Origin of the sequence: Paenibacillus sp. UNC217MF, from assembly GCF_000686865.1 — a bacterium.
Lineage (GTDB): Bacteria > Bacillota > Bacilli > Paenibacillales > Paenibacillaceae > Paenibacillus_B > Paenibacillus_B suaedae.
The window spans coordinates 10,726-68,396 of the sequence record NZ_KK366031.1 but is presented as its reverse complement, the minus strand read 5'-3'; the positions used below and the strand labels follow the sequence as shown (position 1 = coordinate 68,396).

Annotated in this window: 61 protein-coding genes, 2 tRNA genes, 1 pseudogene and 1 riboswitch (1 of these 65 running past the window's edge); of the genes and pseudogenes, 25 read left to right on the top strand and 39 right to left on the bottom strand. The window is 45.1% G+C overall.

The window, feature by feature from the left end; genetic code table 11:
- Positions 1–276: the start of a glutamate racemase gene (gene racE / locus BP95_RS0128700; protein ID WP_028533840.1), read on the bottom strand. The gene continues 537 nt to the left of window position 1, outside the view; only the first 276 of its 813 coding nucleotides appear in the window; its start codon is at positions 274–276; its stop codon lies off the left edge, out of view.
- Between the two features lie 197 nt (positions 277–473).
- On the opposite strand from racE, the gene BP95_RS0128695 reads away from it, so the two are divergent.
- Positions 474–1,646 carry a phosphodiester glycosidase family protein gene (locus BP95_RS0128695; RefSeq protein WP_021253283.1) on the top strand — a complete coding sequence of 391 codons (1,173 nt, stop codon included), beginning with the start codon at positions 474–476 and terminating at the stop codon, positions 1,644–1,646.
- A gap of 109 nt (positions 1,647–1,755) precedes the next feature.
- Here BP95_RS0128695 and BP95_RS31630 read toward each other — a convergent pair whose 3' ends face one another.
- The 7 genes from BP95_RS31630 to BP95_RS33420 form a co-directional block, all read right to left on the bottom strand.
- On the bottom strand, positions 1,756–2,139 hold the full coding sequence (locus BP95_RS31630; RefSeq protein WP_036667669.1) for a YtxH domain-containing protein: 384 nt from the start codon (positions 2,137–2,139) through the stop codon (positions 1,756–1,758).
- Positions 2,140–2,171: 32 nt separating this feature from the next.
- Complete coding sequence (locus BP95_RS0128685; RefSeq protein ID WP_028533839.1) at positions 2,172–2,612, bottom strand: DUF948 domain-containing protein; 441 nt, start codon at positions 2,610–2,612, stop codon at positions 2,172–2,174.
- A gap of 218 nt (positions 2,613–2,830) precedes the next feature.
- Entirely contained in the window at positions 2,831–3,478 is a 648-nt protein-coding gene (locus BP95_RS0128680; protein ID WP_028533838.1) for a helix-turn-helix transcriptional regulator, read from the bottom strand.
- Between the two features lie 92 nt (positions 3,479–3,570).
- Positions 3,571–3,999 (bottom strand): DUF86 domain-containing protein, encoded by a 429-nt coding sequence (locus BP95_RS0128675; RefSeq protein ID WP_021253287.1) that lies wholly within the window; start codon positions 3,997–3,999, stop codon positions 3,571–3,573.
- Positions 4,000–4,178: 179 nt separating this feature from the next.
- Positions 4,179–4,556 carry a cupredoxin domain-containing protein gene (locus BP95_RS0128670; protein ID WP_021253288.1) on the bottom strand — a complete coding sequence of 126 codons (378 nt, stop codon included), beginning with the start codon at positions 4,554–4,556 and terminating at the stop codon, positions 4,179–4,181.
- Positions 4,557–4,746: 190 nt separating this feature from the next.
- Entirely contained in the window at positions 4,747–5,643 is an 897-nt protein-coding gene (locus BP95_RS31625; protein WP_051614219.1) for a helix-turn-helix domain-containing protein, read from the bottom strand.
- A gap of 70 nt (positions 5,644–5,713) precedes the next feature.
- The gene (locus BP95_RS33420; protein ID WP_155987360.1) at positions 5,714–5,878 is read right to left on the bottom strand and encodes a hypothetical protein; all 165 of its coding nucleotides are present in this window, start codon (positions 5,876–5,878) and stop codon (positions 5,714–5,716) included.
- A gap of 189 nt (positions 5,879–6,067) precedes the next feature.
- Between BP95_RS33420 and BP95_RS0128655 the strand changes: the two genes are divergently transcribed.
- Entirely contained in the window at positions 6,068–6,322 is a 255-nt protein-coding gene (locus tag BP95_RS0128655; protein ID WP_021253290.1) for a hypothetical protein, read from the top strand.
- A 249-nt stretch (positions 6,323–6,571) separates the two neighbouring features.
- On the opposite strand, the gene BP95_RS0128650 is transcribed toward BP95_RS0128655, so the two are convergent.
- Positions 6,572–7,138, bottom strand: coding sequence for a CPBP family intramembrane glutamic endopeptidase (locus tag BP95_RS0128650; protein ID WP_231515228.1), 567 nt, complete (start codon positions 7,136–7,138; stop codon positions 6,572–6,574).
- 339 nt (positions 7,139–7,477) lie between these two features.
- Between BP95_RS0128650 and BP95_RS0128645 the strand changes: the two genes are divergently transcribed.
- Both BP95_RS0128645 and BP95_RS0128640 read left to right on the top strand, forming a co-directional pair.
- On the top strand, positions 7,478–7,750 hold the full coding sequence (locus BP95_RS0128645; protein WP_028533836.1) for a hypothetical protein: 273 nt from the start codon (positions 7,478–7,480) through the stop codon (positions 7,748–7,750).
- A gap of 26 nt (positions 7,751–7,776) precedes the next feature.
- On the top strand, positions 7,777–8,067 hold the full coding sequence (locus tag BP95_RS0128640; RefSeq protein ID WP_028533835.1) for a hypothetical protein: 291 nt from the start codon (positions 7,777–7,779) through the stop codon (positions 8,065–8,067).
- A 210-nt stretch (positions 8,068–8,277) separates the two neighbouring features.
- On the opposite strand, the gene BP95_RS0128635 is transcribed toward BP95_RS0128640, so the two are convergent.
- From BP95_RS0128635 to BP95_RS0128615, 5 genes are all read right to left on the bottom strand, one after another.
- Positions 8,278–8,595, bottom strand: a complete 318-nt coding sequence (locus tag BP95_RS0128635; protein WP_028533834.1) for a hypothetical protein — start codon at positions 8,593–8,595, stop codon at positions 8,278–8,280.
- A gap of 3 nt (positions 8,596–8,598) precedes the next feature.
- A complete protein-coding gene (locus tag BP95_RS0128630; RefSeq protein ID WP_028533833.1) occupies positions 8,599–9,204 on the bottom strand; it encodes a chorismate pyruvate-lyase family protein in 606 nt (201 codons plus the stop codon).
- An 81-nt stretch (positions 9,205–9,285) separates the two neighbouring features.
- On the bottom strand, positions 9,286–10,308 hold the full coding sequence (locus BP95_RS0128625; RefSeq protein WP_028533832.1) for a bifunctional 3-deoxy-7-phosphoheptulonate synthase/chorismate mutase: 1,023 nt from the start codon (positions 10,306–10,308) through the stop codon (positions 9,286–9,288).
- A gap of 52 nt (positions 10,309–10,360) precedes the next feature.
- Positions 10,361–11,602, bottom strand: a complete 1,242-nt coding sequence (locus BP95_RS0128620) for a phenylacetate--CoA ligase family protein (RefSeq protein ID WP_021253297.1) — start codon at positions 11,600–11,602, stop codon at positions 10,361–10,363.
- 77 nt (positions 11,603–11,679) lie between these two features.
- A complete protein-coding gene (locus BP95_RS0128615; protein ID WP_028533831.1) occupies positions 11,680–13,023 on the bottom strand; it encodes a phenylacetate--CoA ligase family protein in 1,344 nt (447 codons plus the stop codon).
- Between the two features lie 292 nt (positions 13,024–13,315).
- On the opposite strand from BP95_RS0128615, the gene BP95_RS0128610 reads away from it, so the two are divergent.
- From BP95_RS0128610 to BP95_RS0128600, 3 genes are all read left to right on the top strand, one after another.
- Positions 13,316–13,846, top strand: coding sequence for a tetratricopeptide repeat protein (locus BP95_RS0128610; RefSeq protein ID WP_028533830.1), 531 nt, complete (start codon positions 13,316–13,318; stop codon positions 13,844–13,846).
- Between the two features lie 53 nt (positions 13,847–13,899).
- Entirely contained in the window at positions 13,900–15,297 is a 1,398-nt protein-coding gene (locus BP95_RS34155) for a hypothetical protein (RefSeq protein WP_231515227.1), read from the top strand.
- A 152-nt stretch (positions 15,298–15,449) separates the two neighbouring features.
- Complete coding sequence (locus tag BP95_RS0128600; RefSeq protein ID WP_021253301.1) at positions 15,450–15,662, top strand: hypothetical protein; 213 nt, start codon at positions 15,450–15,452, stop codon at positions 15,660–15,662.
- Between the two features lie 176 nt (positions 15,663–15,838).
- Here BP95_RS0128600 and BP95_RS31610 read toward each other — a convergent pair whose 3' ends face one another.
- From BP95_RS31610 to BP95_RS0128570, 6 genes are all read right to left on the bottom strand, one after another.
- Positions 15,839–17,101: a P1 family peptidase gene (locus BP95_RS31610; RefSeq protein WP_231515226.1), complete on the bottom strand. Its 1,263-nt coding sequence runs from the start codon at positions 17,099–17,101 to the stop codon at positions 15,839–15,841.
- A 472-nt stretch (positions 17,102–17,573) separates the two neighbouring features.
- Positions 17,574–18,287: a copper amine oxidase N-terminal domain-containing protein gene (locus tag BP95_RS32195; RefSeq protein WP_021253303.1), complete on the bottom strand. Its 714-nt coding sequence runs from the start codon at positions 18,285–18,287 to the stop codon at positions 17,574–17,576.
- Between the two features lie 216 nt (positions 18,288–18,503).
- Positions 18,504–18,644 (bottom strand): hypothetical protein, encoded by a 141-nt coding sequence (locus tag BP95_RS34700; protein ID WP_155987359.1) that lies wholly within the window; start codon positions 18,642–18,644, stop codon positions 18,504–18,506.
- A 77-nt stretch (positions 18,645–18,721) separates the two neighbouring features.
- The gene (locus tag BP95_RS0128580; protein WP_028533829.1) at positions 18,722–19,792 is read right to left on the bottom strand and encodes a DUF3810 domain-containing protein; all 1,071 of its coding nucleotides are present in this window, start codon (positions 19,790–19,792) and stop codon (positions 18,722–18,724) included.
- 89 nt (positions 19,793–19,881) lie between these two features.
- Positions 19,882–20,052, bottom strand: a complete 171-nt coding sequence (locus BP95_RS34695; protein ID WP_368087125.1) for a GNAT family N-acetyltransferase — start codon at positions 20,050–20,052, stop codon at positions 19,882–19,884.
- A gap of 653 nt (positions 20,053–20,705) precedes the next feature.
- Positions 20,706–20,781 (bottom strand) — tRNA-Ala (locus tag BP95_RS0128570).
- Between the two features lie 856 nt (positions 20,782–21,637).
- Between BP95_RS0128570 and BP95_RS0128565 the strand changes: the two genes are divergently transcribed.
- The 11 genes from BP95_RS0128565 (at position 21,638) to BP95_RS0128515 (ending at position 32,946) form a co-directional block, all read left to right on the top strand.
- The gene (locus tag BP95_RS0128565) at positions 21,638–22,681 is read left to right on the top strand and encodes a daunorubicin resistance protein DrrA family ABC transporter ATP-binding protein (RefSeq protein ID WP_021252100.1); all 1,044 of its coding nucleotides are present in this window, start codon (positions 21,638–21,640) and stop codon (positions 22,679–22,681) included.
- Entirely contained in the window at positions 22,678–23,493 is an 816-nt protein-coding gene (locus tag BP95_RS0128560) for an ABC transporter permease (protein ID WP_021252101.1), read from the top strand. The genes BP95_RS0128565 and BP95_RS0128560 overlap by 4 nt, the downstream gene beginning before the upstream one ends.
- Before the next feature lie 323 nt (positions 23,494–23,816).
- A tRNA-Lys gene (locus tag BP95_RS0128555) sits at positions 23,817–23,892 on the top strand.
- A gap of 180 nt (positions 23,893–24,072) precedes the next feature.
- Positions 24,073–26,076: a serine hydrolase domain-containing protein gene (locus tag BP95_RS0128550; protein WP_021252102.1), complete on the top strand. Its 2,004-nt coding sequence runs from the start codon at positions 24,073–24,075 to the stop codon at positions 26,074–26,076.
- A gap of 82 nt (positions 26,077–26,158) precedes the next feature.
- Positions 26,159–26,854: a response regulator transcription factor gene (locus tag BP95_RS0128545; RefSeq protein WP_021252103.1), complete on the top strand. Its 696-nt coding sequence runs from the start codon at positions 26,159–26,161 to the stop codon at positions 26,852–26,854.
- Positions 26,838–28,220 (top strand): HAMP domain-containing sensor histidine kinase, encoded by a 1,383-nt coding sequence (locus BP95_RS0128540; RefSeq protein ID WP_028533827.1) that lies wholly within the window; start codon positions 26,838–26,840, stop codon positions 28,218–28,220. The genes BP95_RS0128545 and BP95_RS0128540 overlap by 17 nt, the downstream gene beginning before the upstream one ends.
- Before the next feature lie 193 nt (positions 28,221–28,413).
- A riboswitch (TPP riboswitch) is annotated at positions 28,414–28,520 on the top strand.
- 145 nt (positions 28,521–28,665) lie between these two features.
- Positions 28,666–29,259 (top strand): YkoF family thiamine/hydroxymethylpyrimidine-binding protein, encoded by a 594-nt coding sequence (locus tag BP95_RS0128535; RefSeq protein WP_028533826.1) that lies wholly within the window; start codon positions 28,666–28,668, stop codon positions 29,257–29,259.
- 85 nt (positions 29,260–29,344) lie between these two features.
- Positions 29,345–29,920, top strand: a complete 576-nt coding sequence (locus BP95_RS0128530; protein ID WP_028533825.1) for an ECF transporter S component — start codon at positions 29,345–29,347, stop codon at positions 29,918–29,920.
- A gap of 1 nt (position 29,921) precedes the next feature.
- The gene (locus BP95_RS0128525; RefSeq protein ID WP_028533824.1) at positions 29,922–31,799 is read left to right on the top strand and encodes an ABC transporter ATP-binding protein; all 1,878 of its coding nucleotides are present in this window, start codon (positions 29,922–29,924) and stop codon (positions 31,797–31,799) included.
- Positions 31,786–32,571: an energy-coupling factor transporter transmembrane component T family protein gene (locus BP95_RS0128520; RefSeq protein WP_028533823.1), complete on the top strand. Its 786-nt coding sequence runs from the start codon at positions 31,786–31,788 to the stop codon at positions 32,569–32,571. Before BP95_RS0128525 ends, BP95_RS0128520 begins: the two co-directional genes overlap by 14 nt.
- Before the next feature lie 87 nt (positions 32,572–32,658).
- The gene (locus tag BP95_RS0128515) at positions 32,659–32,946 is read left to right on the top strand and encodes a hypothetical protein (protein ID WP_021252109.1); all 288 of its coding nucleotides are present in this window, start codon (positions 32,659–32,661) and stop codon (positions 32,944–32,946) included.
- A 228-nt stretch (positions 32,947–33,174) separates the two neighbouring features.
- Here the strand turns inward: BP95_RS0128515 and nrdR are convergent, their stop codons facing one another.
- Positions 33,175–33,654: a transcriptional regulator NrdR gene (gene nrdR, locus BP95_RS0128510; RefSeq protein WP_021252110.1), complete on the bottom strand. Its 480-nt coding sequence runs from the start codon at positions 33,652–33,654 to the stop codon at positions 33,175–33,177.
- Positions 33,655–33,781: 127 nt separating this feature from the next.
- Between nrdR and BP95_RS0128505 the strand changes: the two genes are divergently transcribed.
- Positions 33,782–34,003, top strand: coding sequence for an alpha/beta-type small acid-soluble spore protein (locus BP95_RS0128505; protein ID WP_021252111.1), 222 nt, complete (start codon positions 33,782–33,784; stop codon positions 34,001–34,003).
- 67 nt (positions 34,004–34,070) lie between these two features.
- Here BP95_RS0128505 and BP95_RS0128500 read toward each other — a convergent pair whose 3' ends face one another.
- From BP95_RS0128500 to BP95_RS0128450, 11 genes are all read right to left on the bottom strand, one after another.
- The gene (locus BP95_RS0128500) at positions 34,071–34,658 is read right to left on the bottom strand and encodes a lytic transglycosylase domain-containing protein (protein ID WP_021252112.1); all 588 of its coding nucleotides are present in this window, start codon (positions 34,656–34,658) and stop codon (positions 34,071–34,073) included.
- A complete protein-coding gene (coaE, locus tag BP95_RS0128495) occupies positions 34,655–35,251 on the bottom strand; it encodes a dephospho-CoA kinase (protein WP_028533820.1) in 597 nt (198 codons plus the stop codon). Before coaE ends, BP95_RS0128500 begins: the two co-directional genes overlap by 4 nt.
- 29 nt (positions 35,252–35,280) lie before the next feature.
- Positions 35,281–36,021: an MntP/YtaF family protein gene (locus BP95_RS0128490; protein WP_028533819.1), complete on the bottom strand. Its 741-nt coding sequence runs from the start codon at positions 36,019–36,021 to the stop codon at positions 35,281–35,283.
- Between the two features lie 143 nt (positions 36,022–36,164).
- The gene (gene mutM / locus BP95_RS0128485; RefSeq protein WP_021252115.1) at positions 36,165–36,998 is read right to left on the bottom strand and encodes a DNA-formamidopyrimidine glycosylase; all 834 of its coding nucleotides are present in this window, start codon (positions 36,996–36,998) and stop codon (positions 36,165–36,167) included.
- A gap of 101 nt (positions 36,999–37,099) precedes the next feature.
- Positions 37,100–39,772: a DNA polymerase I gene (gene polA, locus BP95_RS0128480; protein WP_028533818.1), complete on the bottom strand. Its 2,673-nt coding sequence runs from the start codon at positions 39,770–39,772 to the stop codon at positions 37,100–37,102.
- Between the two features lie 160 nt (positions 39,773–39,932).
- Positions 39,933–40,592: a phosphate signaling complex protein PhoU gene (gene phoU, locus BP95_RS0128475; protein ID WP_021252117.1), complete on the bottom strand. Its 660-nt coding sequence runs from the start codon at positions 40,590–40,592 to the stop codon at positions 39,933–39,935.
- Positions 40,593–40,625: 33 nt separating this feature from the next.
- Entirely contained in the window at positions 40,626–41,399 is a 774-nt protein-coding gene (gene pstB / locus BP95_RS0128470) for a phosphate ABC transporter ATP-binding protein PstB (RefSeq protein WP_021252118.1), read from the bottom strand.
- 12 nt (positions 41,400–41,411) lie between these two features.
- Positions 41,412–42,287, bottom strand: a complete 876-nt coding sequence (gene pstA, locus BP95_RS0128465; protein WP_028533817.1) for a phosphate ABC transporter permease PstA — start codon at positions 42,285–42,287, stop codon at positions 41,412–41,414.
- A gap of 4 nt (positions 42,288–42,291) precedes the next feature.
- Positions 42,292–43,218: a phosphate ABC transporter permease subunit PstC gene (pstC, locus tag BP95_RS0128460; protein ID WP_021252120.1), complete on the bottom strand. Its 927-nt coding sequence runs from the start codon at positions 43,216–43,218 to the stop codon at positions 42,292–42,294.
- Between the two features lie 148 nt (positions 43,219–43,366).
- Positions 43,367–44,371: a PstS family phosphate ABC transporter substrate-binding protein gene (locus BP95_RS0128455; RefSeq protein WP_028533816.1), complete on the bottom strand. Its 1,005-nt coding sequence runs from the start codon at positions 44,369–44,371 to the stop codon at positions 43,367–43,369.
- 130 nt (positions 44,372–44,501) lie between these two features.
- Positions 44,502–45,629 carry a methyl-accepting chemotaxis protein gene (locus tag BP95_RS0128450; RefSeq protein WP_028533815.1) on the bottom strand — a complete coding sequence of 376 codons (1,128 nt, stop codon included), beginning with the start codon at positions 45,627–45,629 and terminating at the stop codon, positions 44,502–44,504.
- Between the two features lie 407 nt (positions 45,630–46,036).
- Here BP95_RS0128450 and BP95_RS0128440 point away from each other — a divergent pair, with 407 nt between their 5' ends.
- The 5 genes from BP95_RS0128440 to BP95_RS32820 all read left to right on the top strand — a co-directional run bounded on the left by BP95_RS0128440 (position 46,037) and on the right by BP95_RS32820 (position 50,570).
- Entirely contained in the window at positions 46,037–47,398 is a 1,362-nt protein-coding gene (locus BP95_RS0128440; RefSeq protein WP_021252123.1) for a cytochrome ubiquinol oxidase subunit I, read from the top strand.
- Positions 47,395–48,447 carry a cytochrome d ubiquinol oxidase subunit II gene (locus BP95_RS0128435; RefSeq protein WP_028533814.1) on the top strand — a complete coding sequence of 351 codons (1,053 nt, stop codon included), beginning with the start codon at positions 47,395–47,397 and terminating at the stop codon, positions 48,445–48,447. Before BP95_RS0128440 ends, BP95_RS0128435 begins: the two co-directional genes overlap by 4 nt.
- A gap of 98 nt (positions 48,448–48,545) precedes the next feature.
- Positions 48,546–48,650, top strand: coding sequence for a cytochrome bd oxidase small subunit CydS family protein (gene cydS, locus BP95_RS34690; protein WP_419149824.1), 105 nt, complete (start codon positions 48,546–48,548; stop codon positions 48,648–48,650).
- Positions 48,651–48,854: 204 nt separating this feature from the next.
- Positions 48,855–50,147: a helix-turn-helix domain-containing protein gene (locus BP95_RS0128420; RefSeq protein WP_028533813.1), complete on the top strand. Its 1,293-nt coding sequence runs from the start codon at positions 48,855–48,857 to the stop codon at positions 50,145–50,147.
- 243 nt (positions 50,148–50,390) lie between these two features.
- Positions 50,391–50,570, top strand: coding sequence for an aspartyl-phosphate phosphatase Spo0E family protein (locus BP95_RS32820; RefSeq protein ID WP_331281233.1), 180 nt, complete (start codon positions 50,391–50,393; stop codon positions 50,568–50,570).
- Positions 50,571–51,044: 474 nt separating this feature from the next.
- On the opposite strand, the gene BP95_RS0128415 is transcribed toward BP95_RS32820, so the two are convergent.
- Positions 51,045–52,052 carry a carbon-nitrogen hydrolase family protein gene (locus BP95_RS0128415; RefSeq protein WP_028533812.1) on the bottom strand — a complete coding sequence of 336 codons (1,008 nt, stop codon included), beginning with the start codon at positions 52,050–52,052 and terminating at the stop codon, positions 51,045–51,047.
- A gap of 164 nt (positions 52,053–52,216) precedes the next feature.
- Here BP95_RS0128415 and BP95_RS32810 point away from each other — a divergent pair.
- Positions 52,217–52,315: pseudogene (locus BP95_RS32810) on the top strand (IS3 family transposase); the annotation flags it as partial.
- Positions 52,316–52,370: 55 nt separating this feature from the next.
- Here the strand turns inward: BP95_RS32810 and BP95_RS0128410 are convergent.
- The 6 genes from BP95_RS0128410 to BP95_RS33670 form a co-directional block, all read right to left on the bottom strand.
- A complete protein-coding gene (locus BP95_RS0128410; RefSeq protein ID WP_028533811.1) occupies positions 52,371–54,614 on the bottom strand; it encodes a glycoside hydrolase family 78 protein in 2,244 nt (747 codons plus the stop codon).
- 577 nt (positions 54,615–55,191) lie between these two features.
- Complete coding sequence (locus tag BP95_RS0128400; RefSeq protein ID WP_028533810.1) at positions 55,192–55,377, bottom strand: hypothetical protein; 186 nt, start codon at positions 55,375–55,377, stop codon at positions 55,192–55,194.
- Between the two features lie 42 nt (positions 55,378–55,419).
- Positions 55,420–55,764, bottom strand: a complete 345-nt coding sequence (locus BP95_RS0128395) for a hypothetical protein (RefSeq protein WP_028533809.1) — start codon at positions 55,762–55,764, stop codon at positions 55,420–55,422.
- 246 nt (positions 55,765–56,010) lie between these two features.
- Entirely contained in the window at positions 56,011–56,787 is a 777-nt protein-coding gene (locus BP95_RS0128390; protein ID WP_028533808.1) for an RHS repeat-associated core domain-containing protein, read from the bottom strand.
- A 201-nt stretch (positions 56,788–56,988) separates the two neighbouring features.
- Positions 56,989–57,300: a hypothetical protein gene (locus tag BP95_RS0128385; protein ID WP_028533807.1), complete on the bottom strand. Its 312-nt coding sequence runs from the start codon at positions 57,298–57,300 to the stop codon at positions 56,989–56,991.
- A gap of 17 nt (positions 57,301–57,317) precedes the next feature.
- Positions 57,318–57,671: hypothetical protein (locus BP95_RS33670; RefSeq protein WP_051614217.1), on the bottom strand; the 354-nt coding region annotated here is incomplete at its 5' end.

Here is a 57,671-nt window from a genome sequence, read left to right as displayed (position 1 = left end):
GATTACAGGAATGGACACGTAAGCTCGAATATATTCCAATGCTACGGCTGTCGCTGTATTGCATGCAATTACGATCATTTTAGGCTGAAATTGAATAAGATAATCTACGATTTGACGGGTGAACAGCCTTACTTCCTCGGCAGTACGAGGACCATAAGGCGAACGGGCTGTATCACCGAAATAGATGACTTTCTCCCGCGGCAGTTGACGCATCACTTCTTTGACAACTGTCAACCCACCGACACCCGAATCGAGCATGGCTATAGCTTGCTGCACGAATACACCGCTTCCTTCGTCTCTTGATTGACTGACCTTACTTACCATATGTACTCTTTAAATAAAACGTACCTCGATCTTATCAGTAAGAAGGACAAGGTTCAAGTCATCCCGTACTGGCAAAACACGGTGCGAAACTTTTTGCTTCCAAAAAACGTCATTATTAGGTGGAGACAAATTAGAAAGGGTTGAAAAAGATGCAAACGGAGCGTTCTATCTCCAAACACAATAAAAATCGAGCGTTGCCTCCGCGCCACGCAATTCGAGCAAAACAGCGGACTAGCAATCCCAAGCAAGGGAAGCCGAGGAAGAAACGATCTGTATGGCGCATTCTGCGCATGGTTGCGGCTATCTTCATCCTAATTTGCTCCCTCGGCGCCGGATGGTTATTCCTGACCCCTTCCGGTACAGATATGCGGTTCTTGATTGCCGATACACTAATTACGACGCAGCATCGACACTGGGCCAAGTATATTATTGGTCAGGCCGAATTAGACAAGCGTGTCCAAGAGTATTGGAAGAACTTCGAGCGAATGGGAGATGAGAAAGCCACAATTGATATCAAGAAGCCTTCCATTGCTGAACAAACCAAAAAACCACTCATCGAATATAAGGAAGTAAGCGGTACAGGCGCTACCGGTGCTTCGTTCAGTGGGTATCTGATGATAGTGAACGATCCATCCAAAATTCGAATTGGCGTTCCCGGCAAGGCCGGAAGAGGCGAGAAGGTCTCTAGCATGGTAAAACGTACTGGTGCCCTTGCAGGAGTCAATGGCGGTGGATTCGCTGATCCGAACTGGGAAGGCAATGGCTTCAAACCAATCGGAGTCGTCATCAACGACGGCAAGTTATATTACAACGGAGTAGGCAAGAAAAATACACAAATTGTAGGGATAGATAAGGATGGGAAAATGGTCGCCGGCAACTTCTCGGTGAGCGAGCTGCTCGACATGGGGGTAAAAGAAGCAGTTACCTTCCAGCCTCGCATGATCGTGAACGGCAAGGGGCAAATCCGCAATCATGCGGACGGATGGGGAATTGCACCTCGGACGGTAATGGGGCAGCGTGAGGATGGAGCAATTTTATTCCTTGTTATTGATGGCCGCCAGCCTCATAGTATCGGGGCCGACTTATACGACTGCCAAAAAATTATGCTCGAGAATGGCGCAATCATCGCTGCTAACTTGGACGGAGGCTCGTCTACTGTACTTGTCGAGAAGGACGGCGTCATCAAAAATTCACCATCAAGCCAATATGGCGAACGTTACTTGCCTACTGCATTTTTAATTTTTGAACATCCTGAAGAAGCGAACATCCCCAACATTTGGGAAGGATTGAATCCGGGTGATATCGATCCATCCAAGTGGTAATCAACGTAATTAGACGTATTTGAAAACACAATGATCCCTACCATCTCATTGCTTTCGCATAAAGTGGTAGGGATTTTTAACAATAAACGCTGCTAACGTCTCCTTGCGGCTATTGTACTTCTTCCTTATTCTCCCCATCCTGCACGTTCACTTCCGCCTCTGCTTCCTCATTCCATTCCTCAGTCGGTTCTGCTGTTTGTTCAGCAGATAAGCTTGAAATGGCCGCGATTTGCGCCTCTTCTGAATTCCGCTGTTTCCATGAGCTGAAGCCTTGCTTGAAGGATGCAACCTTGCCCTTGGCGGATGAAATCAACTCGTCTGTCTGCTCTCCAACCTGCCTTGCCCACTCCTGTGTCCGTTCACTGACCTGCTGTGCACCCTCTGCAATATCTTTGCGCAGCTCGCGACCGCTCTTCGGTGCGAACAGCAATGCCGATACCGATCCAATCACACTTCCGATTAATGCCCCTATCCAAAACTTCTTATTGCTCATCTTTCCTTCCTCCTCATCACTCAGTACCCGGTCTATTTCTCCGAGCTAGGAGATGTAGACGAGCTAGGAGAGCGCCCAGATAGCTTCCCTTGAATGGAGGCCCATATAGAGCATCCTAGCTCGAATAGCTGGAGGATATCCGTCAATCGCTGCTTCCCTGCAGATTCCGTACCTTGCTGGCTAGCATGAGATATAATTCGCTCCAATGCATCATTTCCTCGTTGAATGATATCCCGGGCACGCTGCAATTCATGTGTCCACTCCTTGACCGTTCCTACTGTCTGTTCTGTTTCCTTCAGCACATCCTCAGCACGACGCGTCAACACTTGGAGCTGGTGAGCTAATTGCTTCCCTTCATCCAAACTAGCGTCTGCCTTCCCCAATGTGCGCATCCCACGGATAATCAGAACGATAGCAGCTATACATACAGCACTCCAAGCAATAGCAGCCAACAAGATGCTCCATTCCGTCATCGTCTCCCCTCCTTAGCTGTGAAATCAACCGGGCGCATGCCCATGTCGTATTGACAGTATAAGGAAGTTGGGCTCGTATTGACACAACCATGCCTGTACTTTTTGGGTATGCCTGTCCTGTGCAGCACAAAAAGACAGACCCCTGAGGGGTCTGCCTACATCTACCTAACCTATGCAGGAATACGGCTGTGCAACGGTGTGCGCTGAACTCATTCCATTTATTCCTGCTTGTCTGTTCGAGGACGAATCTTGTACGTACAGCGCTGACCCCGCTCAGCAAGGCATTCTGTCCGTTCTACATCACTATCCAGTAAATCCCGGAACAAAGCTAGTTCACAAGCACACGGTTCTTTATATTGCTGAGCGACTTGTGCGATCGGACAATTGTACTCATGCAGGAGCCAGCTTCCATCGTCTGCTTGCTCCGTCTCAACCATATATCCATTTGAGTCTTGGATGTGACCAAGCGCTTCTAATCGTGCTTCAAAATTCTTGCCTTGGACAAGGGGTGTGTATTTTTCCAGCATCGACTGTTTTCTGCCTTCGAACAGACGTTGGACACTATTCTCATCCTGCCAAGATTCCATTTCTTGAAGCAGATCTAATATAAGCTGATGATATTGCTTCGGAAATCGTTCGTCACCCGTATCAGACAAGCGATACATTTGCAAGGGACGACCCATCTGCTGACGAACCATTTCGGTGTCCAGCAAATGATCCTGCTGCATGGCATATAAGTGCCGTCTTACCCCCATTTCTGTCATCTCCAGCTGCTTGGCAAGCTGAGCAACAGACATAGCTCCATTTGTCTTGAGTAAGCCCATAATCTCTTCACGTGTGGATAATTTGCGTACTGGTTGCTTCATGTAACCACCTTAACTTTGGTTGTCATCGTATCGTCATTGTATCGCATCACTCCCATACAGACAACAACCTTGCCTAAGATCCCATACATGAATTATTTTAGTGCCAGTTCTTTCGTTATGAAGTGGCGAACAGATTGAGCGAATTCTGGCAGCCATACAGGGAGGCTGGACAGCTGAGGATGTATCGCCCCTCTCTCCCAAGCGATATAATCTTGAACCAGCGCCCTGCGCAAGACAACAAGCTGAAGCAACGACGCATGAAGCTCAGGTGATACCGCTTGTTCCTGAGCAATAATCTCGACGATATCCTCATAGCTGCTCGCATCACGCATCAAGAATCCGTCAATAAGCAAGCTGCCGACATCGGTTATGATCTCGATCGCGATGTGCAGCGCACGTTCCTGCGCGAACGAGCTATGTAGACTTCCGTCCCATTTCGCTATAATCTGCTCTACTGTCTGTATGAGATTCGGTATAAAATCAAGACGCTGCTCGATCTGCTCCATGTTCACGTAATACATTCGTTAGCCCTCCCTTGAGATGGTATTGCGTATAACGCGGAAGTCGACTTCTACTTCATCCCTCAAAGCCTAAGTCTTCCGTCCCATTACTACATTCGGCGTAGGTGATCAATCTCCTGTTCCTGCCTGCGGCATGAAAAAAAGGAGCTTGCCAGCCCCTTCTCTCAACTAAAAACGTATTATTCTACAATAAGAACCGATTTCATATCATCATGGCCTGTTCCACACATAACCGAACATTGGATTTCGTATTTGCCTGGTTTCTCAAATACAACGTCCTTTTCCATTTGGCCATCCTTCAGATCAATGCCTAAATCTTTAATTTCAGCACCATGCAAGCCGGATTTGTTCACAAGCTTCATGCGAACCTTCTCCCCAGCCTTCACTTTATACTCCGGTTGGTCGAACTTAAAATCACTCGTTGCCACAAGCTTAACTAGAGTGACTCCCTCAGGAGCTGCCTCCTCGACCTCCGGCTTCGGCATATTGAACAGCATCAAGCCAGCGGCAAGCAGGCACGCAATGCTGAACAAAATGAACATAGCCCATTTCTGCATAACAGTTCTACGCCCCTTCGTCAGTTACATTCATCACTTCTCATATTACAAAATCTTTCCTATTTCTCTCAATACATTCTTGTAAATTTCGGAAGCAAATTTTGTAAATGTGACAATTCAATGAACATCAAATAGGTGTAAAATGACATTTCTTGTGTCTTGAGGAGAAGATATCCATGTAAAAATAACATTACGCTTCTAGCTGTTCATTCGTATCTCGCAGTTCACTAGGTGACATTTGGAAGTGATCCTTGAATAGTCGATTGAAGTTGGACAGGTTGCGGAAGCCACTTTCTGCGGCAATCTCGATGATTTTTTCATTCGAAGAGGTTAATAACTGAGCTGCATATGTCAATCGAAGCCTGATGAGATAATCCAGTGGTGATGTGCCTACCGTCTGTTGGAACAACGCACTGAATCGGGATGGGCTTAAATGTGCCAAATCAGAGAGCTTCTTCAACGTCCATGGAAAGGCTAGTTGACCTTCCATTACGCGTATGACTTCTTTCACCGTCTGCACACCTCTAGATGGCGCAGGAGTATAGCTAGAGAGGGGTTTGCTAGCATATCTGCTAAGCAGCGACAGCAGCCGCATGTATTGTGCTTGAACGATAGATACATAGCCAAACTCCCTCTGAGCCAGCTCTTGCTTCACATCCATCAACACTTCGGATAGCAATCCGCATTGCTGCATAGACCGATACAGGACATGTGGCACAGTTTGTCCGATACGATGTATTACGGAACTCATATCTTCGGCCCACCAACCATTCATCTGGTGAGGCGTCTCAAGATGAAACGCTTCCAGCAGCAGCTGATCTGTCCCGCATACCCGATGCAATTGCTGAGGTGGGATAAGCACAATGTCGCCCTGCTGGATCGTATACTGTGTTCCGTTAATGATATATAGGCCGTTGCCCCCAGCGACACGATTGATTTCCCAATGCGAGTGCCAATGCGCGAGGGTCACCCTTGGATGATTGCCATGCACCATTTGCTCGATTCTCGGCATCATCACGTTCTGCTGCTCGCCTCCCTTTTCAACTGAAGCGTGGCCCGATGATTCTAAGTCAGAGTACCTTATCATATAATTATCAACCTCCTGGCATTCTGCTATGAATATAGAGGTGAACATTGGTTAAGATTATGAGAAAGGCTTATTTGCGTTTGTGTGAAGCGGAAATACTCTCAGCAAGTTTGGACACCCGCTCCTCCTGCTTCATCGTCATTCGCGCAAGTATGGAGTTAATTTCATTTTGAAGTTCGTTTCTCTTTTCAATTAGTTCACTAAGATGCTTGAATTCTGTGTCGTCTTCATGCATGGTGGGCTCCTCCAATTTTGTCTCAAAGTCATTCGCTCACTATATGTATCACCATCTGCAAGACAAATGAAAATACTTAATTTTTGGAATATGGATTTTCCACCCTTCGTGAAGAAATAAATTGACAAACGAGCCCAAACAACATAATATGTTACTTGCAAAAAATTTAAGGATGCAGGTGAAGCCAACGTGACCTATGAACCGATTGTAAAGGAAAAAACGTTAATCGAACGCAACGATGCCGATAACCTTTATCAAGTAAAAGTAAAATTGCAAGATGGTACGCTATGCCGCGTCTTTTATAATCACGGTGCCAAACATGTTAGCAGACTGCTTACTATTCCATGCCCGATTTGCCGCAAGGATTTCATTTGCAAATGCATGAGTCGCTTCGCAGACCAGCTTGACGAGCAGATCAACTTGCCTGAACTGCTGGCTAAGTAAATCGCACAACGATTCATCCGTTCGGATTCGTTCACTGAATATAAGCAGAATACAAACTCTCTTACTGCCTCGTGCGGGAAGGGAGTTTTTGTTATGCCTTGCAGCATAAACTTTCAGCCCTTTTTCTCCTCTCAACAAAGCAACCTAATTATACCATTTATTCATTGTAAATTTGAATAACCCTCCATTTTCTAAATTTTTTTTATCTTCCCTTTCCTAGCTGTAAACGCATGTTAGTACCGCTCGCGGCTATAAGAGCAGACCACTGAAAATCATAAGAACATTCATCCACGTATGCCAGACCACGACAGGAATGAGGCTGTTGGATTTGATCGTAATTCCTCCGAAATACAGCCCACCCAGCGCAAAGGCGATGCAAACGCCCCATGGGAATCCAAGGGAATAATGCTGTAAACCAAACCCTGCGCTAGTCACAATTACTGCCCACCTATCACCTAATTGTTCAGAGAACCGGCTAAGAAGCACCCCTCGCCAGATGATCTCCTCCAACACATTTATGAATGAAAAAGCGAGCGCGAATAACCAAATCTCTTGCACGTGACCCCACCCGTTTCGAATCACAAACGGCATAAAAGCTACAGAAGTCGCTGCAATTGCGACGGGCAAGAAAACCTTAACTTTGGATTGACGGAAGCCCGACCAAATAAATGGTATATCTATCCGCTCGTTCCAAAGCGGTTTTTTCGCATACAGCATAAAAGGTAATTTTTGAATAAGCGCTAAGACAAGCAAGGGAATGAGGATACAAATCAGTGACAATCTGTTGAGAAGGATATGCCATTCTTTGGGCTCCAAATCGTGAATCCAACTTGAGTTTATGAATAAATAGAGAGCAAATCCGGCCCCCAAGCCTATCGTTGTCAGGAGAAATGATCGCATTGGCTTGTAAATGAAAAGCAAGCCAGTACAGCATACCCACAAACCCATCAATATGTAGTTTTGCGTTTGCAGGGAGATCATAAGTGATCCAACCAAGAATAGACAAGCTACATTTCGAAATAAAGTGAAATTCATTCTTTATCCTCCTTATGGAATAGACAATCGTGGAATTACGCTGGAGGGTGCTCATGTGTCCATATTATCGAGGCACTCCATACATATACTGGACTATTGTGAGAGGATGTGAGTATTGACATGGATAGGAAGGAAATGGGCTTTGCTGATCGTGTAATCTTTATTCTCGGACTAACCCTAGCCGGTGTACTGACATTTGTCCTTCTGGTCGGAGTCATTGTTGCAATATTAAAATTTTTCATGGATAGAAAGGAACGAACCATCCAAGTTCAGCCAGCTCCAATGCTAAAGGATGATCCAAAAGCACCTTTGGAAAGTGTTTCGACAAGTAAGCAATTATCTGAAGAAAAAGAATTGCAAGTCAATGATGAGCAAGAGAGACCACCGAATTAGATGATTTTAGAATGGAGATGACACAATTGGCAACGAATAATCAAGGGATGTCGAAGTTCTTTAGTGATGTGAAGAACGGATTTTTACATTTCGCCAATACCTATTCCGTAGCGGTGAAAAGCGGCGCGAATGTGGCAGAGAAGCAAATTATTGATGCGATGGAGGATGCGGATCAACCATCCGATATTCCTGCTGGAAAGCTGTTCGCAGCCGTTAAAATTGGCGTACAACATGCCAGTGAGCATTTGGTGAATTCAGGTATGGAATTCGCAGAACAAATGAAAAACAGTCAGAAAAGCAATATGGAGAGAAAGTGAATTTTGCCATCGCTACAATTAAATAAAAGGGTTGACTCTCTGTTTCGTGTTTTCTCCTCTTGGTTGATGAACGTACGTTATTGACCAGAGGTTTTTTTGAGTTGGACACGCATCTGCTACGAGAGCATGGTTTGAATTATGGAGAAAACATAGGACCACTTCCTTCAACGATAATAAGAAAGCAGTCCCTATTACATTTTCATGTATTTATTACTCTTTATTTTCCTTCTCTTTTGCTTTTTTTTCTTTTTCTTTTTCCTTTTTTTCTTTTTCACGCTGCTCTTTCTCAATCTCTTTTTGTGCCTTTTCTTGCTCCTTTTGTGCTTTTTCTTGCTTCTTTGCTTGCTCTTTTGCCTGCTCTTCTTCTTTTTTCTTAGCTTTTTTCTCAATCTCCTTCTGTTCTTTCAGTCTCTCCTTTTCTTTCTTTTCTTCTTTTTTCTTTGCTTTCTTCTCAAGTTTAGCCTGCTCTTTCGCCTTTTCTTTTTCCTCTTTGTCCGTCGATTTCTGTTCTTTCATTTCCTCACTCATGTTTTATCCCTCCATTTTGGAATTGAGAACCTTGTTCAAACGGTATCTAATGACTTCTGGATTAAAATATTCAAGCATATGAATCCCTGGAAATACCTGAAAATAAATGTCATATCTCTTGTAAGGGATTTTAGTAGTGTGCAACTCAGGGATACGAAGATTGTGAGGCTTTTGGAACAGATCAACAGCCTCTTCTTCGCCCTTGAGCCCAGAATCAACCACTTTCCTGTAGGATTGTAATCCCATCGAGCTGATTGCTTTGCCAATCCCCTCTTGTCTATGAGCAATACTCTCAAACAAAGAATCGGGTACGTACTTTGAATTCACGATTGCAATATTGTGAGAAACGATTAAGTCACTTTTGTCGCTTATCAATAATGATTCTCTCAGATATAAAGGAGCGGCAGAGGAGTCCACTTGATAATCAGCAGGTACTTCATTCAATTGCTCTTGTCGAATGACCGTTACGCGCATCTTTTCATCCAACAAGGTTTCCAGCAAATCTGTTGTCCTTCCATCTGTCACTAATAGCAAATCGAAAATCAGTTTCTGCAAAAAGTCCAATTCTTTCCCCGCATACTTCGAGTCCTTGCCATCGGTATCTGTCATACAGTTACCTCCATTAGCCGTATGTCAGCTCGTGTTGATATATAACCTGTGTACAGCAACTTCTGGGATGATGCCTTGCTGCTAACGATAGAGACCGGAATCGCGGAGACCCTGCAAGAAGGTGTGAAATTCGTCAAGATTCAACTGCTGCTTCGCATCAGAAAGTGCAACCTGCGGATTCGGATGCACTTCGACCATAATACCGTCCGCGCCAGCTGCTAACGCTGCTTTCGCGCATGGAAGCATAATATCCTTACGACCAGTCGCATGGGTAACATCCACGAGAACGGGGAGATGGGTCTCTTGTTTCAATATCGGAACAGCAGAAATATCGAGTGTATTACGCGTCCATTTCTCGTAGGTGCGAATTCCGCGCTCAATTAACATAACTTGGTTATTCCCGCTGGATAGCAAATATTCAGCCGCAAATACGAATTCTTCGAGTGTGGCGGAGAGACCGCGTTTCAACAAGACAGGCTTTTGGGTTTGGCCAACGGCTTTCAGCAAATCAAAGTTATGCATATTGCGGGCACCAATCTGAAAGATGTCAATGTAACGAGCTGCCGTGTCAATATGCTTAGGGCTCATGATCTCACTGATCGTCACCATCCCCGTTTCATCAGCCACTTCCTTCATGATTTGCAATCCTTCTTCGCCAAGGCCTTGGAAATCATACGGTGATGTTCTTGGTTTATACGCGCCTCCTCGTAAGACGGTAATGCCGGCATTCCTCATTGCGGCAGCAACGGTAAGCAGCTGATCTCTGCTTTCAATAGAGCAGGGGCCAGCGACGATAATAGGCGAAGAGCCGCCGATTTTAGTATGATTTACTTGAATAACGGTATCCTCACTCTTATGCTGGCGGCTAACGAGAAGCTTGCGCTCGGCAGGAGCCTCTTTTTTTATTTCAGGATTCGCCAAAGAATGGGTAGCAAGCTCTTTCAGTAGTTGTTGGTTGCCAACTGGCTCCGCTTGTGAAATGCCCTGCTTATTCTTTTCTTGAACGATTTCCGCAGCCATTCGTGCACGTTCGTTCATCAGATCAAGCAATTGTTTATTAATTCCATCCCATTGCGTAATTAATTGTTTCCATTTGTCGCTCAATACGAGTACACCCCTCTTTTTCACAATTGACTGCAGCCTTTCCCTCATCAGCTTAGATTTTATTTCGCTTCTGGATATATACCGGTTTGGTCGATGGCGCGTTATTTACGAGCCCAACTCGATCGAGAAGCGTTGCGTCGGTAATGATTTGAAGGGTGATTGGTAAATGAAGCTTTTCAGCTAATCGAGTTTGGATGTCCTCCCTACTCCATTGTCCAGCATCGTGCGAATCAAGAAGAACGTACAATCCCTCTTCTTGCTCCAATACCTTCCATGCATCTGGGGCAGGTGTCAACGAATAGACAGCTTCTTGGATGTCATAAGCATCTAGAATCGTATCACCGATTACGATTCGATCCTTACTTCTACCGTAATGCACCAACTTGCCCATTGCTCGCCCACAAGCACACCTGGAAGGTTCGACGGAGATAATATCTTCATTAAAGTATCGCAACAGAGGAGAAGCTTGATGTGTGAGCGTTGTTATCGCCGCAAACCCTCTTTCTCCTTGAGCAACAGGACCTGAACCATCTTCATGCAGCACTTCCACGTAAAAATCCTGCTCCACGATATGCATCGATCCATACTCACACATGGTTGCAATATTCGCGGTTTCAGTCGAACCATACATATTAAAAACGGGTACACCCCACAGCCTCTCGATATGCTCTTTGCGTTTCTCGCTCATTAACTCACCAGCGACGCATATAGCCCGTAGCGCTGGTAATTCTGTGTTCACATCCAAACCAATGAGACGCGCTGTCTCAGCCAGAAGCTCCATCTCGCGCGGAAGCCCCGCTAATACGGTAACTTGTAGGCGCTTCATAAGACTTAATACTCTCGGATATGGTGTAACTACCGTACGTCCGCTTGCAGGTACAACCCCTGCTCCTGTCTGCCAAGCAGCTTGCTGCATTAAGAAGGCGGGCAGCGCCAGTGCATACGGGAATCGAATCAGCACAAGATCATCCGCTGTTAATCGGACTCCGCATTCCTGAAGCTGTCTTCCGCCTACTCGCATATCTTCATGCGTGAACCAAGAAGCGGAAGGTTCTCCGGTTGTACCCGTGGATTCGTGGTATTGGGCAATCTTACTCATTTCGACAGCTAGGTGTCCGAAAGTACCGGCATTCCGGAGATCTTCTTTCGTTGTCAAGGGCAGTGTTTGAATGTGCTCCATCCCGATATCATCGATGTTATAGTTCGCTAATCGATCCTGATATAGAGGAGATTTCATTAGGCGTACTAATAAATTCTTGAACTTCTCCTCCCGCTCCCTCTGAATATCGGTCATAAGGGCACCTCCTCTCGGCGTAACACGGCGCTTCAGGATGGTTAATGCGAATCCTTGGCCCCATGCTCCTAGCTGTCTTACGTGAATATTCGCGTTGCTTTGCCAAAAGTCCGAGGAATATCATGTCTGATTTCCACTTCGCAATCAATGCCGATTCGATCCGTCATATGCTTCCGGATTTTCGTTGCCAATTGCTCATCTGTTAATTCCGTCCGAAACGGTTCGGCTTCAATCTTGAATAATCCCTGATTCAATTTGAAGTGATACCACATACCCACATCTGGAATTTCCATCAAAAATTGTTCTAATAGGAACGGTGAGTAGTCCTCATCCCCCAATCGAATCATGCTTTCCATTCTTCCTCTCAAATGAAGGACGTCCATCGTGAGACCGCAATCACATTTGGATTTCTGTAAATATCCGATGTCCCCACTGCGATAACGCACCATTGGCATGGCCTCGCGCAACAGCGTCGTTACAACGATTTCTCCCGTCTTGCCGTAAGGGAGCTTTTCCTGCGTAACTGGATTAATAATTTCGACTTTTACATGTCCCTCCATCACGTGATAACCTTTGTGCTCACTGCATTCGACCGCGACGACGCCACATTCGGTCGATCCGTAGAAGAAGGATACTTCGCATCCCCACCATTGTTCCAAACGCTCACGGAATTTATAGGAGCAGCCTTCACCTGTAAGCACTATTTTTTTCAATCGTATGTCTTCACCTATTTTGATGCCGAACCGCTCGCTTTCTTCGGCCAAAAGCGCCGCATAAGAGGGCGTCGTAGTCAGAACAGTAGCTTGGAACTCCTTCATCAATTCTAATGACTTATCGACGGGAGCCATGTAACCGCCTTTGCCAAGTGACAGTACTGCCGTTCCAAATGCAAACTGAAACAACCGCTGAAACCCAAGACCAGGCAGAGCAAATTCATAAGGCAAGGCGACGGCTACCACATCAACATCCGTTTCCTTAAACAATTCCAAATATTTCGGCAGCAAATCATAGACATACTGATCAGCTAACGAGTACGAGGTATAAATAGGCTTTCCCGAAGTACCGCTCGTAAGGTGAACCTGCCCGATTTCTTTCGGGTCTACACATAAGATCTTCTGCTTATCGCCTCGAATGACGTCTTTATTCAATAGCGGTACATTTGTTAATTGCTTCAGGCTTTCAATCTCCGGCACTGTAAAGCCTGCTTCTTCCAGCTTTGAACGATAATATTCATTGTGGTCCCAAACATGAGCAAGCGTGGCGTTAATTGCTTGTAACTGATACTCTTCGATTTTTTGCCGAGGCAGCTTCTCAATGGTGCTTCCATCCTCATCCAATTTCGTGAAAAATGCTTTGAATTGTTCTAGATGGGATGTATGTTCGTCCACGGTTACCTTCATTTTATGGGTTTGTGCTTTCATAAAAATCCTCCTAACCATTTTCAGTCCACACCTGCGGCATGTTATTCGTCTAGCATTCTCTCAATGTTTTTTGTACTCCCCATCCCTCCAAGTCATCCTTATATGAAATGCAGGCAATGTCACCCTTGACTCGGACAACTGTATATCTTCTGAAAACTGATTTTTTCATCCAATCAATGCAGTAGGGACTCGCATATCGTAGCAATTATATAACCTTCGAAATCATGAGTTGTTGGCGTAGAGGGACTCGACTTTCAAATGAATGGCGAAGCAAATTGGAGGTTAGGCATACATGTCATCTGACAGCACTCCTGAAAAACAATTCAAGATCGTAAAAAAGCTTCTTCAAGATGGAGTTGATGGAGACAAACAGGCAGCGAAAAGAGCGCATGAGAAGCTTTTAAGGCTCCGTGAGACCCAGCCTCATCATGCGCTTATTGAAGCCTATTACGGTAGTTCATTAGCCCTCTTATCACGTGATGCCGTCAAACTTGTTGAGAAAGAAGAAAAAGCACTCGAGAGTTTAGAGGTATTGAATCAAGCAGTAGAAATGGATCCCAACGAAAAAGAAATTCGCCTCTTACGCGGAAGTGTCTGCCTGCATCTGCCGGAGTCTTATTTCTATTCTTCGAGAATAGCGATCGAGGACTTCACATTCCTCCTTGACCGTTATCAACAAGATTCAAATTACCTTACCCACAATCAAGTCAGAAGAGTACTTCGAAAGCTGAGCAAAGCCTACCAAAATAGCGGCAATCCCGCCAAGGCGAATGAAGTCTCACAGCGTCTTGCCTCCATGTATCCAAAGAAAAAAGATGATTAGAATCATGCAAGCGAGCAATGTGTTCATGCATGAGTACAGAGAGGATGAATTGAGTGACAAACCTTAATCCCAGCGATATGGAAGGCTCAGACTTAAATGAGACTTCAACATCGAGCGATGATCATGCTTCATTGACCGAATCTGTTCTAAATTCCGTGTCAGATCAGGTGTCTACTCCGTCTGACCCGTTCAATGAAAGACTCACCCTAGCTATCCAACTGTATCTGGATGGCGTAGCTGGGAGTGCGGCTGCTGTTCAAGAAGCACATCAGATTTTAGAACAGCTGCACGTCGATGATCCAGATCATCCTCTTGTTGGTGCTTACTATGGCAGCACCATGATATTGATTGCAAGAGATAAAACAGAGGCATCTGATAAATTGAAATGGTCAAAACAGGGATTGAAAATGCTCGACAATGCGGTAGCCGCCGACCCACACGACAGTACGATCCGACTGCTTCGCGGCAAGTCCTCTTACAATCTCCCAGAGCAGTACTTCCATCGGACGAAGACGGTGATTGAAGATTTCACCCACGTCCTCAATACACCATCTGACACGCTTGACACTGAAAAACAATTGGAACTCATCTATGAACTCGGTGAGGCTTGCATTAAGATAGGCCAGAACCAAGACGCGGCTACGTATTTTAGAAAATTGGAGAGTCAAACACAAAATTCGGCATGGAAGCAGCTATCCAAGCAAAAGCTGCAAGAGCTAGAAGGAAAACCAGCAGTTGAAAAAATACCAAACAAAGGCCCTTCTTCCATCTTGATTGAAGCTACTCGAACTGTAGGCAACGCCCTCCTTTCTTGGTTTGGTAATGATAAGGAGTATGAAAAAGCGAAAGAAAAGGCGGAAGAACGCGCGAAAAAACGTGCGAAAGAACGGGCAGAAGAACGGGCAAAAGAACGGGCAAAAGAACGGGCGAAAGAACGCGCGGAAGAACGCGCGAAAGAACGCGCGGAAGAACGCGCGAAAGAACGCGCGGAAGAACGCGCGAAAGAACGCGCGGAAGAACGCGCGAAGGAACATGAGAAGGAGCATGCGAAGGAACATGTGGAAGAACGTGCGAATGAGCATGTAGAAGAACGTGCGAAGGAGCATGCGGAAGAACGTGTGAATGAGCATGTGGAAGAACGTGTGAACGAGCATGTGGAAGAACGTGCGGAGGAACGTGCGAAAGAACGTGCGAAAGAACGTGCGAAAGAACGTGCGAAAGAACGTGCGAAGGAACGTGCGAAAGAACGTGCGAAAGAACGTGCGAAGGAACGTGCGAAGGAACGTGCGAAGGAACGTGCGAAGAAACGTGTGAAAGAACGTGCGAAGGAACGTGCGAAGGAACGTGCGAAAGAACGCGCGAAAGAACGCGCGAAAGAACGCGCGAAAGAACGCGCGAAGGATCGTGCAAAGGATCGTGCAAAAAGACGCGCGAAAGAAAAAGCCAAATAGCTGAGTGCAAGAAATGGCCTTAGAAAAAGAAAAGAAATATCTCTCCTTCTAAACCACTCCTGATGTTAGTTGGTCGACGTTAGCAGGAAGTCGAATCCCCATCAGACTATACCTCAGGGGGATACCCGTATTATCGGAAGGGGGTGAGATACATGTCTGATAAACACAAAGAATTTTTCAAGGGTTTCCTTGATTCTGCTTTAAAAAGCGGCGCTAACAACTTCGGCAAACATCTTCTAGATGCAGTAAATGACGAAAACCAACCTGTTGATATTGTTTTGGGGAGAATCGTAACTGCCCTTAGGGACGGTGCCATTGCAACAGGCCAAGACGTGTTGCGAGCTCAACTTAATCAGGATAAGTAGTTAACTTGAATCACATGGAATTCCCTAAATGATGCACTAATAGATAAGAGTGATAGGAATTTTACGTAAATAGTCCCATGTCTAGAAGGGGTTGTTGACAAAATGGGTTGAGGATCTTGTCCTCAGCCCATTTTTGCTGTTTGAACGAATAGTTTGGAAGTGATCGAAACCTCATTTCACTTCTTACTTTGTTGATGTTTAATTTCTGCTTGGGCTGCCTTTACTCCTCTGACGATGGCCTGTTCAAGCACCACCGCTGCGACGGTGCCGACTGCGGTCACGGCGGCATTACCAATAAGCCCGCTAGTATCGGTTCCGGTAGCTATGCAGAATACAGTGTCCCCATCACCTTGAATATGCACCGGGGAAATCGCCCGCGCCATTCCGTCATGGGCGAGTGTCGCAACCCTCCCAGCCTCGGCTTTGTCTAGTTTTGCAGTGGTTGCGATGACAGCGATGGTTGTGCTTCTGCTCCGGGTCGAGATCGGCATTGGTGGTATTCCTTCAAGAATTGCCCTAGTTTGGTTAACGAATTTACCATCAGGCTCGAGCGCCCCGGCTATGATATGATTATTATTCCAAATATCTCCAAGCGCATTGACGACTACAATAGCGGCTACTATAGGACCGCCCGGGATTTGCCAAGAGGCGGTTCCAACTCCGCCCTTCATCGGCGTACCGTAGATTTTCCCTACCGTCGCACCCGCTCCAGCACCAACACTGCCCTGCGCCACGGCACCGGACTTCGCAGCTTGTGCTGCCTTGTAGCCCAACTGTGCATCAGGCCTGCGGGAGCCTTTCGCATAATAAAGGTCAAAAATAACAGCCGCAGGCACAGTAGGGAGCGGTCCAACATCTGTCGGGGTACCATACCCATGCTCTGCAAGCCAGTTCACGACACCTGCTGTTGCCGCAAGACCGAAGTTGCTGCCGCCTGTAAGAAGAACCCCCTGTATAAGATCCGTTGAAGTTCCGGGTTTAATCGCATCTGTCTGTTCCGTACCCGGATAACCGCCTCTGACATCCACGCCGGGAACTGCACCTTCAGGGTACAAAATAACCGTGCAACCAGTACGACCGCTTCTATCCTCTGCGTGCCCCACTAGGATACCCGGAACATCAGTAATACTCCCTTTGGCATGAACTTTTGTCCCCTGACCAATTAATCGGTTGGCACTCGGTCCAATCGGATGATTAAGTATGCTGTGATCGTCTTGATATACTTTCTTTACGGAATTCTTCTCATTATTGAAAAAAATTTTATTGCTTTTTTCTGGTACTCCTTTGCCTCGGTAAATCCCTGAATTCCTCATTCGAACTGGATAACCCCAATATTTCGCCGTTCGAATAGCTTTGTCTGCGTTCCTGTGCTTCTCATCATGCCGTGCATCCTCTGGCTTTATGATTTTCGCGGTCAATTTTGTTTTTTTTCTATCCATTTTTTCAACTCCGATTTCATGTAGAATAGTACTGCTTAAAGCCTCATCTCATGACATTCATCTATAAATAATATGTTTGGGATGACAAACGTGCTCTGATAAAAACCAAAAAATCCACCTTTTCAGGTGGAATGACTCGGTTTCGGGCCCGAATATACTGCTTCGAATCAACTAATAGCGACATTAGCAGGAAACTGCTGAAATTGAAGTTTATAGAAATTATGAGAAGTCATCCTCATACGATTCTTGTTAATTCACTGTTAATTACTCGATGCGCGGCAACATAACGATCTTTCGGACTAATCCCAAACGATGCAAATTGATGCCGATCTTTAGTTTGTACATTGCGGCGAAATGCTCCAAATATGTAAGAAATAACTAGAAAAAGTACGCTAAAAAAAAGGAAAACCCATAGCTTATAGGAAATTCCCCGATAAGCTATGGGCTTCATTACATATCATAAATATAATATTTATTCAGAAACATCTTGGAATGTTAAACCAGGGAAAACGGTATAATTCTTTAATTGGGTATCACTGATTATGTTTGCATAATCTATCAGGTATCCCTTGCTCATATATGGAGCTACATCAAAGTCCCATTCAGCCACAAATGGTGTGGATAAGTTCATGTAATGAACTATTTTTACACGTACTTTGTATTGGTCTCCATCGCTCCTACCTTCCCCTTTTCTTTTAGCATCTACTATTTTTTTAGCATCTACTATTTTCAACTCTAGAATGGAAGGATATACTCCTCCTCCTGGTAGTTCGATTGAACCGTTATTCAAGTAACTAGAGGCTATTGTTTTTTTCCAAGCTTCTTCATCCCTTGAATCATATGTAACGAAATACTTATTAATCAAAGATACGATGTCTGCCCATTCTCCCCCAGTCAGATTTAATTTTTCATTCCATAGATCAGGAGTAGAAACTGAAGTTCCGCTTTTCTGATTAATAATTACTGTTTGTTTTTTAGAATCCCAAGTCACATCAGCACCTAATGCCTTAGAAATCGTACTAATAGGAACCATGACTCTTCCATCAACATTGCGAGGCGAAACGTCAGTAGGTACTGTTCGACCGTTTACAACAATTGAAATTTTCCCACTAGCAAATGCTCCCCCAATTAACAAAGAGGTAAGAGCAAAAACAAGTGATAAAACAATGACCTGCTTTTTCTTCATTTTAAACCTCCTACAATATATTATTGGACGGAATTCCCAGAATGATCTTATCACACTTATTGATAATTTACATCTTTATCGATCATCGTTTTCAGGACGTTTATTATAACGTAGTCCTTGTACTCCAGTTCCTTCGTTTCAGTTCGTATAATAGCTGCAAAATATCCTAATATGGCAGAGCATTTAGAAGATTTAGTATTAATGGATGTTGTTCACTTATTCTTTTTGCGATATCTTCACTTGCTTCACCAACAGACTGGTAGCAAGGCTCTGTGAATCGAGTTCCTCTTCCAGCCAATTCACATATACACAATTCATATCTATCCGGCAGTAGTTTTTTCCATTCACAATATACATTTACCGACGCTCCAGCATATGGAATGGGAAATACTTTTATTTTGTTTATTTCACTCCTAATAATATCTATACTTTATTTAATGATACTTCTCTATTCCTCGTTGCTCTGCCAGCAACAAATTTACCATACCACTATAGCTATTCAAACCGTCTGTCTGATTATTCGCCTTCAGATATAAGTCATTTACAATTCTTGAAATACTCGAAATAACACCCTCATACTTATCCCGATACTGTTCATTTTGTACTATGTCATGCTGCACCGCCTTGGACAGACTGGACATTATATCAGACGCCTGATCTGAATCAACTTTCTTTAGTGCTGATATAGAATAATCAAACGCTAGAAAAAAACCACTGTAGAGTATCATTGGATCATCCTGCTGCTTACATGCCAGATAAGCTATAAAATTTGCCTCATCCTCATGCATAAAACCACTCTGATGTGCCAATTCATGTGCCATAGTAGCAGGCACTAAGAAAACTGGCACATTAACATTAATATTGGATTCAAAAGTAAAAGGGACAAAAATACCGTGTATCCCTGCACGCGACATTAGTTTTGACATCACCACTGGTTTTGGTGTTGAATATAAAGAATGCTCCAAAACAGGATATTTCTTTGATAACATTTGCATCGACAGCACTGCGTGTTGTGCATAATAATCAAAAACCTCTGGTACTTGAGCCAAAAGATCAGTATCCTCTAACTTTTCCCTTGCCAATTCCATTTCAACGGCAAGCGACTTACTCAATTTGACCAGTTCCTCCTTGCTGTAGTTCTCTTCTTTATATTCGGTATAAGACAAAAAAGAATATCTGTGATAGTTTATTCCACCCAAAACAGTATAGCAAAAATATATCACGCTACAGATTGCAACTATTCCTAGAGTACCACGATAAACTACCATCCTACGTGCACCTTTACTCATGATAACCTTGCGCACATAATAACCTATATAAAATAGCAAAAGTAACACAACCAACACTACGAGCCATTCACTAACAGAAAATTTAACCCAAGAAGGTACAAATTCTACTGTTTTTGACAATATCGGATATACAGACCTACTGTATTTTTCTGCCCAATCCTGATGGTTCTGCGCGTATTTTGTCAGTATATAAGCCATAACTCCAAGTGAGATCAATGGCAATCTCTTAAGTAAAAGCTTTTTGATAACACATCCTCCTATCAAATTAGTGTAGTATGTACGCATAGTAATATCATTTCTTTATTTCAATATACTTTTGAAATAGGATCTTTCGGTGGATCAATTTCTAAAATCACATTTCCGTGCGCTTCTATAAATTCTTGTAAGCAGCGCGATCCTAGATTATTCCCTCTCATATTTGGATTAATTGCAAAATGTTCAATGTATGAAAATCGTTCCGTACTCCAGTAAAATATCAGCCCAATAACTCATCGTCTTCTATAATCACTACGCAATGATGTGCTGAATTATTTAAAACTATAATTTGATCATCTAATATTCACTGCTCGTGCTGAGGAAAACTCATCCCATATAAGTCCATCGCTTCCCTAAAAAACATGCCGTCAGCACTTGTTAATCGAATAAATTTCATACATAATAGCCCCTTCCATCTTAATGTACGTTGCTACATACTATGTATAATTATCGCGATTTTCATCCTAGAGTACCATTCCTTCTCTTTATCATCAAGTAGTTAGACTACCTTAGAGGTGGAATGGGACGCCGTGCTCTCTCGCCTTTGGCTCCTTGCGCGCGGACGACCCCCGAGGTTCTCCCCCTTTTGCAATCCACCATAATAAAAAAAGCAGCCAATCGGCTGCATTTATTAATATATTTGGTGGAGCCAAGGTGATTACGCTCGCAATCCTCGCTCCATCCTTTACGGGATGTCCCATTCCTGATTATTCTTGCTGTCGAAGCTCACTCAACGATGACTACCTTAGAGGTAGAATGGGACGCCGTGCTCTCTCCCCTTTGGCTCCTTGCGCGCGGACGAACCCGGGGTTCGCCCCCTTTTGCAATCCACCATAATAAAAAAGCAGCCAATCAGCTGCATTTATTATTTATTTGGTGGAGCCAAGGGGGATCGAACCCCTGACCTCTTCGCTGCCAGCGAAGCGCTCTCCCAGCTGAGCTATGGCCCCATATTTTTGTATGCCAAACCATTATACTACCTCTGTGCAATTTCCTGCAAATTCCTATTATCAGACTTGGCAGGTTATTTTCTTCTTCTTTTCAACAATTTTATAGCAATATGAAGCAATTAGACATCATTTCTTCTTTTTTCTCGATTTATCTTTCTCTTTTATTAAACCGTTCAAAGTAGATAATCCGTTGAGTCGTGTTTTTTTGTTACATCGATTTCATTATCAATTGATTGAAATGGATATCATTGTATTCTCTAACGAAGATATCCCCTTTTCTTACCCCCTCGAAGCACACCCTTGAGTATAACTTCGTCTACATCATCGTCAATCCAATTGGTTGTTTTGGAGGCATAGGAGCACTTCTAGGATTACTAGGATTAAGCCTCTTGAATGGTTCATCTCGCGACAAGGAAACTCGGAAAATCGATACGTCCAGATTACTGCTGCTAGGGCTTCCTGCTTCTATAATCTCACTCGCCCATGTATGGGGTTACTTAGGATTTTCACATTCTTCCCGGCTTCTATTCATACCTCCTCCAAAATGATCATATCATCATTGCAAACATCATTCTCGGACATACGCTCGTATCAAGCATATACCGAACACAAGCACACTATTCCATTCATTATCTACATCTTTATTGAATAACATTTATCCTAGATAACACGCTGTTGGTTAGGCGTGTTTCTTTGTGCTCATAACAAGGCTTCATCTTACGCCGTTGTTTATCGGTCTACAGACTGACTGGAAAACCATTCCACAGAAGGTTTAACAGGCTGTAAATTACTTTTACAATGCAAATAGACTGAAAACAAGTGCAAACATTCCATCTTTAAGTAAGGAGAAATGGAAATGAACAATAATTTCAACATAGCAGGTTCGAGCAGCAATGAATGGGCCGTTCAAGCCCGTGGGCTCGTCAAAACATTCGGAGATAATCGCGCTGTCGATGGCGTAGACTTGAACGTTCGAGCTGGTTCGATATACGGCGTGCTGGGTCCAAATGGAGCAGGGAAAACGACGACGATTCGAATGTTAGCTACTTTATTGCGTCAGGATGCTGGCGAGGCACGGATCTTCGGACACGATGTCGTGAAGGAATCCCATATCGTCCGTCAATTAATTGGGGTCACAGGACAATACGCATCGGTTGACGAGTCTTTAAGCGCGACTGAGAACCTCATTATCTTCTCGCGGCTGCTCGGTCTAGGTCGTGCTGAGGCACGGCGCAAGGCTGCTGACTTGTTAGAGGAATTTGGCTTGTCAGAGGCAGCCAAGCGGCCGCTCAAGAACTTCTCCGGTGGTATGCGACGCAGGCTGGATTTGGCTGCGAGCCTCATTGCTCAGCCTCCGCTCATTTTTTTGGATGAACCGACAACAGGGCTGGATCCGCGTACCCGCTCACAGATGTGGGATACGATTCGCCGTTTAGTCGACACAGGCTCAACCGTGCTCCTCACCACACAATACCTCGATGAAGCCGATCAGTTGGCAGATCGTATCGCGGTTATCGACCGAGGCCAAGTTGTCGCAGAAGGCACCGTGGATGAACTTAAGGCTTCCGTTGGAACGTCGTCGCTGCATTTAAGACTTCAACATGAAAAAGATATCGCCGATGCGCGTGCAATCGTAGAGCAAGTACTTCAAGTCCGCTCCAATGTAACCGCCGAAGCTGGAACTATTACTGCACCGATGGCCGACGCCGACCAAGTAACAGACCTGTTGATCGCTTTTCGCAACCAAGAAATTCGACTTGCCGAAATCAGTGTACAAAAACCTACACTTGACGAAGTATTTCTAACCATCACCGGGAACAGCTCGTCGGGTGCTATAGAGAACACGAACGCGATCCACAATACTGAACTTACGAACGTTAGAGAGGAGGCACGAGTATGAGTAATGCAACTGTAAATAAGAGCCCACACCAGCAGTTAAAAAACTATGCCAGCTTCGGTCAGTCACTACGTAATTCAATGACAATGGCCTATCGTGGGCTGCTCAAAATAAAGCGTACCCCCGAGCAATTGTTCGATGTAACCATTCAGCCCATTTTGTTTACCCTCATGTTCACCTATATATTTGGCGGAGCAATCTCAGGAAATGTACATGATTACTTACCAATCATTATCCCCGGCATTCTTGTCCAGACGGTCATCACGAGTGCCGTCGCCACTGGTGTCCAATTGCGTGAAGATATGGATAAGGGCGTATTCGACCGCTTCAAGTCCCTTCCGATCGCGCGTATTGCGCCTTTGGCGGGAGCCCTTCTGGCAGATACGATCCGCTTTGCCATTGCAACCGTACTCACCTTCGTGATGGGCTACTTAATGGGCTATCACCCAGCCGGAGGCCTAGGTTATGTCGCAATCGCCGGCTTGCTTGTCATTGCATGCTCCTGGGCAGTCAGCTGGATTTTTGCTTTCTTCGGCGTCATTGCTCGTACAGCAGCTAGCGTACAAGGGATTGCCATGATGGTGCTGTTCCCGCTCACCTTTCTCTCTAATGCGTACGTACCGGTCAATACGATGCCAGATTGGCTTCAATGGTTTGCTAATATAAACCCAATCACCCATTTAGTAAGTGCTGTTCGTGAGCTCGCCAATCAAGGCACGATCGGCATTGAATTTGGCCTCACTCTCCTGTGCGCTATGGTCATTGTAGCCATCTTTGCCCCACTCACCGTCCGCGCGTATATGCGCCGCACCTAAATTTCAAATAAGCAGCCCTCAACAATTTCGGTAACTGAAAAAACATCTTAACACCCAAATGTAAACATGTACGGTAAGGAGTAGAGAACTAAATCCCTGCTCCTTATCGCATGATACGGGAAATGGAAGTATTCCTAACAGAGTCATGCTACACCCTTAGCAGAGAAGGGAATATCCTTGAATATCCACGGATAACCCCCTTAATTCTATTTTACGAATCGCCTGTAGAGGTCTATACTTAAGGGGTGTTAAGGAACAAGGCATTTCACAACAGCTTCGTTCAATCGGGATGCAGCAATCCCCCTTGAACCCAGTTATCATACGGGTTCTTAGCTCAGTTGGTAGAGCAGTTGACTCTTAATCATCAGGTCGAGGGTTCGAACCCCTCAGAACCCACCAATTATGTGATCAAAACGGCAGAAATGCCGTTTTTTTGTTGCATCCCATGTCCCCTCCCTCCCCTAAGATTCAGTTGTTCATCGAAAATTTCACATTACATTAAGGTTACATAGAATCTGGATTAAGTTTGCTCCTATATTCTGATGATGCACGAAAATGATACAGAGGAGAGAGCAAACAATGAATATGTTTTCAAAGCGCGTGACGGCCATTGCACTGACCTTCACCGTAGTAACCAGCTTGCTTAGCGGTACGGGTACATTATCGAAAGTATCGGCGGAGCCCGTCAACATAGGACCACAAGACCCAAAAGAAGTTGAGCAATTTGCTGATGAATTCTTTAGCCGTCCAGAAATTAAGGAAAGTATGGCAGGAGCGACGTTTGTCGTCGTCAAGGGTGACAAGGTACTGTTGAAGAAAGGTTACGGCTATGCAGATGTGGATAAAAAGCTGCCGGTCGATCCGGATCGAACCGTATTCCGCGTCGCTTCGATTTCCAAGGTGATCACCGCTACGGCTGTGATGCAATTGGCAGAGCAGGGTAAAATCGATTTGAACAAAGATGTGTCTGCATACCTGGGAGATATTAATATCCCAAATAAGACTGGCACTCCCCTAACCACGAAGCATTTAATGACGAATTCGACCGGATTCGAATTCGGAGACGGCTCAGAATTATCTACGGACGACATAACTCGAGAAGTTTCTATCAAGCAATATGTATCGGACAATACGCCTACGGTGATCCGCAAGCCTGGCCAGTACTACCGCTATGACAATCTAGGCTTTACGATTCAAGGTTACATCGTAGAGCAAGTGAGCAAACAGCCATTTGGCTCATACGTGCAGGAGCATATTTTTAAACCGCTAGGTATGACTAACAGCAATTTCCGCTTAACCTCGGACATCACGAAGCACCTGGCCGTTCCCTATAACGTGATGGGAGAAGCAATTCCTACCTACGCAACAGTTCCGACAGAGCTTCCGGGAGGTGGCATGCTCTCTACTGGCGCTGATATGGCCAACTTTATGCTCGCCCATCTAAATGGCGGCAAGCTGGGAGATGCAACGATTCTTAAGAAAGAAACAGCAGCGGAAATGCATAAGCCTCAGCTTGCCATACATGAGAAGCTGCCGAACATGGCCTACGGCTTTGAATACGCCAATCAGCAGCTATACAACGGACATTATATAATTGAAAAAGCCGGGGATATGGCCGGGTATCACAGCAATATGTGGTTGATTCCTAATGAAAAGGTCGGCTTTTTCGTCACTGTAAATAAAGATGTTGAATTCCGTAAGGAATTGTTGGAAGCATTTATGGATCATTATTATCCCAAGAAAGATGGCGCACAGGCTCCTCATGAGCAAGCGACACAATCGTTGGACAAATTTGAAGGCATGTACAGTGACTTACGGAATCGGATGTGGACCTCTCGCGTTCATGCCAAGGACGGCAAGCTTATCGTGAAAGATCCGCTAGGAGAGCATGTGCTCCGTGAAATCGAGCCCCTGCTTTTCCAAGATGAACAAGGCGTAAAAGCTGCATTCAAGTTAAATGACAGCGGCGAGGTAAAGGCATTATATTACGACCAGAAATCAGATAGTTGGACCGAAAAATTAGCGGCGCCGCAGCATTATCAGGATGTTAATGACGACCATCCGTATGCATCGTATATCTATCACTTACGCCAATTGAAAGTCATTGATGACAGAAGCGGCGACAACCGCTTTCAGCCTGCACAAGCAATTACCCGGGAACAGTTTATCGGTTGGTTTATTCGATGGGCCGGGGTGTCTCCATCCAAGAGCACGCCTGCTTTCATAGATATATCCGACAGTTCGTTTGCTAAAGAAATACAAGCTGCTTATGAGCTTGGTGTCATTCAGAAGCCTGAGAACGGCAAATTTCATCCGCAGGAATTGTTGACGCGTCAGGAAGCAGCGACTATTATATGGCGTATGGCATTCAACCATGTGGGTACCAGCCCGAAAGAAGCCCGGCTCAGCGGCTCCACCGATACCTGGGCGCGTGAAGGCGTTCAGTTCGTCATTGCCAAGCAATTATTTGGGTCTGAAGTTGTCCAAGGGAAAGACGGGACGTTCGACTATCGATCCAAGCAGCCGATGCTGAAGCAAGAAGCTGCAGCAATGCTGTCTACGTTCGCTGACAATTTATTTTAATTCAGCACAACTCCCGATCCATCTGCGCTTAGCCGCAAGTGAATCGGGAGTTATTGTTGCATACATAGAGGTGGAACAACAAATGAAAACCATACTTATTATTGATGATGAAGCCGAAATTCGGGAACTGCTGACCATCTATTTAACCAACCACGGCTATGCCACGATTACAGCCGGGAACGGTGCCGAAGCGATGACCATCTTGCAGGAGCAGTCCATCGATTTGGTCATAGCCGATATTATGATGCCGCAAATGGATGGATTGGAATTACTCAAAAAAACACGGCAGAATTCGCAAATTCCGTTTCTCTTTATTTCTGCCAAGTCTGACGATATGGATAAAATCTACGGCTTGCAGCTCGGGGCGGACGATTACGTGGGCAAGCCCTTCAACCCACTGGAAGTCGTCAGCCGCGTTCAGGCGCTGTTCAGGCGAATCGACTCCTTTGCCAAGGTGGATAGGCAGGAGCAGGAGGTTATCGAAATCGGAGATGTGAGGCTGAATACAAGGAGCTGCCAACTGTTCAAGTCCGGCATCCCAAAAGAATTGACATCATACGAATTCAAGATTGTGGAGCTTCTTATGAGAGAGGCTGGCAGAGTATTGACCAAAGCGCATATTTACGAGCAGGTGTGGGGCGAGGAGTACATCGGAGACGAAAATTTAATTATGGTGTACATAAGCAAAATCCGTGAGAAAATTGAGGATAATCCGAGAAAGCCTATCCACCTCATTACGATTAGGGGGTTAGGCTACCGTTTTGAAAAAAGCAAATAATCTCTCCGGTCGACGTCCCTTGAAACGGGTATTTTTTCGAAATTATGCAGTGATATGCGTCCTGATGATAGCAGCGATCATTGTATCTCTCCTGAGCACGAACCTATTTATGAGGCGGTATATAGATGAACTGGTCGTTGCTCAAATTAATGGAACGGATATTTATCGGTACCCTTTCCACAACATCAGTGGGCATTTGCTGGACAAGTACGGCGGTTGGTTCGAAATCGTGAATGAGTCAGGCGAGATCATTTTTGTCAAAGGAAACAAAGAGGACGACATCAAGCATTACGAAGACGGTCAAATGTATGCCAAGATGGATGTAGAGCGCAACGATGATGCAATCTCCTATCATGCTTACCAAGCCAAAGGGCCGCATGGCGAATCATATGTATTGCTGTGGAAAATTCCTGAGCGCTTGTTGAAATTATCAACTGCGACAACGATCTTTGCTGCGTTATTAGCTATTTTATTATTTATCCTTCTTTACTTTTACGCCCGCTATTCGGTTAGACAAGTGAAAAAGCCGTTGCGGCAAATCTTAGAAGGCATCAAAGAGATGGAGCATTTCAATTACACGAAGCGGCTTCATTATTCAGCCGAAAAGGAATTCGCGGAAATACAAGATGCGTTTAACGGCATGGCTGAACGTTTGCAGCGCACTTCTGCTGAGAAGGAAGCCGCCGAGAACAATAAGCGAAACATGCTGCTGCACCTCTCGCATGATTTGAAGACGCCGATTACTTCGATTTACGGTTATTCGCAGCTTCTGTTGGACAATCAGGCACTGGAAGACAAAGATACCCGCAAATATATTCAATATATTTACGATAAGTCAGCGTATATGGCCAATTTAATTAAGGACTTATTTGAACTGGCGAAGCTGGATGACAAGCATACGGAATTGAGCAAAGAGAAAGTGAACGTTACGAAATGGTTCCAGCAGCTCGTGGTGGAATTTTATCCGGAAATAGAAGAGAAGGGATTTGAGCTGGAAGCACATATCCCGGAAGAACCGCTCTATGTCAAGATGGACAAGATTCATATGAGTCGCGTCATCACTAACTTAATTAGCAATGCACTGCGATATAATCCAGCGGGAACGGTGCTCTATGTGTCATGTGCACGACAAGAAGGAAACGTTATACTGTGGATCGGAGACGACGGAATTGGCGTTCAGGAGCCGATCAAAGAACATATTTTTGAAGAATTCATCCGTGGCGACGGGCCGATCAAAGACAGTACAGGCTTAGGTCTCGCCATTTGCAAAAAAATCATAACGCTCCATGATGGCACGATTGAACTAACGCAGGATCAGTGTTACCATACCTTGTTTCAAATCACGTTGACTATTACGGAGGACTAGAGTTCCTTCATGATGTCGGGCATCACCTTCAGGCTTCGATACCACGGATCGTTTGCATGCCCGGATCTAGCCCATTGCAATATTAAGCTCCAGTTTGAAGTATTCCTTTTGGTGTTACACCCTTTACAAACGGATCATCCCGTGTATAATGAAAGCTGTCAAGCATATGAACGATGGAAACTGCATAGTGAATTTCGAACACTAGGGGTGCTGTAACAAGCTGAGAGACAGCGGCAACGCTGTTAACCCTTACAACCCGAACTAGATAATACTAGCGTGGGGAAGTGTAGTCGACTGATTGATATAAGCTGCGGCTTCGTCATGTTCGTCATTGCATGAAGCCATGTCATACCCTTGTATCCTCAAGCGTAACTGCACCGACTCACGGTGCAGTTTTTTTGTTGTCTGCTGACCACATATTGATTCGTCAGGGAGGATATAAGTTATGAGTCAGTTATCTTGCGGTACGAGCCGCATCGTTGGTTGTCGCTTTTCTATCTATCCGATGAGCGATCGCTTCGTTGACCTTATTTTGGGAGCGTTGCGAGACACAGACATGTCTAAGGTATGGTGCCATACCGATGATGTCAGCACCTGGGTTCGTGGGCGTAGTGAACATGTATTCGATGTCGTTCAGTCAATCTTTTTACATAGCGCGGCAAGTGGAGAACATGTTGTGCTGAATGCTACCTTCTCTGTTGGCTGTCCGGGCGACACACAAGGAGATGCCTTCATGAATACGGACGAAATTCGAATGAATGCGGAACGGTATCAAGCGATTCCTCTCAAGGTCGCTGCTCATTTTGCGCTCTACCCGCTCGGAACGGCAGATTACATGGATACGATCTATGAGATCATTGGCCTTGCTAAGGAAGAAGGCACTTTCGATGAGAGCGCTCATTATGCAAGCCGCTTAGAAGGAGATGCACAGCGAGTATTTACTACACTTGAGAACGCGTTTAATCGGGCGAGAAAATCAGACAAGTCCCATGTAGTGATGACAACTACGATGTCAGCCAACAGCCCTTCCACAAGGTAGCAGCTGAAGATAAAGAATTTCCAAAATGCAAATTACAAACCAAACGGACTCATCCGATCATCGTTCTAAGAAAAGAGGAATGTTCATGAATTCGCGAAACAGCCAATGGAAATTACGAGATATTGTCGTTCTCAGTTCATTATCTGTTGTGTTTGCCGTCATTTATCTGCTCTTCTTGCAATTAGGCAATGTGCTTGTTGGCTTTATGGGGCCGATGGGATATGAAGTCATCTTCGGCATTTGGTTTATCGTATCGATCATCGCTACCTATATTATCCGCAAGCCCGGGGCTGCCGTCATTTCTGAGACAGTCGCTGGACTGATTGAGGTATTAATCGGCAACGCCGTAGGGCCTATTTTGATTGTATCCGCCCTAATTCAAGGTTTGGGTGCCGAAGCCGTATTTGCCGCTACAAGATATCGGAATTATTCAACCAAAGTGCTTATGCTGGCTGGGGTGGGCTCCGCTGTATTCAGCTTCGCGTGGGGGTATTTCCGCAGCGGTTATGCGGCCTACTCTGTTGGTCTCATCCTCGCGATGTTCGTCGTTCGCTGTATAAGTGGCGCACTCCTCTCGGGTCTGCTTGGCAAATGGATTGCGGACGCCTTGGCCAATACAGGAGTTCTTAGAAGCTTCCCAATTGCAAAGGGGCAGCGATAACATGGCAAGCCCAGCGCTTCTCATTCCCAATCACCCAGCACAATCGACCTTACAACGTGACGCCGAGCATGGAGCTCTTATTGCACTGGAAGCCACTGATCTGACACTCGCCTTCGAGACCGAAGGCAAGCCTGTCTTATCCAACATCAATGTCACCCTGCATGAGGGGGAAACCGTTCTGCTGTTGGGCCCAAGTGGCTGTGGCAAGAGCTCGCTAGCCTTTTGCCTTACCGGGCTATATCCACATGCAATAGACAGTCTAGTTGAAGGCAGTGTCCTCGTGTACGGCAAGCCAATCGAACAGTACGATTCCGGTGCAGCGGCCCAGCATATCGGAATTGTATTTCAAGATTTCGAAAGTCAGTTCTGTATGCTGCGTGTAGAAGAGGAAATAGCCTTTTGCCTAGAAAATCGGGATTGTCCTCGAACTGAGATGGAATCCATAATTCAAGAGGTATTAGAAAAGGTAGGATTGCTCGCATGGCGTCATGCGTATATCCACGAGCTGTCGGGAGGCATGAAGCAGAAGCTGGCTCTCGCCTGCGCTCTAGCCCTTCGCGTGCACATGCTTGTATTGGATGAGCCCACATCGAATCTCGATCCGTATACAAGACATCAATTTGCTGTACTCATTTCAGAACTGGCACGCAAGGAAGGGATGGCTCTGCTCATCATTGAGCACCAATTGGACGATTGGATCGGCATGGCGAATCGCCTGATCGTGATGGATGAGGATGGAGCTCTCGTCTTTGACGGGCTTCCTGCCTCTTACTTCAAGCATCATGCAGCTGAAGCCAAGTCACGTGGTATCTGGCTCCCGCAAGCGCTGGAACTGCAGCAATTCATCCGTGAGCGGTTTAATCGCAGCAACAGTAGCGATGGCAACAACGATGACGATAGTAGCAATATTAGCGATTTCAGCAATTATGATGATCAGTTCGTTCGTCAGCGTCTCACAGCCGCGGACCCTGCACTCACAGACGAGGATCTCTTGAAGCTGCTGCTGTCGCTCCCTAAATTCGCACAGCAGGATGTGATGCGCATCCTAACATCAGCTCAATCGAACGGTTCCCCACGAAAACCTGAGGAAGTCTTGCAAGCGCACAACCTTGTCTATTGGCGTAAAGGGAGAGTAATCCTCGATCACGTGTCCCTTACTCTGCATTCAGGGGAATGGGTAGCACTTGTTGGTTCAAACGGAGCTGGGAAATCTACCCTCGCCTCCCTCTTATCTGGATTGACACAGCCGGATGAAGGTCAAATCATTCTGAATGGCATGCCTCTTCATCGATATGCAGAGCGGGAGCTGAGAGCCTTCATCGGATATGTATTCCAGAATCCAGAGCATCAGTTCATTACTGATACCGTGTTCGATGAACTTGCATTCGGGATGCGCTTGCAGCTTCTGAGCGAAGAAGAAGTACAGCAGCATGTTGGAGAAGCCTTGACACGCTTCCGCTTGAACAAGGTTGCCAATGCCAATCCCTTCTCCATCAGCCAAGGACAGAAGCGAAGACTTAGTGTCGCTTCCGTTCTTACCGACAGCCAACAGCTATTGTTATGCGATGAGCCGACATATGGACAAGACGCTTATACATCCAAGCAGCTGATGGACACCCTGCAAGCACGAACCCAAGCAGGCGCAACTGTCCTGATGATCACGCATGATATGGAGTGGGTTCAGACCTATGCCGACCGAATTATTGTGCTAGATGAAGGTTGCATACAGTTTGACGGCAGCCCTTCCAAGCTGTGGAAGGAGCACCCTGAGCTCGTGGAGAAGTGTCATCTGCGTATGCCGATGAACTTCGCGGTGACATCTCGCTTACTTGTACAGACTACAGGTATCGAAGGAGGAGATCATCCTGATACTCCGTGATTGGAATCCAAGCATTAAGGGGCTTGCGATCATTATAGCGGTTATTATGCTGTCGTTGACATTCGATCCGGTTACACCGCTTGCAGCACTTGTCTACATCGTTCTATTTACATTCCTATTAGGGAACATATCATGGCGTAAATGGCTGCTTAGCTTCTGCCCCTTCCTCATTATGGGCATCGGCTACGTGTGGACGGCTCTCGTCTTCCCGCGTTCTGCCGATCCCGCTTCAAGTGCCATTCTATGGCAGTGGGGGTCGTTCATCATTACAGAGGCCACGTTCCAGCAGGCGGTATCACTCGGACTCAGAGTGCTTATCTTCTCCGCCTTGTCGCTCATCTTCATCTTGACGACAGATCCTGTTCGCTTCATACTGAGCCTGATGCAGCAGTGCAAGCTGTCGCCCAAGTGGGCATACGGTATTCTGGCAGGCTATCGCTTCCTACCCTTCTTCAAGGAAGAACTGCGCATCATACAGGATGCCCACCGCATGCGAGGCATAGAACGGGAGCGTGGCTGGAAGAGCAAGCTGCGGGCATGGAAGCGTCATGCAATTCCACTGCTTGCTTCAGCTATCCGCAAGTCGGAGCGTGTAGCTGCCGCCATGATATCGAAGGGATTCACAGGCCGACGTGGAAGAGCTTATTATGTGAAGCTTCGAGTTACATGGAAGGATTGGGCCTTACTCTTCCTTCTGCTAGGCGGAATCGCGTTATGCTACTACGTATCCTGGAAACTTGGGTTCGTACAATGGTATCAAGGACAATTGTGACACATTATGACACCCTTTTCGTACATCATGCATAACATATCTAAGCACATTGTATGTTCCGCTATTATGCGAAAAGGAGGTCTTTCTATGCCTAAAAAAATCACGCCTAAGAAGATCACGTCTAAGACGTTATCCCCCCATTACTCCAAAAGTGTAAAGTTCTTGAAAAAATTCGTAAAGATAAAGGCCAAAAACGGTAACATATATACAGGCACCATCGTGAAAGTAGATAAAAAGAGAGTGTACTTAAAGGTCAACTCCGTAAAGCATGCGGGAAAAGTACACACTTCATTTTTCCCTTTCATCTTGCCGTTGGTGCTCTTCGATCTCCTTGCTATCGTGCTGCTTGATACCCGTAGACGAATTATTTTTTAACGACCTATTCTCCCTCAAATGTTTGAGGGAGTTTTTATTTGCACGACAAACTCACGAACAATTCGAGATAACGCTCCAGCTCCTCAAAACGGGGAAAATGCCCGCTACGATGGAAAGTCGTCTGCAATGTAGATCTGTAGTTATTTATAACCCACACTACAATTGATTGATCGACAAAATACAAAGAACCCCTCAAGCAGATTACTGCTTAAGAGGTTCTCATTTGAATTATTTATCTGAGTGTTCGCCAAGGGCGTTCTTCGACAGAAGATGATTCAGTTCCTTCATAAACATGCTGATATCCTTGAACTGACGATAGACCGATGCGAACCGCACATAAGCAACTTCATCTACTGGATAGAGCTGCTCCATGACGAAATCACCGATGACACGGCTGTCTACCTCCGCATGGGCGGTATCGCGCAGCTGCTTCTCGACCTCCGAAGCAATCATCTCCAGCCGTTCCACAGATACGGGACGCTTCTCACAGGCACGAATAAGTCCGCGCAGCATCTTATCCCTACTGAACTCTTCCCTGCTTCCATCCTTCTTAATAACGATGAGCGGAGTCTCCTCCACCATCTCGAATGTAGTAAAGCGTCTGCTGCACAGCTCGCACTCCCGCCTGCGGCGAATAGACTTATTGTCGTTCGCTGGACGAGAATCAAGTACCTTTGTTCCTAAGTGGTCACAATAAGGACACTTCATTTTCGTTCCTCCGTTCTACTCTTGATGTTATCACAATTCACTTTTTAAAAAGTTACCAGTGGTTACCTGTAATGATCTTTGAAAGAATGCACACAATACAATTACCAACCGCAAGGAGGTGAATCAAATGAGCCAAAACAATCGTTCCAGCAACAACTTGGTCGTACCTCAAGCGACAGCAGCTCTTGAACAAATGAAGTTCGAGATCGCACAAGAGTTGGGCATTGCCATCCCATCTGACGGATACTATGGCAACATGGCAACTCGTGACACGGGTTCTATCGGGGGTTACATCACGAAGCGCCTTGTCCAAATCGCTGAACAATCTCTTGCAGGTCAATACAAATAATGACGGAAGAAGCGTCGGACATCATGCGCGATAACGGTATCGGCTTGTCCGATGCTTCTTCTTCATTCTACTTCATTTTCGGATAGATGTTTTTATACTTATCATAATAATGGATAACACGCTGTACGTACAACTTTGTTTCCCCATATGGAATTTGCTGCTTGGCTGTGTCATAGCTGCCGTCCCATACTTTGTTGCGAATCCATTTGTTCACATTGCCGGGACCCGCGTTGTAAGCAGCGATCGCCGCGATCCAATTCTCATTGAATTGCTTATGCAGCGATTTCAGATACCATGTGCCAATAAGAATATTGGGGTCGGCCGTATTTTTCAACTCGTCCAAAGACCAACGATTATTCATCTTCAGCTGCTCCATCGCCCATGTGGCCGTTTCCGGCATCAGCTGCATGACTCCAATCGCTCCCTTGCGAGATTCGCGCCCCGCTTGGAAGTTCGTCTCCACTCGAATGATAGCAGCCACAAGCAGAGGATCTACATCATATTGAGCTGCATATTTGCGGATCTCGTCTTCATATGCAATCGGGTACATCCATCTCCCCAGCCATTGCGACTGAACGAACAGCAAGAACAGCATGCCCAAAAACAACAGCAATAGCACTCTCTTTTTGCGGAGCATTTTCATCATACGATTCATAGCAAGCCTTTCTCCGACCAGAAATGGTCGAGCTGCTTGATCGTATCTTCCAACGAACCGCTATTGTCGATAATAATGTCCGCCAGCTCTCGCTTTTTCTCCATACTCCACTGAGCATTCAGCCTCTGTTCAGCTTCGCGCTCGCTCCAACCGTCCCGTTCCATTAGACGCTGTAATTGAACACTTTTTGGAACATACACTACCAATATCGAATCGAACATCTCGCTTAGACCTGACTCATACAGGAGCGGTATATCAACGACAACAAGACGTTCTGGATGGTCCGTCTCATATTGATGCATTTGACGCTGGATTTCCTTCCGGATAGCCGGGTGGGTGATGCTTTCTAACGCTTTGCGACTTGTCTCATCTGCAAAGACAACCTCCCCTAATCGCTTCCGATTGAGCGTTCCGTCCGCAAGCAGCATGTCCGATCCGAAATGCACCGCAATTTGTTCCAACACGGGACTGCCAGGGAGAACGACTTCCCTGGCAATCTTATCAGCATCAACCAGCAGAGCGCCTCGCTCCACTAGTAATCGGGAGACGGTGCTCTTGCCGGAAGCAATGCCTCCGGTTAACCCGATGTTCATGCCTTCACCTCATTCTATAATAATGCCGCTTACGTCAGCAGCTTAATAATCCCCATTATAATTAACATCAGTCCTGGCACAAATGACAGCTTCCCAATCCAGCGCGCGCCTGCGAATGCAATCCCAACATGAATGCCGAGTCGCAGAAATATGCCGCTGAATAAGGCAATAACAATCGCGGTCATGAGTGCAGGATAGCCTAACAGCGCGGCTCCTATACCCGCTCCAAATGCATCCAACGACAACGCTACTCCAAGCCACGCAGCCTCTATTGCACTAATGGTGCCCGAACGATCCATGTCCGCTGCGCTTGGAGTCTTCAATATTTGAATGACAACGCCCAAGCTCTTCAATTGAATGCGCACCACTTGCTTCGGCTCATCCCCCATCGGAATAGATGGAACTGAAGAGGATTGAACAACTGCTGATATATGCATCTGATCTGCTGCCGCATCTTCACTGCTTACTATGTGATCCAACGGATCATCCTCATCGTGCGATGAGCGAAGCAGCTGCAGGATAGCCCAACAGCCAATCCCGACAAGAATAAGTGATCCGATCCATTGAGCTACAGCAGGAGATACATACTGAATAAGCAAGTTTCCTACTTGCATCGACAGTAGAATGACCAGTCCAGAGCAGCATGCAATGACAGCAATTGAAGTCCAAGGGATGCGGAGCCGGCGCAATCCGTAGGTCATTCCTACTCCGAAGCTATCCAGACTCAAGGCAAAAGCCAGGATGAACAAAGATACTGTATGAATAAGCAACTACCGTTCCCTCCCGCTAGGCAGTTCCCAAGCTAGTGCAAACTAGCGTACAACTCACAGCTCAGGAATCCCGATTTACCATATCATATGGGCAAGAGTGGATAAGAGTGCTTATTCAACTTTTCAGTTTACCTAGGTTTCCATTACTTAGAACGATGCTGGCATACCGGGCAGTAATGGGTCCCCCGACCGCCGACTACTGTCTTCTCAATGATACTGCCGCATTGAACACAAGGTTGCCCTTGACGTCCATACATTTGCAGCTGATGCTGGAACATCCCCATTTCCCCTTGGCCATTTACATATGACTTGATGGAGGAGCCGCCAGCTTCAACCGCATCTTGAAGGGTTTCAATAATCGCGCGATGCAGAAGCGCGTACTCTTCATCCGTAAGCTCATCTGCCGCACGATTTGGGTGAATGCCTGCTCTGAACAGAGCTTCATCCACATAAATATTTCCGATTCCTACTACGATGTGCTGGTTCAGCAGGACTGGCTTAATAAAGCTGCGCCGTCTTCTCATCGCTTCCGCGAAGCGTTCGGCAGTAAATTCAGGAGACAAGGGTTCTACTCCCAGCTTATGAAGAGGAGGCTGCTCCCATTCCTCTCCTGCTGCGAATAGATGCATCGTGCCGAATTGGCGGACATCCTTATAACGCAGCTCGGTACCGTCATCGAAATGGAAAATAACATGCGTATGCTTCTCAACTGGCTCATTAGCAGCATATACGCCGTAGCGACCTTCCATACGCAGATGGGATACAAGAACAAGCCCATCCAGCAGGATCCGCAAGAACTTGCCCCTGCGCTCAACCCGTTCAATCGTGTGACCCTTCAATGCATCACAAAATTGCTCTATTTCTGACGGCCGCTGGATAATACGAGGCAGCGTAACCGTTACCCGCTCAATCCGCTTTCCAGCGACCAATGTATTCAATGTTTGTTTGACTGTTTCTACTTCCGGCAATTCCGGCATGTCCAATCACCTCTTGATATTTTCATTATACCGAAAAAGCCGCTCTCATGTAGGCTTGGCGGTTATTACATCGTTCTCGCTCACCGCCTTAGGCTTACTTTCTACTTCGCTTCATACCAATTCTCGCCGCTGTTTACATCTGCTCGCAGCGGAACACAGAGCTCAATAGCCGATTCCATTACTTCAGGAACAAGCTTCAACATCGTCTCCATCTCTTCATCTGGAACCTCGAATACCAATTCATCGTGTACTTGCAGCAGCATTCGGCTCTTCAGCCCCGCTTCGCGCATACGAGCATCCATCTGAACCATAGCGAGCTTAATAATATCTGCGGCCGTTCCTTGAATCGGAGTATTCATCGCCGTCCGCTCTGCGAATGAACGCAGATTGAAGTTGGAAGCATGAATATCCTTCAAGTACCGTCTGCGCTCCAGCATTGTCTTTACATAGCCGTCTTGGCGAGCGAGCTTCACGATGTCTTCCATATACTGCTTAACGCCTTGGAATACAGCGAAATACTGCTCGATAAACTGCGCTGCTTCCTTGCGTGTAATATTCAAGTTCTGAGACAGTCCGTAATCACTAATCCCGTATACAATCCCGAAGTTAACCGCCTTCGCCGAACGGCGCATATTCGCGTCAACCTGCTCAGGAGATACACCGAATACGTCCATCGCGGTCTTCGTATGAATGTCCATGTCATGCAGGAAGGCTTCCTTCAGCTTCTCGTCTCCCGAGATATGAGCCAATACACGAAGCTCAATCTGAGAGTAGTCGGCAGCAACGATATGCCATCCCTTCTCCGAAGGAACAAACGCCTGACGAATCTTGCGTCCTTCCTCAAGCCGAACGGGAATATTCTGCAGGTTCGGATATTGGCTGCTTAGCCGTCCGGTCGCTGTAATGGTCTGACGGAAGTAAGTGTGGACATTGCCCGTTTCCTTGCGCACTTCCTTCAGTAATCCTTCAATATACGTCGATTGGAGCTTCGTCATTTGACGGTAATGCAGAATCAGTGGAATGATCTCGTGGTAAGGCTCCAGCTTCTCCAATACTTCCGCATCTGTGGAATATCCGGTCTTCGTCTTCTTGATGACAGGAAGTCCGAGCTTATCGAATAGAATCTCACCAAGCTGCTTCGGCGAACCAACATTAAACTCCGTACCTGCGAGCTCATAAATACGCTTCATTGTCGTCTCAATTTGTTCTGTAAACTGTGTACCTAATTGATTCAGCGCATCTGTATCGACTTGAATGCCGGTCTTCTCCATCTGCGCCAGTACACGAGACAATGGAAGCTCCAGGTCAAAATAAAGCCGGTTCATTTCCTGCTCCTGGAGCAATTGCTCCATCACAGGCTTCAGCTGGCGAACAAGCTTGCCCTTGCGAGCAGCGTGCAGCGCAACAGTCTCAAGTTCAGGAACCTTGAACTTGGCGCCCTTCCCGTACACTTCTTCATCCGTCGGGCTAGACGACAAGCCGTACTTCTCCGCAATCGCTTGAAGGGACAGTGCCGCATCATCCGGGTTGAGCACATAGGAAGCAAGCTGAGCATCGAATGCGGAACCATCATAGGGAACGCCTGTCCAATGCAGCACCAATTCCGCATAATGCATATCGTAGCCGCTCTTCGGCTTCCCTTGATCGGCGATCCATTCCCGTACGAACTGTGCCTCGTCAGATAGAAGCTCCTCACGGGTCAAGAACCAGTTGGACTCCTCTTCCGCGATAAGCACACCAATAAGCTCTGCTTGATGTGGATTGTCTCCATGCGCTTCCACGATGATTGTATCCGCGGAAGCAATTATCTGCTTCAACCCACTGAAATCGCCACTCACGAGCTGCACGTTCAATTTATCCTCAGACAGCTCTTCATCAGCAGGTGCTGATGCAACTGTGCCGCCCTCGATCAGGCCGATCTTCTCCATACGCTCAATAATTGACTTGAACTCGAGCTTCTGCAGCATCGGAATCGCCGTGTCCGCTTTAATGCCGTGATACGCCATCTCCTCATGGCTCTTCTCCAGCGGCACCTCACGGAAGATCGTTGCAAGCTTCTTGCTCATGCGTGCGTCTTCAGCATGATTAATGAGGTTCTCCTTCATCTTGCCCTTCAGCTCGTCCACATGCTCAAGCACACTCTCTACGCTGCCGAATTGATGCAGCAGCTTAAGAGCCGTCTTCTCTCCAATACCGGGCACACCCGGAATATTGTCCGAGGAATCGCCCATTAGACCCTTCATATCAATAATTTGTAATGGCTCAATGCCATACTTCTCCTGCAAAGCTGCTGGTGTATATTTCTCAATCTCCGTCACACCCTTGCGCGTGAGCAGAATCGTAACCTGATCAGAAGCAAGCTGGAGCATGTCCTTATCCCCGCTCACAACCGCCATCTCAATTCCTTGCTCATTCGCTTCGCGAGTCAAGGTACCGATAATATCATCCGCCTCGTATCCGCTCATCTCGAAATGAGGAACACCAAGCGCATCAAGGAGCTGCTTCAAGACAGGGAACTGCTCTGACAGCTCAGAAGGCGTCTTCTCCCGACCGCCCTTATAGTCCTTGTAATCTCCATGTCGGAATGTCTCCTTGCCAGCATCAAATGCAACCAGCAAGTGGGTCGGCTTCTCTTCTTCAATAACGCGAAGAAGCATCGTCGTGAATCCGTATACAGCATTTGTATGTAATCCTTGAGCATTCGTCAGAGGAGGCATTGCAAAGAAAGCGCGGTAAATAATATTGTTGCCGTCAATAATGATCCATTTATCCATTGATTCATGCACCTCAATCCATTCTCTACCTTCATGATAGCATAGCCAGTACTAGAAAAGAAAATGATGATATTATGGGAAAAAAATAACCGACCGGGTGATCCGCGGTCGGTTGGAGGATGGAGAATAAGATGACATATTCATCAATGATTCCATAAGATTAATTATTCAGATCAGGGCGTTGGTTCGTCACAAGATAGACGACCGCCTCACCGATGTTAGTCGCATGGTCGGCAATCCGTTCGATGTAGCGTCCGACGAAGGTAAGCAGCATCGCCTGAGATGCATTTTGCGGATTCTCCACAACGTACGTCAACAGCTCTCGGAAGATCTGGCTGTACAACTGGTCGACGAGGTCATCGTCCTTCGCCATTTTGTAAGCAAGATTCACGTCTTCCTTAATGTAAGCTTGAATCGACTCCCTGATCATCAGCTGTACCGTCTCCGCCATGCGAGGCAAGTCAATCAACGGCTTCATGAGCGTCTGTCCTTCCATGCGCAGCACAACCTTCGCTACGTCAATCGACAGATCTCCCATCCGCTCCAGATCATTGGAGATGCGGAAGGAAACGAGAATGCGGCGCAAATCCTTCGCAACAGGCTGCTGTGTCAAAATCAACTTCGATCCCAAATCGATAATTTTCTCCTCAATGCGATTCAGCTCAGCATCCTCGGAAATGATTCGCTTGGCACGCTCGACATCCATATTCTTCAATGACTCAATTGATTCCGACAAGGCACGCTCTACCCGCGTTCCCATCTCTTCAAGCAATGTACTTAGTTCTTCTAAGGCCAAGTCGAACTCTCTCCGCTTGATCATTTGCAGCTACACTCCTTATCCTTCTTATCAAATTTAGCCGAAGCGGCCTGTAATGTAATCCTCTGTCCGCTTATCAGTTGGATTCGAGAACAACGTCTCCGTATGATCGAATTCAACGACTTCCCCGTTCAAGAAGAACACCGTCTGATCCGATACACGAGCAGCTTGATGCATATTGTGCGTAACCATAACAATCGTGTACTTATGCTTCAGCTCTTGAACAAGCTCTTCAATCTTCAGCGTAGAGATTGGATCCAAGGCCGAAGTCGCCTCGTCCATCAGCAGAATGTCAGGGTTGACTGCCAATGCGCGCGCGATACAGAGACGCTGCTGCTGACCACCAGACAGACTGAAGGCAGAGCGCTTCAAGTAGTCCTTTACTTCATCCCACAGTACAGCTTGCTTCAAGCTCTGCTCAACAATCTCATCCAGCTTCGCTTTGCTGCGGATGCCATGAAGACGCGGGCCGTAAGCAATGTTGTCATAAATCGACTTCGGAAATGGGTTCGGCTGCTGGAATACCATACCTACTTTTTTGCGAAGTGTTTCCACATCAACTTCGTTGCTGTAGATATCTGTCCCACCAATCGCAACTGTTCCTTCAATACGCGTGCCTATGATCATGTCGTTCATGCGGTTCAATGTACGAAGCAACGTAGATTTCCCGCAGCCGGACGGTCCGATGAACGCAGTGACTGCCTTCTCCGGAATCGTCATAGTGACATTTTTCAAGGCATGATACGTACCGTAGTACAAGTTTAAGTTCTTAATGTCGATTAACGTCTGTAAGGCAGTCGCTGTGCTCATGCTATCGTCTCCTTAAATATGTTTCTGATATTTATTGCGTAGAATAACTGCTGAGATATTCATAATGATAAGCAGCGCCAGAAGCACGATGATGCCTGCTGCAGCCAGTTCATGGAATGCAAGTTGCGGTCTAGATACCCAGTTGAAGATTTGAATCGGCATAACGGTAAACTGATCCATAATGCTCTCTGGCAGAAACGCAACGAAAGTCAATGCCCCAATCATAACGAGCGGTGCTGTCTCCCCGATTGCCCGGGACAATGCTAAGATAACGCCTGTCATAATACTGGAAATCGAAGACGGAAGCACAGAACGGGATACCGTCTGCCATTTCGTTGCACCGAGAGCGAATGAAGCATCCCGGCGCGCCCTAGGTACTGCACGGATGGCTTCCTGTGCAGACACGATAATAATCGGCAGCACGAGCAGCGTCATCGTAAGCGCTCCGGAGAGCAAGCTGCGTTCCAGAGCCAATCCGCGTACGAAGATTGTTAATCCCAATATCCCGTACACAATGGATGGAACCCCGGCCAACGTACTAATATTCAGTTGAATTAACCGTGTTAGCCTATTCTTCTTCGCGTATTCCTCAAGATAGATCGCCGCTCCTACGCCGAGAACGAACGAGATAGGAGCCATAATAAGCACCATGTAAATGGAACCGACAATTGCTGATTTCATCCCAGCCTTCGCAGCCATTCGCGAAGGGTAATTCGTAAATAGATCAAGGTTCAAACGAGACAATCCATCCATCATTATCTGAATCAGCAAGGCCATTAGCGCAATAATACCGATAGAAGTTGCCACCAGGAACAGGATGTGAAGCACAAGGTCTACCTTCCGGCGGGTACCAATCTGTTTGCGGTTTGCATCTTGAAACATACTCATTAGCTTAGTACTCCTCCCTGAAGCGTCTTGCTACCCACAGCGCCAAAATATTAAGCAGGAACGTAATCACGAACAAGGTCATACCAACAGCAAATATCGTTCCATACTCAATGGAGCCATGCGGTGTATCTCCCATGCTGACCTGTACAATATAAGCCGTCATCGTCTGGATGCTCTCTAGCGGATTCCAGGTCAAATGCGGTGTTGCACCTGCAGCAATCGTTACAATCATCGTCTCGCCAATTGCGCGCGAGAAGGCAAGTACAGCAGATGATACGATACCCGAGAAAGCTGCTGGAACCACAATTTTCAACGCAACCTCAAATCTTGTTGCCCCGAGTGCATATGCCCCATTTCGCAAGCTGCGCGGTACTGCCGACATCGCATCCTCAGACAAGGAAGAGACCATCGGAATAATCATAATCCCGACAACAAGACCTGCGCTTAACGCATTGAACATTCCCGTCGATGGGAAAATAAATTTCAATAATGGCGTAACGAAGGTCAGAGCAAAATAACCGTAGACAATCGTTGGGATACCAGCCAATACTTCAAGAATCGGCTTCACAATTTTGCGAACACGGGTAGGTGCATATTCGCTCAAGTAGATTGCACTTGCAAGTCCAATCGGTATCGCAACCAGACAAGCAATAACCGTAATCATTAACGTACCACCTAGCAGCGGCAGGATGCCGAAGGACTTCGGTGATATGAGCGGGCTCCACGTTGTACCGAACAAGAATTCTGTAATCTTGACTTGCTTCAAGAAAGAGAACGTTTCAGAAAAGAGCGTGTAAACAATCCCGATGGTTGTCGCTACAGACAAAGCGGCACATAGAAATAATAAAATCGGAACAATTTTATCGGTTACATGTACTTTGCCATTTTTGAATGATATCGTCGTCTCTCGCTGCGGGAGATTACCCTGCATAGCCCTAACCTCTCTTTGCGTTCTTTTACAATTCGTTAACATTGACTTCGTGAAAATGTGATGCCTCAAACATTTGTTTTTGGAGAGACATCACATTTCACTGCTAGTATGATGCTGACTATAACCGAAGCCGAAGTCAGTACTTCTCTTATTTCAACAAGTTCATTTGCTCATCGTATTTTTCTTGTGGAAGTGCAACGTATCCGACTTCCTTCGCGATGTTGCCTACATTTTTCATATAGTAATCAACGAATGCTTTCACTTCTGGCTGCTCCAGCTTCTTCTTGTTCACATAGATGAAGAGCGGGCGGGACAGTGGTGCATAACTTCCATCTTTAATTGTCTCTTCAGAAGGAGCGATTGCGCCTTTGCCGCCGTCAACTGGTATTAGCTTCAGCTTGTCTTGGTTCTCTTCGTAGTAAGAGAATCCGAAGTAGCCCATAGCGTTCTTATCACCAGATACCCCTTGCACGATAGCATTCGTATCGGCACTGAATGTGATTTGCTTGTCATTGCGGCTCTCTTGTGCTTTGCCGTTGATTTCTTCAGTGAAGTAGTCGAATGTGCCGTGGTTTGTATCCGGCGAATAAATTTTAATATCTTCTGCTGGCCATCCTGCACGAACGTCAGCCCATGTTTTTACTTTCGAGTTAGGCTCATAGATTTTCTTCAGTTCATCTGTTGTAATGTGATCCACCCAAGTGTTGTCCTTATTCACTACGATGGACAAGCCATCATAGGCCACAGACAATTCCAAGTAGTCGATCCCTTTTTCTTTTGCAGCAGCTGCTTCTTTTTCTTTGATTGGACGAGAAGCGTTGCTGATTGCTGTCTCGCTATTAATGAAGCGTTTGAAACCGCCGCCTGTACCTGCTGTACCAACCGATACGCGTACTTCGCCGTTCTCTTTGCCGAACTCTTCTGCAATCGCTTCTGCGATTGGATATACTGTGCTGGATCCATCTATTTCGATCGTGCCTGTCAACTTCTCAGGGCTAGTCGTTTCCTTCGCCGAATTGTTCGTTTCCGTTGTTGCCGCGTTGTTTCCTTGATTTGCAGAAGCATCATCCTTCTTGCCTCCACAAGCAGCCAATACTACTGTCAACGCTGCTACGAGCGTGAGCATCATGATTTGTTTTCCCCATTTTTTCAAGACAATCCACTCCTTTTGATTGATTCCCATGTGTTGTGTTGTAATGTATTCGTTGTTTGTCTCACATCTAGTATGTTAATGGCTGTTTGTTAAGACTGTTTGGTTTATTTGTTAACGGAATGTAAAAAAATCAATCTTCCGCTGACATTGTCTGTAACTGTCGATTTGCCTCATTCGCTGTCACAGCCATGCGTGCTGCGTAAGCATCTACTTGATCCAATCGATTGCGATTTTCTGCTATGGCACGGAACAGTTGCTCGAACTTGGACAAGGCAGCGTTCAAGCCTTCAAGCGTCGTATTCACTTCGGAATGAGCTTGATCGCCAGTCGTAATCGTCAGCGTTAAAGCTTCCATCATCTGATGGAGCGTCTCATCGATTTGCTCGGTGGCTGCCTTGGTTAACGAAGCCAGCTTGCGCACCTCGGACGCAACCACCTCGAACCCGCGCCCATGCTCCCCTGTACGCGCAGCTTCAATGGATGCATTGAGCGCCAGCATATGACAAGAATCCGACCATGAGCGAATAACGCTGACGGCATCCGCCACCGCTGTTGTATGCTCTGTCAATTTCTTTGTTTGTCTTGCCTGGCTCTCCACACGTATTGACACCTGTTGAAATGCTGAAGATACCTGATCAAGCACAGTCTTTCCCGTCAATGTTTCGTCGATCATCCGATCTGCGTGCGATTTGCCATCTGCTGAAGCTTGGCGGACATGCTCTGTTTCTGTTAATATGCTGTGCAATGCTCCCCGCGTGGACGTAATAACCTCCGATTCCTTCTGCTTCGCTTCGAGTCGTATTTGATTGGATAAGGATGACAGCTGCTTGGAGGTGAGTATTCCGACATATTTGCCCCCACGTGTGACCACAATACTGTCGTACATTCGTTCCTCAGAACGGGACGCTGACATATCCAATAGTTGTTCAGTTTCAATACCGCATTCGACAATGAGTGCCTCATTATCCATTACGCGTACAATTGGTTTTTCGTAATAAAGTGCAGGAGAGAATCGCTTGCTCATTTTTTCATGGAATCTCTCCCGCATCACAATGCCAATCGGTTCAGAATGATCAGTTCCTATGACAAGGCAGCGCAGCGAGCCATCCTCTCGAAATCGATGATCCGCTTCTTCAATGGTGGTGCTGGCAAGAATGATCGGTGCGAATTGAATGAGATCCTCATACTCTCTCTTCATTATGGATTGTCGATTCGCTCCCTCTCGTCTTACTTCCATCTTCGTTAGCAACATCGTCATAAGCTCCCACTCCTACTCTAGTCCTGTTATCGGTCTTTAGTCCCAATGTAGCACGGTAATGTTAATGCTGCCATATTGCGTGTTTTAAGATTTTGTAAATCGACTTTTCCTCATTTTCATATCTTGATAAGACTAACTTTCACGATTTCATCATAGACATCGAAAAAACGGGCATCATTTCACTAGGAGCTTTTTCAAGGGCAAACCTATTTTTCGGGGATCGTTCTCTCGGGATAAAGGGAGGGACTATGAATGGGATCTGATAACAACCATATTGAAAAAATAAGAAAGCAAGAAAAAATGCTTATCGTCGTCTGCTTTGTTGTTGGCGCGATCATGCTGCTGTCCTTCTTGCGAAGGCTATTCTGAACGATCGGAACTTATATTTGAAGGAGTGTTGACCTCACATGCTCACCTATGATCCGGTTATTTTCAGCCGCATACTTACCGGGCTAACACTGTTCGTACATATCGTATACGCCACTATTGGTGTCGGAATGCCGTTAATGATTGCACTTGCGGAATGGATCGGCATTAAGCGAGGCGACTCCTATTATCTGCTTATGGCGCGCCGCTGGGCTCGCGGGTTCACGGTTACTGTAGCTGTAGGCGTCGTAACAGGGACATGCATCGGTCTACAGTTGAGCTTGTTGTGGCCGAACTTTATGCGGGTTGCAGGACAGGCTATCGCTTTGCCTTTATTCATGGAGACATTCGCGTTTTTTGTGGAAGCCATCTTTCTTGGCATCTATTTATACACCTGGGATCGCTTCCCGAACCGCATCTATCATTTCCTTCTGCTCGTCCCGGTCGCTATAGGCTCCTCAGCCTCTGCCTTCTTCATTACGGCTGTTAACGGCTTTATGAATGCACCACGCGGATTTGATTTGGTGAACGGGAAAATGACGAATATTGAACCCATCGTAGCGATGTTCAATCCAGCCATGCCAACGAAAGTTGGACATGTACTCGCGACCGCCTATGTGACTTGCGCCTTCATCATGGCAGCCATCTCTGCTATGTCTCTACTGCGCGGCCGCACTCACGCGTATTACAAAAAAGCGCTCCGCATGTCGATGGTGACCGCCCTGCTCTTCTCTGTCGCAACAGCCGTCATCGGCGACTTCTCAGGCAAGTATTTGCATGAATATCAGCCCGAGAAGCTGGCGGCAGCAGAATGGCACTTCGAGACGAAGTCCCATGCTGAGCTCGTCTTCGGTGGCATTCTTACCGAAAATAATGAGGTAAAATACGGATTTCATATCCCATTTGCCTTGAGCATATTAGCAGGCGGCACCCCCGATACTGTCGTGAAGGGATTGAACGAAGTGCCCGTGGAGGAGAGACCTCCGCTTAAGGCATCCCACTACTTCTTCGACTCCATGGTGTTTATCGGCATGTATTTAACGGTCGTGTCCCTATGGTATGTCATCTGGTTCATGCGCAATCGCCGGCAAAGTCTGAAAAAGCCGCATAATCGTCTGCTGCTAAGAGCCGTTGTGCTTGGCGCTCCGCTCTCGGTGTTGGCTATCGAATTCGGATGGATGTTCGCTGAGATTGGACGGCAGCCTTGGATTCTATGGAAAGTCATGACGGTAACCGAGGGCGCAACAACATCCAATCACGTGGATACAATGCTGTGGCTGTTCACGCTGCTCTATCTATTAATCACAGTGACTGCTATTCGGGTGCTCATTCGCATGTTCAAGCACAACCCTGCTGAAGACGAAATTAAGGCACTTGGCTGGGAAGGAGGAGGGAAGAAATGAGTTACGAATTAGTCGGCATCACCGTTCTATGGATCTTCCTGTTCGGCTATCTGCTTGTTGCGTCCATCGACTTCGGGGCAGGCTTCTTCAGTTATGTCAGCTCGGTAACGGGCAAGCGCCATATAATCCATAACGTGATTGAGCGTTACCTGTCCCCTGTATGGGAAGTAACCAATGTGTTCTTAGTCTTCTTCTACATTGGCTTGGTCGGATTCTTCCCCGATTCCGCGTACTACTATGGAACAGCACTGCTCGTCCCAGGCAGTCTAGCGCTCATTCTGCTTGCCTTACGAGGATCGTACTATGCCTTTAGCACATATGGGGTTAAGAGTAATCGTATCTACCTGTTTCTATATGGAGTCAGTGGATGGCTCATTCCCGCTGCGTTGTCCACCGTGCTCGCGATTTCTGAAGGAGGGTATATCACGGAGGGGGCTGACGGCAGCATTTCATTCCAGTTCCTGAGCCTGTTCACTAACATCTACCCCTATTCCGTTATCGTGCTCGCCCTGGTCAGCGTGTTGTACATTTCCGCCATGTTCCTGACGTACTATGCATCCAAAGCTGAGGATAAAGGGGCACTCAACATTGTGCGCAAATATGCCCTGATGTGGTCCGCGCCCACCATCCTAGCCAGCTTGTTCGTGTTCTACGCCATTCAGGGTCATAATGCGGAGCACTTCAACAATATGGTGGATCGGGCATGGATGTTCGTTCTGTCCTTCCTGTTCTTCGTCATCGCCGTCTATTATGTATGGAGAAGACGCCGTTATGGCTTAGCGTTTCTATGTGTCATCTTACAATTCGGGTTCGCATGGTTCGGATACGGTTCGGCACATTTGCCTTATGTGCTCTACCCATACATCAATGTCTATGAGCATGTCACGAATCCGGCTATGGCCTATGCGCTGATCGTTGTATTCGTCCTTGGACTGCTCATTCTGCTGCCTTCCCTCTTCCTGCTCCTTCGCTTGTTCCTGTTCGACGCGAACTATGTGAAGGGGATTAAAAGCGGAAAAGGCGGGCGTACAGGGAAGAAGCACATCTAAGAGGATGAGAAGGTATTCATGCAGTGCTATGTAGCGGATGAAGCGGCAGATATGAATGTCGCGCAGTGCTATATTAAATATAAAGGAGCACAGAGCAGATGAATCAATTTTTAATCTTTTATGCCCCGTTCATTATTGTCATCGCTTTCGTCATTGCCCTATTTTATTGGGGCTCACGAGACATGAATGAGGAGGATATTTAGATCGCTGTCTCTCGCATCATCCATGGAGAACCTTGCCACCGTACGGGCAAGGTTCTTTTTTGTTAATGGAATTGATTAATTTCCTTATAATCGACACTTTTTTAACTTTTGATCCCATCCAAACAATCCAAACATTCCCATTCGACAAAATCTATGGTAAATTATAGGAGTATATGATTGAAAATGAGAGTAGGTGCATACAGGATGGCACAGATATTGTCCATCGGCGAATTAATACATAGTTATAGGCGCAATAGCGGCATGACTTTAGCGCAATTGTCAGAAACATCCGGCGTTCATAAAGGCACAATATCCAAAATCGAAAACGAAGACGTCAAGAGGCCAGAATATACGACACTTCGCCCGCTTGTCGAAGCACTGCGCATCCCGTTGGATACGGTTGTCGAACTGTACATAAGCGTGGACAAACGAGCAGAAATGCGGCTGCATATACTGCAGGACGTGATCCAGCATTCAGGCTCCGCCGAACTGGCACGAACAGTAGGTGCCAAGTTTCTAGAATCACCAAGCGACGACAGCCACTCCTTAGTCGAACGCCTATATAGCTTCACAGCTTCAGTGGAACGCAAGGATATTCGCTTGGCCTTATACCAATTGATCGTTGACTACTCACGCGATCACGGCATCATGCCTTTTTTGGCAAAAGGCTTACTCCAGGTGTACCTCATCGAACGAGATGATTTTACAAGGCTCCGTACGGTTTACAATGGGCGTAAATATATTGTGGAATACGCCCATTTTTTAAGCTGCGAGGACAGAATCATTCTGTATTACAAATTAGGAATTCACGCGTTTAATTTATTTTTATACCGGGAGAGCATTGATCTCTGCCTTCATGTACTCCAAGAAGCAGATGCAGACAATTGGTACTACATCAATGCGCTTGGCATATTGCGCGATTCTTATTTCTATCTTGAGGATTACGACAAGTCCGAATATTATTCAATACAATATGAAAAATATGACTACCCACACATCAAGGCGTATTCACTGCTTATGAAGGCATCATTAAACGCAAGAAGGGGAAACTCCGAAGTAGCTATCGAACTGCTTAAGAACTTTCTAAAAACATGCAACCAGGATGATGCTCTTCTAGCAATCAATCAGTTATTAAAAATATATTTTAAAGGAAATCGGTTATATGAAGCCGAACAATTACTTTCATACCCAATATGTCCAAAATCCATTAGTACGAATAACCCCAACATAATCTCGCAGCTAGCCGAATATTATTATCACCGAGCTGAATATTTCATTGCCGTTGACGATCTCGATAAAGGGATATCTGATTTTCTGGAGAGCGCGCTGCACTATTCAAAAATTAATGACACTGATCACGAAAAAGAATGCATAAATCAAATCGTGCATAGCCATCTGCAACAAAACCTTGACATGCCCATATCCACATTAGCTAAATTGAATACATTTTATAAACGCAGCGCAGCTAAAGAACATAAATTGGAGGGGTTCATGTGAAACGTTTCAAAGCAAAGCTATACAATGGTCTCCTTTTCACCGTTATTATCGGACTAACAACATTTTTGTCGACATTGGGAAGTGATAACGGACATCACCCATGGTAAGAGTGCCAACTTGGTACTCTTTTTTATTTTAAAAAGTTTCCCTTTAATCCCTTTTATTAGAATTCAATAGACACACTGTATACTAATAGTAAAGACAGGGCGCCCCATTATTCCCCCTAATCCGAGGTGACGGACTATTATATACTGTGATGATCTATTAAATAAAATTGATCGACTCAGGCAAGAATTAACCTGCCTCATGAACCAAAAGAATAATCTTATCGATGACGAAGTCGTCCAAATTAGCCAGCTTCTAGACATTTACATACTGGAGCATCAAAAGAGATGCATGAAAAAGTCCTCTATTAAAATATAAAAAGAGAGGATTACAAAACATGCTCACGAAAAAGAATTTGGTATTGCAGTATTCACTCTCTCATTAGGTTTAAGATTTGCGACCGGAGCAACACCTGCTCTTGCTCATGCGGATGAATCCGCTTCGAACAACATTTCGGTCTCGGCTATGACAAACAGGATCAATCAATTTTCGCCGGATTTGTCAGTTCCATTGGCGACAAATAAAATGTGTGTTACCAAGCGATGTTTCTGTCTCTTCCGCCAATTGCGATCATGCCTGTCTTTGAAAAATCACAGAGTAGTTTCGAAAAATAGGATAATGCCAAATCGGTGTCGTTCAGATGCCGGGTTTTACGACATACCCTTTTACCCATGCCACGTGCATGAAAATAGAAGCGTCTTGAACATTATTTGATCGATGTTCAAGACGCTTTCTCATGTCATCTCACTTTATTAGATTAATGCTCTTCTTTGCTTTGGGAGTGTGACAAAATTAAAAGGAAGCATTTTCACCTGAAAAGTTTCGACTGCCAATCTGTAGATTGATTTCCTCATAAGTAATTTTCTTAGTCTCGTTATCTCCAAACTTACGAACAACAGGTGTAGGATTTTGATTAAAATTCATACTTAAGCTTTGGTTAGAATAGTGACCAGCAGGATCGATGTAATATTTATAATCAATTATTTTCTCTATATCTATATCAGCATAAGCGATTCCTTCTGTTTCTGCAGGGATCATATCGCTAATTGGTTCTCCATCAGGTCCATAAATACAAGTATGTCCACTCTTAAATGTATCGAAGTATTCTTTTTGTTCAGGTGTTAAACAAATCATACTTTTCATTTCTTCCGAATATATAGATGATGTCATTAAAACAAAGGTTTGAGTTGAAATAGCATAGTACCGGCTTGAGATTTCATCATCAAAGTATCCTGGCCAGGAGGCTACATGTACTTGTTCATTTTGTGAATTCATTGCAAGCAGATTTAAAGGAACCTGGTGTTCCCAACACATCAGTCCACCCAAATTACCAAGCTCCGTTTTAAATACGGGCATCAAGCTTCCATTTCCGTCTCCCCATATAAGTCTTTCAGCAACAGACGCTCTCATCTTTCGATGTTTTCCAATTAAATCGCCCTTGGGATTAAACCATAGTTGAGTTAAATATAAAGATCCACCATCTTTTTCACTACAAGAAATACATACGTAAGTTTCGTGTTTTCTAGCTGCTTCACTTATTTTTTGAATAGCTAAGCTAGGAATCTCAACTGCATTTTTGTAGAGATCATGATAGAATTTTTTTGTATATTCTGGATGACCAATAAATGCAAACCAAGGATAACCGGGAAGAAAAGCTTCGGGAAAAGCAACTAATTTTGCATCATTAGATGCTGCTTCAGCAATCAATTTGCAAGATTTTTCAACTGTTGCATCTAAATCCAAGTATACAGGTGCAGCCTGGACAGCTGCTGCGCGATATTTAGGATAATTCCCCACAATAAATTTCTCCTTTTGTAATTATTTATAATTATTTAAGTTCAAATAATTATTTAACTACAAATTAACATTTGAGAAATCATTTGTAACCATCCACTTTCCATTTTTTACCCATCCACTTTCTATTTTTGTTAATTTGATCAAAGAGAAGTACAAATAGCCTTCAGCATCTGAAACTGGAGTTAAATGATTATGTGAACGGGTACAATAAACACCGAATTCATGGAACACTAGGCTATAGGAGCCCAGTTGATTATAAAAATTGACCCTAAAAAAGTTGTCTAGTTTAGTATTAACAATCCAAGGCGTACATTTTATGATTTAATATCTAATCACTTTGAGAAGATTACCATTTTTATCATATACATATTCTATAATTTTTTTATTTTTGCTCTTCGAATAAATGAACATGAGCTTTCCATCCGAGTTGTAATGATATTCTACTTCTTGATACAAATCGAGCATTGATATTGATGAAAAGTCAGATACTCCGTTGTCTTGATCCCATACCCGCACTTTCCAAGTATACGTTTCTTTTGTATTGATACTGCTAAGTAAAAGAGTGTGAAGAGAACGTTGGCTGCTTATACGCCCAGTTTGGAGAGCAATTTGTCCATTTTGATTATATACCAAGAGTTCATATGCAGCTTGAGGGCTGTCCTTCGGTGATTTATAGTTCCATTGGAATTCTACAGCACCGTTTGTGATACGAGATTGTAGCTGAGAAGGAGGCAATGGCTTAAGCTTGTCTCCCCAAATAATCGCCCTACGCTCCGAATATGCCGACACAGTGTTCTTATCATCCCATACTCTTACTTCCCAACTATATTGCTTCTTGGTATTAAATAGACCCAGTTCAGCCGAGTGGGAGCTTCTATTCAAATTTATTTTGGCCGTCGATAAGAACTCTTTTCCATTTTCATCATAAACATTGATTTCATAGGCTGATTGCGGGCTCTTACTAGGAGATTCATATTTCCAGTTGAAAAAGATAGTCCCATCCTTAAAATGATTCGATAGTTCATAGGCTCTTAGTGGCTTCTCTTTTTCTTTCCAATAAAAGGTCGCAGGGGCTGAATACTCAGATACTTGATTATCACAATTCCATACCCTAACCCTCCACGAATAATGGAAATTTTTCAATAAAGAATTTGGTGGTAATTCGAAAGAGTTCGTATTAATCATCTCTTTTTTCTTTATATAGACCTTGTCACCATTAAAAATTTCGATCTCATACGCAGACTGACGTTGATTTTCTGCATCCGAATATGTCCATGACAGATGAATCGTATCATCTGTTACTACCTCATTATTATTCGGCTTTAAATTTGAGACAATAGGGGCGAAACTAGTTGTCGGGGTATAAGTGATTGCAACCTCTACATATGTCATAGAGCTAGAACTCGATATGAATGGAGAGTAAAAGGCTGCTCCATAAAACTTCCCCGTAGTCCCTCCCCAAGCAGTTCTCAGCTCATCTTTCCCAACGTGCAGCTCATTGGGTTCGCCATCAGCAGTTTTTCCGATGTACTTAACCAACCTTCCGTCGAGACCTGGTTCTTCCTTACAATTTGTATAACCTGCATTCTCATATTCCTCTAGCGTAAGATATGCCTTCATCGGTCTGCTGAATGTATAATAATCTCCATCAGGGGTTAGTTCGAAGGAGTGGCTCGTAAATGATATTTTTTCAATTAGCGAAATTGGGAAATTTGGTGTGTCTATATATATTTTGTTGCTGTTGGAATAATCCGGAGATGACGTTTTCGAGATACCAGGTGTCGCCATCATTACAATCTGAAGCGGATACTCCAATTCCTTATCATTTACATTGACTTTGACTACCGATTCATTAACATTCACATGTTTAATAGAAAATTGGGAATCGCGTATCTTTCCTTTCCGATCAATAATGAACCCATCTAACTGAAAAACTTCGTCATGATTCAATTTATTTGTTAATTCCAGTCTGCTTGAACTTTTGGATGATATGATAAGATCTTTAGATTGCAATTTAAACTCATATTCTTGCGAGGCCTTCTTATTATGAAGCTGAATCTGAAGAAACATCTGATCATATTGTGAAATATATTGAAATGATGCGTTCGACCACAGATTAGGATAATAAATCCGGTTTTGTTTCACTTGCGGAGAACTTGAGATGGTATTCAACGGTTCTAGTGCCATATTGCTGCCTACATAATTGATATGAAGTGCTGCATTTTTCCTTGCAACGTCCAACTCGTACACATTTTCATTCATATATGCTATGGTTTTTGAGTTGTTTGATATGTTAAAGATGTTGTTAATGTCTTTCCATCCGCTCGTCGTCCTATAATGCATAGGCCGAGATGAAATATATGTAGTTCTTGAATTATTGGAATGAAGAAAAGTCTTGGAGGTATCCGTTCGTTCGCTCACAAGCTCCTTCGAATCTTGTTGAAGCATCCTCTCAGATAAATTCGGTGAGTAAGCATCTACCTTTTGGACATGCACTCCGACATAACAAATAACAAAAAAGCATAGTATTAAGCAAAATTTCATCACTCTTAGCGCTCTTGGCATGAAAACTCATTACCTCCTGAACGAAAATTTTAAATAATTAGCTCACTATCTTTCCTCACTGATCTGTCAGTTCTCTAAGCGATAAGCCCCCCCTTCATTATGCCGATTCCATACTAGCGTTAAGGGATTTTGTGTTGATAAACTTTGATGATTTCATCCTTAATGTAGATGTAATAGATTCGTTTGCTTGATTTAGATCATTCCAACGACCCCATTATATTCCATTTCTCCTGTTTCGTCAGACTTTACCGTATCAAGAAACCTGTCCAATCTTATTTAAATCATCTGCATCTTTACTTAAATTTGGTGGCTCACTCTTGTTGTCAGACCCCAAGCGTAATTAATGTCTTTCACTTTTTCCTTGATAATTTTAAATTTCTACTTTGTTATCCATAGTGATTCTTGTTTTTCCACTCTTCCTCGTCTAAATCAAAGCTACCAAAGTAACTATACTGGGTAAAGTACATGCCGCCCGATTTATTCGGCACTGGGTGGGGCATCCACCAAAGAAAAAACCTTGAAGGGACTAAAAATCCCAACAAGGTCTTCATTTCATCATGCACCTTACTTGTTCAACTTAATTCATTACCAAGTCAGCTATAATTATTAGTATACCTATTGGTAATGTTATAAATCCTCCAACTCTAACTGCTTCTCGTGTCTTAACACCGAATGGTTTCATACTCAAAATTATATCCGGAATAGTAATTTGAAGCAGTGAATAAATCACAGCTACAACCCCAATTAATAAAAATGGACTCATTGAGCACTCCTTTCTTTTCCCACCCTTTTCCTCCAATCATATCTAACCACTCTTGAGCATTAAGTGCACCCACATATGATGGTAAAATAGCAGCTTTTTACCGAGATTGAATGATAATTCCCAAGTTATTGAATATTCTTTTTCTCCTGATATTGGTAGAAGATAAATTTCAGCGGCCGCTCCAATTCCACCTCCACTGGAAAATTCCATATACTTCGAATCCGATTTAATGCTTGCCTCACCAAGATAAAAGACCCCATATGAAGCACCACCATTTGCTGTCCAACTGCTCATTTCCCCCATTAAATCATTGGTTTGGGAAATCCCCCCTGTTAAGGATAGGTTTTCTCCCCCTTGACCATAAGTTGCGAGATAATATAATTTCATTTTGTCATCTTTGATTTCTGCACCTAGTTTTCCTCCAATAATAAGAGATACACCCCTTACATAACATTCCCGTTCCTTTTCCTGATTTTATTGAAGAGTTGTTGAGCATATGCCCAGTTTGTTTGCTTGTGAAATTAGCTTTGCTGCTTCCTCTGCATCTCTCGGCATCGGTAATGTCGCCCCAAAACTATCTTTTATATGTCCACTTGGATCAAGCCATCTCAACGGATTATCCACATACGTATACTAATTCAAACTCAGCGGATTCTTGATATCCCCTCCATACGTATCCTCATTAATAAACCGCCCTACACTTGGATCGTACCATCTTGCACGCAAATATTGCAGATTCGTTGCTGCGTCCCAATACTCTCCCGAGTAACGGAAAATGTTCGGAACCTGTTCCTCCTGAACCAATGGATTGCCCCAGATATCGTACGTATAGCGGTTCAATACATTGCCTTGGGTATCACGGATTTCCGTAATGTCGCCATGTCCGTTGGATACGTAGTATTGCATCCCCTGCCCTGGTACTTGACGAGCCAGCAGCTTGCCGGTCGAATCATGGACATACGCTGCGGTAATGGTGACGCTGCCGTTGCCTTCTACCTTGCCCTCTGCTACGATCTTTGCTCTGTCGTCATAGTAGTAACGAGTCGTTATGCCGCCTTCGGTGCGTTCCACCATCAGGTTATCGCCGTTGTAGCGATAGCTGACGGCTTTTCCGTCTTCCGTTGTTACTTGAGTCAGACGGTTGCGGCTGTCGTATGCGTAGCTGGCTCCCTTGATGTTCGGTACCTGATCGCTTTGCAGGGTTCTGCGGTTATCCCTATTATCGTACGTGTATGCTTCGTTAAACTGGCTTGAGGTCTTGATTCGGTTCAATGGATCATAGCTGAATTGATACCCTGCTCCATTGTCGTTCTTCGCTACGATGTTGCGGTTGTTATCATAGGTATAGCTGTAGTTCGCAAATGCTGCATTGTTCTGAATTTGCTGAATGCTATACGTACGTACAACCATATTGGAAAAATATCATACAGGGTTGACGAGAGTTAGGTTCTTTCGAGACATGCCGCCCGATTCATTCGGCAAGGAATGGGGTAAAAAAAGACCTTGAGGATTTCTGATATGCCTTGCGGTGGACAGTTGAAATTATAAAACTGTTTACTTCAAGTAGGAGCCATATCATTATACTCTCTAGTTCTTCCCCTTACCAAATTATTACTTACTATTCATATTCATTTGCCTTCTCTTCTCATCTAACCATTCTTCTTCTCTTCTCACCCATTCTTCAGAACTTAATTTTTCGTCCGTCCAGAACGTAGAAGAGTCCACTGCATTACCATCTTTATCGGTTGCAATAACAGATGTCCTACTTTTACCGAAAACCAAATTGGGACAAATTTGATGACCATCTTGGTTGTAAGTTAAACAATAAACACCTATATTTCCCTTACAGCATTTTGAATCATGATTCTCTTCGTTGTCTTCATAGAAACAATTCGCCTCTAGAACAATATGTTTCCATCCCATTTGACTCCTCCTTACACTCAATAAGCGGTATTTAGTTCCCTAATGACGGCCTTATAGTCGTGGTTGTTTATTCCAACCCATTCAATTACACCGTTTTTTCGAACTATTCCATAAGCCCGATAGGAACCATCAACTCTAGCAGACACATACTTTCTACCATCTGGAGCACCATTTAGATACTCGAAATTCAAACTTGGATGATCCGGATCTTTCTTGAATTGCTTAAAAGCCGCATCTGCTTTTTCTTGTATATTTTTAGAAAGTTTATCGTATGATTTGTTAAATCCTTTACTCTTAGTACTGGTGTATCCGCCAAGCGCTCTTCCCTTTCCACCAACTTCTCTAGCTTTTCCTATGCCCCCGATTATTGG

Excerpts from the sequence above, each read along its gene's own strand:
- BP95_RS0128695 (WP_021253283.1), top strand. The coding sequence starts at position 474 with ATGCAAACGGAGCGTTCTATCTCCAAACACAATAAAAATCGAGCGTTG.
- BP95_RS31630 (WP_036667669.1), bottom strand. The coding sequence starts at position 2,139 with ATGAGCAATAAGAAGTTTTGGATAGGGGCATTAATCGGAAGTGTGATT.
- BP95_RS0128685 (WP_028533839.1), bottom strand. The coding sequence starts at position 2,612 with ATGACGGAATGGAGCATCTTGTTGGCTGCTATTGCTTGGAGTGCTGTA.
- BP95_RS0128680 (WP_028533838.1), bottom strand. The coding sequence starts at position 3,478 with ATGAAGCAACCAGTACGCAAATTATCCACACGTGAAGAGATTATGGGC.
- BP95_RS0128675 (WP_021253287.1), bottom strand. The coding sequence starts at position 3,999 with ATGTATTACGTGAACATGGAGCAGATCGAGCAGCGTCTTGATTTTATA.
- BP95_RS0128670 (WP_021253288.1), bottom strand. The coding sequence starts at position 4,556 with ATGCAGAAATGGGCTATGTTCATTTTGTTCAGCATTGCGTGCCTGCTT.
- BP95_RS31625 (WP_051614219.1), bottom strand. The coding sequence starts at position 5,643 with ATGATAAGGTACTCTGACTTAGAATCATCGGGCCACGCTTCAGTTGAA.
- BP95_RS33420 (WP_155987360.1), bottom strand. The coding sequence starts at position 5,878 with ATGCATGAAGACGACACAGAATTCAAGCATCTTAGTGAACTAATTGAA.
- BP95_RS0128645 (WP_028533836.1), top strand. The coding sequence starts at position 7,478 with ATGGATAGGAAGGAAATGGGCTTTGCTGATCGTGTAATCTTTATTCTC.
- BP95_RS0128635 (WP_028533834.1), bottom strand. The coding sequence starts at position 8,595 with ATGAGTGAGGAAATGAAAGAACAGAAATCGACGGACAAAGAGGAAAAA.
- BP95_RS0128630 (WP_028533833.1), bottom strand. The coding sequence starts at position 9,204 with ATGACAGATACCGATGGCAAGGACTCGAAGTATGCGGGGAAAGAATTG.
- BP95_RS0128620 (WP_021253297.1), bottom strand. The coding sequence starts at position 11,602 with ATGACCGATATTCAGAGGGAGCGGGAGGAGAAGTTCAAGAATTTATTA.
- BP95_RS0128615 (WP_028533831.1), bottom strand. The coding sequence starts at position 13,023 with ATGAAAGCACAAACCCATAAAATGAAGGTAACCGTGGACGAACATACA.
- BP95_RS0128610 (WP_028533830.1), top strand. The coding sequence starts at position 13,316 with ATGTCATCTGACAGCACTCCTGAAAAACAATTCAAGATCGTAAAAAAG.
- BP95_RS0128600 (WP_021253301.1), top strand. The coding sequence starts at position 15,450 with ATGTCTGATAAACACAAAGAATTTTTCAAGGGTTTCCTTGATTCTGCT.
- BP95_RS31610 (WP_231515226.1), bottom strand. The coding sequence starts at position 17,101 with ATGGATAGAAAAAAAACAAAATTGACCGCGAAAATCATAAAGCCAGAG.
- BP95_RS32195 (WP_021253303.1), bottom strand. The coding sequence starts at position 18,287 with ATGAAGAAAAAGCAGGTCATTGTTTTATCACTTGTTTTTGCTCTTACC.
- BP95_RS34700 (WP_155987359.1), bottom strand. The coding sequence starts at position 18,644 with ATGTATATTGTGAATGGAAAAAACTACTGCCGGATAGATATGAATTGT.
- BP95_RS0128565 (WP_021252100.1), top strand. The coding sequence starts at position 21,638 with ATGAACAATAATTTCAACATAGCAGGTTCGAGCAGCAATGAATGGGCC.
- BP95_RS0128560 (WP_021252101.1), top strand. The coding sequence starts at position 22,678 with ATGAGTAATGCAACTGTAAATAAGAGCCCACACCAGCAGTTAAAAAAC.
- BP95_RS0128550 (WP_021252102.1), top strand. The coding sequence starts at position 24,073 with ATGAATATGTTTTCAAAGCGCGTGACGGCCATTGCACTGACCTTCACC.
- BP95_RS0128545 (WP_021252103.1), top strand. The coding sequence starts at position 26,159 with ATGAAAACCATACTTATTATTGATGATGAAGCCGAAATTCGGGAACTG.
- BP95_RS0128535 (WP_028533826.1), top strand. The coding sequence starts at position 28,666 with ATGAGTCAGTTATCTTGCGGTACGAGCCGCATCGTTGGTTGTCGCTTT.
- BP95_RS0128530 (WP_028533825.1), top strand. The coding sequence starts at position 29,345 with ATGAATTCGCGAAACAGCCAATGGAAATTACGAGATATTGTCGTTCTC.
- BP95_RS0128525 (WP_028533824.1), top strand. The coding sequence starts at position 29,922 with ATGGCAAGCCCAGCGCTTCTCATTCCCAATCACCCAGCACAATCGACC.
- BP95_RS0128515 (WP_021252109.1), top strand. The coding sequence starts at position 32,659 with ATGCCTAAAAAAATCACGCCTAAGAAGATCACGTCTAAGACGTTATCC.
- nrdR (WP_021252110.1), bottom strand. The coding sequence starts at position 33,654 with ATGAAGTGTCCTTATTGTGACCACTTAGGAACAAAGGTACTTGATTCT.
- BP95_RS0128505 (WP_021252111.1), top strand. The coding sequence starts at position 33,782 with ATGAGCCAAAACAATCGTTCCAGCAACAACTTGGTCGTACCTCAAGCG.
- BP95_RS0128500 (WP_021252112.1), bottom strand. The coding sequence starts at position 34,658 with ATGAATCGTATGATGAAAATGCTCCGCAAAAAGAGAGTGCTATTGCTG.
- coaE (WP_028533820.1), bottom strand. The coding sequence starts at position 35,251 with ATGAACATCGGGTTAACCGGAGGCATTGCTTCCGGCAAGAGCACCGTC.
- mutM (WP_021252115.1), bottom strand. The coding sequence starts at position 36,998 with ATGCCGGAATTGCCGGAAGTAGAAACAGTCAAACAAACATTGAATACA.
- polA (WP_028533818.1), bottom strand. The coding sequence starts at position 39,772 with ATGGATAAATGGATCATTATTGACGGCAACAATATTATTTACCGCGCT.
- phoU (WP_021252117.1), bottom strand. The coding sequence starts at position 40,592 with ATGATCAAGCGGAGAGAGTTCGACTTGGCCTTAGAAGAACTAAGTACA.
- pstB (WP_021252118.1), bottom strand. The coding sequence starts at position 41,399 with ATGAGCACAGCGACTGCCTTACAGACGTTAATCGACATTAAGAACTTA.
- pstA (WP_028533817.1), bottom strand. The coding sequence starts at position 42,287 with ATGAGTATGTTTCAAGATGCAAACCGCAAACAGATTGGTACCCGCCGG.
- pstC (WP_021252120.1), bottom strand. The coding sequence starts at position 43,218 with ATGCAGGGTAATCTCCCGCAGCGAGAGACGACGATATCATTCAAAAAT.
- BP95_RS0128450 (WP_028533815.1), bottom strand. The coding sequence starts at position 45,629 with ATGACGATGTTGCTAACGAAGATGGAAGTAAGACGAGAGGGAGCGAAT.
- BP95_RS0128440 (WP_021252123.1), top strand. The coding sequence starts at position 46,037 with ATGCTCACCTATGATCCGGTTATTTTCAGCCGCATACTTACCGGGCTA.
- BP95_RS0128435 (WP_028533814.1), top strand. The coding sequence starts at position 47,395 with ATGAGTTACGAATTAGTCGGCATCACCGTTCTATGGATCTTCCTGTTC.
- cydS (WP_419149824.1), top strand. The coding sequence starts at position 48,546 with ATGAATCAATTTTTAATCTTTTATGCCCCGTTCATTATTGTCATCGCT.
- BP95_RS0128420 (WP_028533813.1), top strand. The coding sequence starts at position 48,855 with ATGGCACAGATATTGTCCATCGGCGAATTAATACATAGTTATAGGCGC.
- BP95_RS0128410 (WP_028533811.1), bottom strand. The coding sequence starts at position 54,614 with ATGCCAAGAGCGCTAAGAGTGATGAAATTTTGCTTAATACTATGCTTT.
- BP95_RS0128400 (WP_028533810.1), bottom strand. The coding sequence starts at position 55,377 with ATGAGTCCATTTTTATTAATTGGGGTTGTAGCTGTGATTTATTCACTG.
- BP95_RS0128395 (WP_028533809.1), bottom strand. The coding sequence starts at position 55,764 with ATGAAATTATATTATCTCGCAACTTATGGTCAAGGGGGAGAAAACCTA.
- BP95_RS0128390 (WP_028533808.1), bottom strand. The coding sequence starts at position 56,787 with ATGGTTGTACGTACGTATAGCATTCAGCAAATTCAGAACAATGCAGCA.
- BP95_RS0128385 (WP_028533807.1), bottom strand. The coding sequence starts at position 57,300 with ATGGGATGGAAACATATTGTTCTAGAGGCGAATTGTTTCTATGAAGAC.